The following is a 56671-nucleotide window of genomic DNA, read 5'->3' as shown; positions in this document are numbered from 1 at the left end:
GGGTAATCAATGGAAAAAATCCGGGCGTGCGCGATGCGCAGACCGACCTGCATGAGGCGCACACATCCGAGCGCCCCATGAACACCGATGACCAACAAGGAGCGTAACGATGACCCTTTCCCTGAGCAAAAAGCAGTCCATTTCCCTGGAAAAAACCGCCGGCACGGCGCTGTCCAGCGTCAGCCTCGGCCTGGGTTGGGACCCGGTGAAGGCCGGTTTTCTCGGCAAGCTGATGGGCAATGGCGGCGATATCGACCTGGACGCTTCGTGCATCCTGCTCGACGGTAGCCTGCAGCCGGTCGACCTGGTCTGGTTTCGCCAGCTCAAGTCGCAGGACGGCTCGATCCAGCATTCCGGCGACAACCGCACTGGCGAAGGCGCGGGTGACGACGAAACCATCCACGTTGACCTGCAACGTCTGCCGGCCGTCGTTCAGCACCTGGTGTTCACCGTGAACAGCTTCACCGGGCAGAACTTCGAAAAAGTCGAAAATGCCTACTGCCGCATCGTCAACGCCGGTAACAAGAACGAACTGGCCCGCTTCAATCTGTCCGAGCGTGGCGCTCACACCGGCATCGTCATGGCCAGCCTGTCTCGTGACAGCGATGGCTGGAAGTTCACTGCGATCGGTCAGACCACCAATGGCCGCACCGCCGACGATCTGGTCAATCTGGCCGTTCAGGCGCTGCGTTAATGGCGACCCTTGCTCCGGGCGGCAACGCGCCAGTTGCCAGCGGCCCGCTTCGCGTCGACATCAATTATTCGCCGATTCCTGGCGCTGACATCGATGTCTCGGCTTTTGTTCTGGGAACCTCGGCAAAGGTTCGCGGCGATGGCGACATGTGCTTTTACGGGCAACCGAGCGTATTGGGCGGGGCAGTTACCCTGTCCGACGCCTCGGCGGGTCGCGCGGTGTTCACGGTTGATCTGAGCCGACTTGAAGCGGCCGTGGAAAAGGTCGCACTGACCGCGACGATCTACGAAAACAAAGCCAGTTTCGAGCGCGTCTCGCAGCTGTCGGTGGTGGTCTCCGGTGGCATCGAAGCGCAGATCCCGACCGGTGGCATGAAGGAAACCGCGCTGATCCTCGGCGAGTTTTATCGTCGTCAGGGTGAGTGGAAATTCCGTTGCGTCGGCCAGGGTTTCAACGGTGGTCTTGAACCTTTGGCCCAGCATTTCGGTGTGGATGTGGCTGCTCCGGCAGCGGCGCCGACACCTGCTCCGGCCCCAGCCCCAGCCCCTGTGCCGCCAGCGGCTCCTGCAGCAGCGAAATCGTCGATCAGCCTGAGCAAGATCACCCTCGACAAGACGCGCAGCTCCATCAGTCTGGAGAAGACGGCCGCTGGTTTCGGTGAGATCAAGGTCAACCTGAACTGGAACAAACGCAGCTCCGGCGGCTTCTTCCGCAGCAGCACCTCGGTCGATCTGGACGTGGGTTGCCTGTACGAGTTGCAGGATGGCGAAAAGGGTGTGGTGCAAGCCCTTGGCGAATGCTTCGGCAAGTTGAAGCAAGCGCCTTACATCCAGTTGATGGGCGACGACCGTACCGGCTCCGTGGCCGGTGGCGAGTGGATGCACATCAATGGCGGCAAGTGGGCTGAAGTGCGCCGCATCCTGATTTTCGCCTTCATCTACGAAGGTGCGCCGAACTGGCGCGAGACCGATGGTGTCGTGACCATCCACATCCCGAATCAGCCGGACATCGAGGTTCGCCTCAACGAAGAGGGCGGTCGCCATGGCATGTGCGCCATTGCGATGCTCGAAAACGTCAACGGAGCCGTCAAGGTTTCCCGGCGAGTGGATTTCCACCGCGGGCATTCGGCAATGGACGAAGCCTATGGCTGGGGCATGAACTGGCGCGCCGGCTCTAAATAGTTACCTTGGCGGGGCTTGGTGCCCCGCCCTTTGAGAGGACCTCAAAATGCTTGCATGGCTTAAAGAAAACGCTGCATTGGCTCGCGACAAACTGACCACTGAGGTCAGCAAGTTCAAGAACCAGAAATTCATGGAAGCCACGACAGCTGCCTGCGCATTGGTCGCTGCTGCAGACGGTGAGATCTCCTCCGCCGAGAAAACCAAAATGGCCGGGTTTATCAATAACTCGTCGGAATTGAAGGTTTTCAACATGGCCGACGTCATCAAGTCGTTCAACGGTCACTGCGAAAAGTTCGAGTTCGACTATCAGATCGGTCAGGCGGAAGCGCTGAAGGCCATCGGCAAGATCAAGAACGATGCCGGTGCTGGTCGCCTGCTGGTTCGTGTCGCCTGCGCCATCGGTGCGTCGGACGGCAATTTCGACGACAAAGAAAAAGCGGCGTGCCGTCAGATTTGCCTTGAGCTGGGTTTGAACCCGGCTGATTTCGAACTTTAAGGAGCGGTACCTTGGACAGTCAGATTGGATTTCCCCCCCTGACCATGGCGGTGTTCGTCGGCATCGCGCTGGGCGCGCTGTTGCTCGACATGGTCACGCACCGTGGCGACAAACCCATTTCGTTGGCTAAAGCTTCGATCTGGTCGATTTTCTGGATTGCGATCTCGCTGGCGTTTGCAGGCTTTCTGTATGTCCAGCACGGGCCGGATGTTGCCAGCCTGTTCGTCACCGGTTATGCGCTGGAAAAAGTCCTCAGCGTCGACAACCTCTTTGTGTTCATGGCCATTTTCGCCTGGTTCAAAGTGCCTGATGGCATGCGTCACCGCGTGCTGTACTGGGGCATCATCGGCGCGATCGTGTTCCGTGGGATCTTCGTTGCCATCGGTACCGGTCTGCTGGCGTTTGGCCCGTGGGTCGAGATCGTGTTCGCCGTGATCGTCGCCTGGACAGCCGTCATGATGCTGCGCAGCGGCGGTGATGACGAAGAAGAGGAAGACTATTCCAAACACATGGCTTACCGCTTTGCGCAGAAGCTCTTCCCGGTGTGGCCAAAGTTGCACGGCCATAACTTCTTCGTGTCGCGCAAGCAACTCGAAGTTGAACTGAAGAAACCCGAGAACCAGGGCATGACCCTGGCGGCGAAAGGCACCATTTTCGCCACGCCACTGTTCCTTTGCCTGGTGGTCGCAGAAGTCTCCGACATCCTGTTTGCCTTCGACTCCGTACCGGCAGTTATCGCTGTGAGCCGTGAGCCGCTGATCGTTTACTCGGCGATGCTCTTCGCCATTCTCGGCCTGCGGACCATGTACTTCGTTCTGGAAGCCCTGAAACGCTATCTGGTGCACCTGGAAAAATCGGTTATCGCGCTGCTGTTCTTCATTGCCGTCAAGCTGGGCTTGAACGCAACGGATCACATGTTTCACCACGGCTACACCATCGATGCGAACACCAGTTTGCTGATTGTAATGGTTGTATTGGCGATCGGTGTCGTCGCCAGTCTGGTCTTCCCCGGAAAGGCAGAAGAAGCACCGATCGAAAACCAATGAGTAATCGTCTTCACCACAAGGAGTAATACCCCATGGCACTGTCTCTTAGCAAAGGTGGAAACCTGTCGCTGACCAAAACCGACCCGAGCCTGAGCAAGATTCTGGTTGGCCTGGGCTGGGACCCGCGCGCCACTGACGGCGCAGAGTTTGACCTGGACGCGAGCGCTCTTCTGCTGGGTGCGAACGGCAAGGTCCGCAGCGAAGCCGACTTCATTTTCTACAACCAACTGAAAAGCCTGGACGGTTCGGTTGAACACACCGGTGACAACCGTACCGGTGCTGGCGACGGCGACGACGAAGTGATCAAGGTCGACCTGAGCCGTGTTCCGGCTGACGTGGAAAAAGTGGTTTTTGTCGTCACCATCCACGACGCCGAATCGCGCAAACAGAGCTTTGGTCAGGTGGGTGGCTCGTTCATCCGCGTAGTCAATGACGTGACCAGTGCCGAAGTGGTCCGCTACGACCTGGCTGAAGACGCCTCGACCGAAACGGCGATGGTCTTCGCTGAACTGTATCGCCACAACGGCGAGTGGAAATTCCGCGCCGTGGGTCAGGGTTATGCCGGTGGCCTGCGCGCCCTGGCCAACTCCTACGGTATGAACTTTTAACCAACCCCCAACAAAAGGAATGTGAACATGGCTGTAAGTCTGTCCAAAGGTGGCAACGTTTCGCTGTCCAAAGAAGCTCCGGGCCTGTCCGAAGTGATCGTGGGCCTGGGTTGGGATCCGCGTGTCACTGACGGCACCGAGTTCGACCTGGATGCTTCGATTTTCATCGTCGGTGAAAACGGCAAAGTGCTCGACGACAACGGTTTCATTTTCTACAACAACAAAAAATCCGCCGACGGTTCGGTCGAGCACATGGGCGACAACCGCTCCGGCGCTGGCGAAGGCGATGACGAACAAGCCACCGTCAAGCTCAACGGCCTGGCGGCTGCTGTGAAGAAGCTGGTGTTCTCGGTGACCATCCACGACGCTGAAGCACGCAAGCAGAGCTTCGGTCAGGTATCGAACGCCTACATCCGTGTGGTCAACAAGGCTGACGGTAAAGAGCTGGCTCGCTACGACCTGAGCGAAGACGCTTCCACCGAAACCGCGATGATTTTCGGTGAGCTGTACCGCAACGGTGAAGAGTTCAAGTTCAAGGCGATCGGCCAGGGTTTCGCTGGCGGCCTGAAGCCTCTGGCTGAAGCCCACGGTGTGAGCATCGGCTAACCCGCAAGGGTTGAGAAAGCCCCCTCATGAGGGGGCTTTTTCTTGTCCGTCGTTCAGGATTCAGCGATTGCCGTCGAGTTGCAGGCGAATCAGCGAATGATGCCTTTGGCCTTGGCGTCCTTGAGCCAGATCGGGAACTCAGCCATCAACATGTCGTAGAGCTGCTCTTCAGAGATGTCGTGCAGATCGTCCAGGGCAAAGAAACCGCAGTTGTCGACCACGCGCCCCGGTAGCGTGTCGAGTTTTTCCAGAATGCCGTAGCCGTGGCCACCGAGCCCGACGAATTGCCAGAAGATCGGCAGGTTGGCGGCCTCGACCATCAGGCGGGTGATTTTGGTGCTTTGGGATACGCCGCCGTCACTGATGAACAGGACATACATCGGCGTGCCGTCATTGGTTTGCTGAAACTGCTCCAGAACTTTCTGAATGACTTTGGGCTCGTCATTGATGCGGCTGCCCAGCTCCCATTTTTTCCAGCCGCTATTGTCGGTATCGATGAAGGCTTTGTGATTGCTCAAGGTCACTGGCGAGAGGCGCAATGGCTTGGCGGCGAACGCCCAGCAATCGAGTTCGCCGTCCTCATCGAACGACACCGCCAGTGGCAGTAACCGGTCAACGACTTCCTGGACCCGGCCTTTGGCGTACTGATGGTTCATCGAGCCGGAAGCGTCGAGCACCAGCACTACCCGGGCCTTGGTTTGGGTGAGGTTGGCTTTCTCCAGGCTGATCTGCGCTTTTTTGGCCAAGCTGATCAGGTGCGGCGCGGCCGCTGCAATTTTTTTCTCGAGAGAGACTTTCGCAGGAGTTGGTGCAGGGCTTTCGACCACTTCGCCACCGAAGTGATTCACCAGCGCATCCAGGCCTTGCGCGTACCCTTGCAGGTTCGAGAGCAGGCGCCATTCGCCGTTCTTTCGATACAACTCGGCCACCATGATGGCTTTTTCGGCGCTGAACGTTGCGCCGGAAAACGCGCACTGGGCGACGGCTTGCCCTGCAGGGTTGGACACGGTGAATTGGCTGGCGCCGATTGTGCTCATCGCCCCGGCGCCGTCGATAGAGGCGGTGAATACCAAACGGTCAATCGTCGCGGGCAACTGCGCCAGGTTGATTTGAAAACGGCCCTGATTTTCTATTTTCACGCTGGCGCATGGTGTGCTCGGCTGGTTGAAAAAGACCATATAGCGATCGTCGGAAAGCTTGCCCTGCGCGTCGACGCCGAAGCAGACGAAATCGATGACATCGCTGGACTGAATCTGTACGGCGAGTGTGAGCGATTGCCCCTGAAGAATGTTTGACAGTGGTAGCCGTTGTCCCTGGGTGATCTGCATCTTGCTTCCTTGAGTGTGGGTACTGCCTCGGCGCACGTTTGGGTGCGCTGGATGTTCTGCTGGCCAATAAAAAGCGGGCGATTCAATCGCCCGCGCATTATCACTCTAAAACCCGGGCTGGCCGGTTGAAAGATTCGGCCTCAGCGTTGCACCGCCACCAGCATCATCATTGGCCTTTCGCGCTCTTCCGCCAGCGCTGGTTGTGCCGCTACTTCGGCATCGCTCGGGCCCCATTCGTCGAGGTGGCGAAGGGTGAAGCCGGCAGCGATCAGCGAATTGAGCAATGTCCCGACCGTGCGATGCTGCTTGATCACACCGTCGGCCAGCCAGTTCGTCACCCGCTCACCTTCCATCTGGTAACTGTCCAGCGGCCAGCGCTTGTGCCCCTCGCTGTCGATCAGCCAGCCGGGTTTGCGCGGTGCCATGAAGATCGGGTGCTCAATGGAAAACACAAAGCGCGAACCCGGTTTCAGCGCGGCATAGAGGTGGGCAAACAGCCCCGGCAGATCCTTGATGTAATGCAGCGCCAGCGAGCTGTAGGCCAGATCGAAGCTGCACACGGGCAAGTCGAGCTGTTCAAGATCAGCGCGTTCGTAGCGAATGTTCGCCGCCGAGGTGGTTTCCCGCGCACGCTCCAGCATCTTCTCCGAGACATCCAGCCCCAGCACGTGCGCCGCGCCGTGCTCACTGGTCCAGCGGCTGAACCAGCCATAACCGCAACCCAGATCCACCACATTCAAACCGTGCAGAGAGGGCAACAACGCTTTCAGTGCCGGCCACTCCGGCGCTGCATCGAGGCCGCCAATGGAACGGTTCATCTGGCTATAGCCGTGGAAAAAACCGGGATCGTCGTAGATGTTTTGAGTCATGGGTGAAGTGCTCTTTTGAGTTCAGTCGTCAGCGGCGCAGTGACCGCGATTGAAAGTCCCTCGAAAGTGAAAACGCGTATTCGTCGATGGCCGCGCAGGGGGAGGGTGGTGGTCGATGGGGAAATGCTAGCGGGTATGGGGGGAACGTGGGAACCGGTGGAGTGTTGGGGAACTGTAATGTTGGAAGATTCGCCGGTTCTTTGAAAGCCTATGGCGAGGGAGCTAGCACCCTCGCCATAAATCTGATGCTCAGGAAACGTCAACTTTGTTGTAAAACCTTCAACGCCGCCGAAGCCAGAAACCCCGAACGACTTTTCTCCTCCGGGTGATGCAACACATATTCATCAATGCGATTGAGCAAATGCCCCGGCAGTGTGATGTTGAGTTTCTGCGCCTTGCCCAAATACTTCACGACATCAATATCCACCACTGCCCATGCACAACCCGCGTACTTCGGATTGGTCACGTGCACGCCGAGTTTGCTGGCAGGCGGTATCGGTGCACCGTCTTCGGCCAGAATCTCGAAATGCCCCTCGATGGCTTCGCGGGCCATGGCAACGGCATCATCCAGATCATCGCCCGCCGAAAAGCAGCCGGGAATATCCGGTACTTCCACGCCCCAGGCGTGTTCCTCATCACCTATTGAAATCGCAATCGGGTAGAGCATGTTCGTTCCTCCAGGGTGCCGTCGACTGAGAGCGTCAAAGCAGCGCCTGCTGCAAAATACTGATGGCCGTTTTCTTCAGCAGATCTTTCTTCGGATGCGGCACCGTTACCAGTCCAGGTTTGGTCGGATGCTTGAAGTGATGATGGCTGCCTCTGACTCGCACTAAATACCAACCGTCTGCAACGAGTTGGCCGATTAAAAAACGGCTATTCACAACACCTCCTTGTGGTGTGATTGGTGGGTACTATACCTACTGATTTTCTGCGATCAACACTATAACTACCGAGCGGTAGGGGGCCGAAGTCAGTTCAGTGGCTTGAAACAGTCTAGATAGGGAGGCGACGAGGGAATGGAGAGTGTGTTGCGGCGTTTTGCGTAGCTTCGAAAATCAGTCATGGATCTTTTTCCAGGCACAAAAAAACCGGCCATCAAGGCCGGTTTTTTTCTGTTCCTGCATCCCCCGTCAAAAGCACGACGTGAGACAAAAATTCGATTGGAGCGGGTGAAGGGAATCGAACCCTCGTTATCAGCTTGGGAAGCTGGAGTAATGCCATTATACGACACCCGCTCAGAGCGGCTGACTTTGTACCAGACTCGGCCACGGATTTGAAGTTTTCTTTTGTGCGTATGGCGTTACAGCAGAGTAATCGGTCAGTCGCGGGCAAGCGCTGTGGCTTTCGTTCACGAAAATTTTGCTCCACAGCCTTGCTCGCGATGACACGCTTTCAAATGGCCAATGCATGTTGATCCTGAACAAACGAGTAACGCGTTCGGCTCGCCTGCTGCGCCGGTTTCAAGAAGCCGAGCAGGGCGTTCTGGCTATCGCGGCAGGCAGCTTTGTGTTCCATGTCGAGGAAGTGCCCGGTGGCCTGCACGGTGGTGAACGTGCTTTGCTTCACATGATTGCCGAACAGACGCGCATCTTCGGCGGCGGTGTATTCGTCCCATTCACCGTTGAGAAACAGCACCGGCACGTTGATTTTCTTCGCTGCGTTCAAATAGCACTGACGGTCACTGTGCAGCACGTCACTGATGTGGAAGTGCATCTGCCCGTATTCGTGCTCGGCCAGGCTGCTGACGTGGCGATAGTTGAAGCGTTTGAACAGTGACGGCAGGTGTTTGCCGATGGTGTTGTTAACCAGATGGCCGACCCGGTCGCCGTCGCGCTGGCCAAGGTAGTCGACGCCGCGTTCCAGGTAATCGAGCATGTGCGCGTTGATCACCGGCGAAAACGAACTGATCACGGCTTTCTCGATGCGCCGTGGCTGGTGCGCGAGGGCAACGAGGGTCGCGGCGCCGCCCCAGGAGAACGACAGCACGTGCTCGGCGGCGAAGTGGTCGATCAGTTCCAGCAGGATCTGCCCTTCGATTTCTTTCGTCAGATGTTTCTCGTGGCGGTTGTGCGCTTTTGACCGGCCCGCGTAGGGCTGGTCGTAGCAGACCACGTTGAATTGCGGGTGCAGGTTTTTCACGGTTTGTGCAAACGACGCAGTCGTGGCCATCGATCCGTTGACCAGGATGATGGTCTTTTCTGCGGCGTCTGCGCGATAGAACTCCGTGTAAACCCGATACTGACCCTGTATATCCAGCACAGCGATTTCTGGCCTCATGTCATAAGACTCCTGGCAAGCAAGCGGGTATGCGCGCAAAAAGAGATTGCACGAGCTTTGTGACAGGTAGGCATACGCCTGGAATTTGCTTGGCCCATGTCGATCCATGACTGCGGTCGACGGGTATTGTTATTGGCGGGCAGTCTGCCGGCTGAGGCGCAACCCAGAGGGCTGACGACCGGCAAAAAGTTTCTTGGAAGTATGTTGTGACTCATCGGTCACAATTTGGCCGGCGTCCTGATTCAAGCAGGGGAGTCGGGATCGCGCAAGTGCCGTTGGTAAATTGTTCGACAAGTTCTGCTGAGCGGTCGCGGGCTTAGAACAAATGAATCTCTTCGGTGCGCAAAGCGCGGTACTCGCCCGGTTTTAGCGCGTCATCCAGCCGCAATTGGCCCATGGATTCGCGGTGCAGGCGCAGCACTTTGTTGTTGAAGTGGCCAAACATGCGCTTCACCTGATGGTAGCGACCCTCGACGATACTCAGGCGCGCCGACCTCGGGCCGAGCAGTTCCAACTGTGCAGGTTGCGTGGTCAGGTCTTCGAAGGCGAAGTAGATGCCCTCGGCAAACGTGATCGCATATTCCGCGCCAATGTCCTGTTCGGTTTCGACGTAATAGACTTTTGGCAGTTTGGTTTGCGGTTGGGTCAGACGTCGCGACCAGGTGCCGTCGTTGGTGATCAGCATCAAGCCGGTGGTGTTGAAATCCAGGCGCCCGGCGATGTGCAGATCGTCCTTGTCCGGTTCATCGATCAGGTCGAGTACGGTCGGATGTTGCGGATCGCGGGTGGCGCTGACGCAGCCCGGCGGTTTGTGCAGCATGAAGTAACGCGCCGGTTTGCCCAGTTGCAGCACCTCGTCATCGACTTCGACACGGCTGAATTCCAGCACTTCGCTGTGCGGATCGCTGACGACTTTTCCGTCAACACGCACGCGCTTTTCCACCAGCAACAGGCGAACCTGCTGACGGTTGTAGCGGGGCAGGTTGCTGAGGAAACGGTCGACGCGCATGTTCAGAGTTCAGTGGGTGAAGGGCCGCGCATCTTACGGGATCGGCCGTTTGCCCGCTTGCAGTTGCGCCTCGACCTGCGCGCAACGCGGGCACAGGCAGGATTTGTTGCGCAACTCCGGCGGCAAGGCTTCGAGCACGGCCGGGTCAATGCTCACGCCGTAGCACCAGCATTCGCGGTCGGCAGTGCGCGGGTAGGCCAGGCTGCAGTCGTTACGGGCGCCGCAAGCCGGGCAATGGTCGGGTTTTTCGCTGAGGTCAGGCATAAGTCGAGTGAGGCAGTTCCACGCAGGTGCGATTGCGGCCGGTTTGTTTGGCCCGGTACATCGCATGATCGGCCCGGGACAGCAGGCTGTGCAAGGTGTCATCGCGTTGCAGGGTGGTGGCGCCGATGCTCACGGTCAGATTCAGGCTGTGGCCGTTGTAGGCATATTCGTGCTGTTCGACGTGCTGGCGGATCTTCTCGGCAATTTTCTGACCGGTGTCGCCGTCGGTGTCCTTCAGCAAAACAATAAATTCCTCACCGCCCCAGCGGCAGACGATATCGGCATGGCGCAGGCAACTTTGCAGGTCGCGGGCAAACCCGATCAGCACTTGATCACCGGCCATGTGCCCGTAGGTGTCGTTCAATGCCTTGAAGTGATCGAGATCCAGCAGCAGCGCCGTCAGCGGTTTGGTCTCACGCTGCGCTTCGTGCAAGGCTTGTGCGGCGAGCAGATCAAAGCCACGACGGTTGGGCAACTCGGTGAGGCTGTCGAGGGTGGCCTGGGCCTGGATCTTCGATTGAAACCGTTTGATCACGCGGTTGAGCAGCGCCAACACAATCAACGTCACCAACAGGCAGATCAACAGATTGAGATAAAGCGACTGGCGGATTTCACTCAGTGCGCCATCCTCGCGTTTATCGACGAACAGGTACCAGTTCAACTCCGGAATAAACCGCACGTTGAGAAAATGCCCCTGGCCATGGGCGGAGTATTCGTAGCTGCCGCTGTGTGGTTTCGGCAACTGACTGACCAGGCTCTTCATGCTCTCGAGTTCACCGAGACTCTGGCCGATATGCGCGCCTTCAGGCCCGCCCTCGACACCGGTCAGCACCAGTCGGCCGAAGGTGTCGACGAAGTACACGCTGCGTTGATAACGCTGTTGATACTTGTCGATCAACTTGATCACCGCATCTACGGTCAGACCCACGCCGGCCGCACCGATAAAGCGGTTGTGGTAGTCGTAGACCTTGTAGTTGATGAAGAAGGTCAGGTTGTCCTTGTTGGCCAGGTCCGGGTCAACGTTGATCTCGTACGGGTCTTTCATGTCGCGCACGCGGAAGTACCAGGCATCGCGTGGCTCATCGACTCTGACCTGCTTGAGCACGCCTTTGGCGTGGTAGTAGGTGAGGGTGCTGTTGGAAACGAAGAACGCGGTATAGGCACCGTAATGGGTCATGACCTCGTCGAGGTAGCGGGTCATCTGCTCGGGATTCTGCTCGCCGTTTACCACCCAGTCGCGCATGAAGGTGTCGCGGGACATCATCGAGGAAATCAGGATCGGTCTGATCAGATCTTTCTGGATTTCCGAATAGACCGTGTCGGAAGTCAGTGGCAGTTCGGTGTTGACGATGTTGTCGCGAATCGACGCGCGCGAAGCGTAGTAACTGAGCAGCGACGTGGCGAGAAAACCGGCACCGAGCAGGGCGACCAGCGTCAGTACCAGTGAGCGTTGGGAATACAGCGGAGAACGAAGCGGCATGGCAGATCCGTTGGCAGTGGCCCGATGGCTAGCATTCTAGTGGCACTGCGCGGAAATAACTGCTCCATGTGCGGCGCGAATGGTCGCTCCGGTATTTCCCTTGTAGGCGTGAGCCTGCTCGCGATGGCGGGGTGTCATTCACCGACGATGTGGTTGCTACACCGCCATCGCGAGCAGGCTTACTCCTACAGGGCGCGCGGTCAGGTCAGGGATTTGAGATATGCCCGCCATCCGCCCAAATGGCTGATGTCTTGTGCACCTTCCAATCCATATGGCTCGCAGATAAATCCGCTCTCCCAACGCCCATCCGCAAGCTGAACCTTGCCCAATCCCAGCGGTGCCGGAATCCCGGTCAGGAACGAGCCCAATTCGCTGCTCGGCAACTCCCACACTTCCACGGCAATCGCCACGCCGTCGTCTTTGACCCTGACCATCCCCGGACGCAGCGTCGGGCCGCCGGCCAGAGCGTGCAGTCGATAGTCCGGTGAACTGTAAGTCGCTTCGATCAATCGAGCACCGCGCTGCGTCAGTTGCCCGTTCAACGCCAACCCTTGCAGATGCGCGCCGCACACGACGATGCGCGCACGGTCATGGCGTGCGACGTTTGTCGGGATTGGTAGCGCCGAGTCCTGCTGGCGCTGCAAGGCATCCGCCACGCCGAGCAGATATTGATCGGTGAACGCCCGGCCAAACAAGGTTACGCCCCACGGCAAACCGTTGGCCATGAACGCGCTGGGCACGGCCACAGCGGCGTAATCGAGCAGGTTCATGAAGTTGGTGTAGTAACCCAGTTCGGAGTTGCGCAGCACCGGTTCGGCGTTCAATTCCGCCAGCGTCACCGGACGGCCAATGGTGGGCGTCAACACGCAGTCGAGGCCTTCTAGTGCCTGATCGCACAGGGCCTTCAGCGCTTGCAAACGGTATTGCGCACGGAAGGTTTGTACGCCGTTCACCGCTGGCGCTTTGCTCAGCACCGCACGGATCACTGGCAAAACCGCCTCGGGATTTTGCTCCATCAGCTCACCGGCGACGCTGTAACGTTCGGCGACCCACGGCCCTTCGTAGAGCAACCGCGCCGCTTCGAGAAAAGGTGATAGATCGAGTTCGACCGCTTCGCCGCCCAAGGCCTTGAGGCGGTCGATGGCGTCGCCGAACAACAGCGGCCCTTCGACGCAGCCGAAAAACTGCAGATCCTGCGCACGCGGCACACCGAAGCGAAACGGCCGTGGCGTGCCGAATGCCGAGCCATCGTTCCATGCCGGATTGCGGCGGCTGTATTCATCACGGGGATCGAGTCTGGCGGTAAGCGCCAGCAACTGACTGGCCTCACGCGCCGTCGCCGTGAAGGTCGTGACGCAATCGAGGGTGCGGCATGCCGGGACTACGCCTGCGGTGGAGATCAGCCCTTTACTGGCTTTCAACCCGACCAGATTGTTCAGCGCCGCCGGCACTCGACCGGAACCGGCGGTGTCGGTGCCCAAGGCAAAACTCGCCACGCCCAATGCCACCGCCAGCGACGAACCGGCACTGGAGCCGCCGGACGGATATTCCGCCAATACGCTGTTGGGGCAAGCGCCATACGGCGAGCGGCTGCCATTGAGGCCGGTGGCGAACTGGTCGAGGTTGGTCTTGCCCAGCGGAATCGCCCCCAGTGCAATCAGTTGCTCGACGATGGTCGCCGACCGTTCCGGCACATAGGCGAACGCCGGGCACGCGGCGGTGGTAGCGATGCCGGCCAGATCAATGTTGTCCTTGATCGCGAACGGCACGCCGTACAACGGCAGGCTTTCGATTTCGCGGCCATCGAGCGCGGCGAGATACGGCTCCAGTTCGGCGACGCTGAGCAGGTGGATGAACAGGTGATAGTCAGGGTTCAGCGCGGCGGCTTTCTCCCGCAGCAACGGCAGCAGTTTGCGCGGTGTGGTCGTGCCGTCGCGGTAGGCCTGGCGCAGAACATCGAGTTGCAGATTCATCAGTTGATCCTTTTCCAGAGAGGGTTCAGTCGAGTTCCAGCACCACGACCCGTTGCCCGGCGCGCACCGCCGAACCCGGTTGCACGCGAATCTCGCGTACCACGCCAGCCATCGGCGCAAGCACGGGGATTTCCATCTTCATCGACTCGAGAATCACCAGCACATCGCCGGCGGCAACACGGCTGCCAGCCTCGACTTGCACCTGCCAGAGGTTGCCGGCGATGTGGCTGTCGATGCTCTTCTGACCGACGGCCAGTGGCGCTTCTTCGGTGGATTCGACCACGGCTTCTTCGCTGTCGAAATGCGCCTGACCGCTGGCGATCCAGCGTTCGCGTTCGGCGTTGAACGCGTGCTGTTGTTGGCGACGAAAGGCGCCAATACTCTCGGCTTCACGATCAAGAAAGCCCTGGTAATCAGCGAGGTTGAGCTGGCTGTGTTCGATGTTCAGATCGAAGCGTCCGAGGGGGAAATCGCGGCGGATGCGCAGCAGTTCCTCGGCGCTGACCGGATAGAAACGGATCTGGTCGAAGAAGCGCAGCAGCCACGGTTTGCCGTCGAATGCGCCGACCTCGCGATAGCGATTCCACATCTGCAACGTGCGCCCGACAAACTGATAACCACCGGGGCCCTCCATGCCGTAGACGCACATGTAAGCGCCGCCGATGCCCACCGAGTTTTCCGCTGTCCAGGTGCGCGCCGGGTTGTATTTGGTGGTGACCAGGCGATGGCGCGGATCCAGCGGTGTGGCCACCGGCGCACCGAGGTAGACGTCGCCCAGACCCATGACCAGGTAGCTTGCATCGAACACCGTGCGCTGCACTTCGTCGAGGTTGGGCAAGTCGTTGATGCGCCGGATGAACTCCAGATTGTTCGGGCACCACGGCGCGTCCTTGCGCACGGTGGTCATGTATTTTTCGATGGCCAACTGGCACGCCGGATCGTCCCAGGACAACGGCAGATGAACGATGCGCGAGGGTACTTGCAGGTCTTTGGCGGCGCACACGGCGTCCCATTCGCCGGCGACGATGCCGAGCAGATCGGCCAGCGGCAGTTGCTCGGGCTGGTAGTGGATTTGCAGCGAACGAATGCCCGGGGTGAGGTCGATCACGCCACGCAGGGCTTTGCTTTCCAGTGCCTGCATGAGGGCGTGAGCGCGAAAGCGCAGAACCAGATCAAGCTCAGGCGCGCCGATTTCCAGCAGCAAATGCGTATCTCCGGACAGTCGCCCCACAAGCCGCCGATCATCCTGACCCAACTCCAACACCACAGGCGACACCAAACCCTGTGGGAGCTGGCTTGCCAGCGATGAAGTTGATGCGGTGTCTGGTCGGGCCCCATCGCTGGCAAGCCAGCTCCCACAGGTATCCCATTTCAAGGCGAGATCTCGGGCGGTCTTGAGGTCGACCGGGACGAACTGGATCTTGTCGCCAGCCTTGAGCTGCCCCAGTTGCCACAGGTCCGCTTCGATCACCGTCACCGGGCAGACAAACCCGCCAAGACTCGGGCCGTCCGGGCCGAGGATCACCGGCATGTCCCCGGTGAAATCCACCGCGCCGATGGCGTAGGGATTGTCGTGAATGTTCGATGGATGCAACCCGGCCTCGCCACCGTCGGCGCGTACCCATTGCGGCTTCGGGCCGATCAGTCGCACACCGGTGCGGCTGGAGTTGAAATGCACTTCCCACTGGGTGGCGAAGAAGGTGCCGATGTAGTCTTCGGTGAAGTATTCCGGCGCGCCATGCGGGCCGTAAATCACACGAATCTGCCGGACTGCCGGTAACGCAGTGATGTGATGTTCTGTAAGTTGTTGGCCGCAGTCCCGGTCGGTCAGGGCAGGGATGTGCAACACGTCGCCGGCACGCAATGCCCGACCGCCATGCCCGCCGAACTGGCCGAGGGTGAAGGTGCTTTTGCTGCCCAGATAATCCGGCACCAGCAAGCCACCGCGCAGGCACAGATAACTGCGCGCTCCGGCGCCGCTGATGCTGCCAAGTTGCAATGTCGCTCCGGCCTGAATCAGCAATGCGGTGTTCATCGGCACCGCTTCACCGTTAAGGCTCAGGGCAATCGACGCGCCTGTCACCGCCACCACGGCGTCGCAATTGAAGCGCAATAACGGCCCGTTCATGGTGATTTCCAGCGCCGCCGCACCCTCGGCATTGCCGAGCAGGCGATTGCCCAGGCGCAGCGCGCGGCTGTCCATCGGCCCCGAGGGCGGCACACCAACGGCCCAGTAACCGAGGCGGCCGGGGTAGTCCTGCACGGTAGTTTGCGTGCCGGCGCTGAGCACGTTGAAGGTGTTGGCGCGATAGACCAGATTCTCCAGGCAACGGGTCCACGGCTCACCGCTGGCGAACGGCGTGTCGAGGAGAATCTGCCGCAGATAGTCGCGGTTGGTTTCGACGCCATACAACAGACTCTCGCCGAGTGCCTGATGCAGTTCGGCGCGTGCCTGTTCGCGGTTCGGTGCCCAACTGATGACCTTGGCGATCATCGGATCGAAGTACGGTGGAATCTCGCAGCCGGCCTCGACCCATGTGTCGATGCGCAACTGAATGCCGTTGGCTGGCGGAAACTGCACCGCCGTCAGCAGGCCCGGGCTCGGTTGAAAATCACGGCCCGGATCTTCCGCATACAACCGCGCCTGAATGGCGTGGCCTTCGGGTTTCAACGCTCGATACAGCTGCGTCAGTGGCGGCAGATCTCCCGCCGCCAGTTCGATCATCCAGCGCACCAGATCGACGCCCCAGACCTGTTCGGTGACGCCGTGCTCAACCTGCAAACGGGTGTTCACTTCAAGAAAATAGAAACGCTGCGCATTACTGTCGAAGACGAATTCGACGGTGCCGGCGCTGCGGTAATTCACCGCTTTCGCCAGTTTGATCGCCGCCGCGCACAGTTCATCCGCCATGCCCTCCGGCAGGTTCGGCGCCGGGGTTTCTTCAAGGACTTTCTGGTTGCGCCGCTGTACCGAGCAGTCGCGCACGCCGAGGGCAATCACCTCGCCGTGTCCGTCGCCGAACACCTGCACTTCCAGGTGCCGGGCGCGCTGAATGTATTTCTCGATGAACACCCCGGCGTCGCTGAAATTGTTCTGGCCAAGGCGTTTGACCGCTTCGAACGATTCGCTCAGTTCGCTGGCGCTGCGGCACACACGCATGCCGATGCCGCCACCGCCGGCAGTGCTTTTCAGCATTACCGGGTAGCCGACTTGTTCGCCGGCAATCAGCGCGGCGTCGAGGCTGTCGAGCAACTCGGAGCCTTCGAGCATCGGTACGCCATGTTGTCTGGCCAAGGCGCGGGCAGTGTGCTTGAGGCCGAATACCCGCAGTTGCTCGGGTGTCGGGCCGATGAACGCAATGTTCTGCGCTTCACAGGCCTCGGCGAACGCAGCGTTCTCGGACAGAAATCCGTAACCGGGATGAATCGCTGAAGCGCCGCTGGCTTTGGCGACGGCGAGGATTTTATCCACCGCCAGGTACGTGCCGGCGGCGGCACCTTCACCGAGGCTGTGGGTTTCATCAGCTTGCAGAATGTGCAGGCTGGCGACGTCGGCTTCGGAATACACGGCCACGCCTCGCACCTGCAAGTCACGCAGCGTGCGCAGGATGCGGCAAGCGATGGCGCCACGGTTGGCGATCAGGACTTTTTCGAACATGGCAAAACCCCTGAAGGGGATGCGGGCCGTCCCGCAGTTTTTCGATGAGCGCCAGGGTCGTCCCCGACGGCGGAATCACAATTTCGAAAGTCACCGTTGACCTTGTGGGAGCGGGCTTGCCCGCGATGGCGGTGTGTCAGTCATCATCAATGTTGGCTGTGCCGACGCCATCGCTGGCAAGCCAGCTCCCACAGGGTTCAGGGGTGTTTGGGGGATTTCAGGCACTGGCCGGAACGGGCCTGGCACAGGGCGAAAAGCCAACGGCGTAGGCGGCTGATTTTCAGTTCCATACCAGTAGCTCCGCAGGTGTCGGGTTGTAGGCGTTGCACGGATTGTTCAGTTGCGGGCAGTTGGAGATCAGCACGATCACGTCCATCTCGGCACGCAAATCGACGTACTTGCCCGGCGCAGAAATCCCGTCCTCGAAGGTCAGTCCACCGTCAGCCGTGACTGGCACGTTCATGAAAAAATTGATGTTCGGGCCGATGTCGCTTTTGCCCAGTCGGCCATCGTGGACGCAGGCGCGCAGGTAGTTGTCGCGGCAGCTGTGCATGTAGCGTTTTTCCAGGGCGTAGCGCACGGTGTTGCTCTCTTGCGCGCAGGCACCACCGAGGGTGTCGTGACGGCCGCAGGTGTCGGCGACGATGGTCAGCATCGGTTTGCCGAGGTTGGAATAGAGCACGCTGCCGGTGCTCAGGTAGACGCTGTTCTGGCGACGCAGTGTGCGCTGCACGTCGTAGCGTTCCCTGGGATTGGCGACGCTGTAGAACAAGGTGTCGACGGCCTGATTGCCCTCAAGATCAAGGATGCGCAAGGTCTGGCCAGCCTTGACCTCCATCAGCCACGGTTCACCGGCCGGAATGGTGGCGCGGTACACCGCAGCGTCGGGATTCTTTTGAGCAGTGGCGATAGCAAGTGACATGGCTGCGATCCTCAGGCGAACAAACGGTCAGTGTTGGTAAAACCGCGCTCGTTCTCCGGGCGCGAGGTGCGGCAGTTTTCGGCGACGCTGGCGTCGGCGTTCATCCAGCTCAGCTTCAGCGGTTTTGGCGCGTAGTCGGGCGACGGGTCCATCGGGTGTTGCAGGGCGGTGAGCACCACCAGCGTGTCCATCGGTGCATACAGTTCGATGTAGTCGCCGGCCTTCGAATTGCCCTCGACGAAATGGAATCGCCCGGCCTCATCGACGTTTACGCGGCTGAACAGGTTGAGGGTCATCAGCAGGTCGGACAGGCCCAGACCCCACTTGCCAAGTTCCACCAGCAGGTTGTCGGTGCCGTTGCGGAAGAAGCCATTGCGCAGTTCCTGATAGCGGCCCTGACCGTATTTATCCGCGACCTCTTCAGCACAAAGCACACCGCCAAGGCTGTCGCTCCAGCCGCAGGTGTCGGCGGTGATCGCGGCCAACACGCGCCCCATGTCCGAGTACAGGCAATGGCCGGTGGTGAGTTTGGCGGTGTGTTGGCATTTGAGGCTGTCGGGCAGGTTCAGCCGTTCGGTTTTTTCGTTGGCGTTGAGTAAGGTCAGGCTGACATTGGCACCGCCGCGCAGATCGGTCAGGCGCAGCAATTGGCCGCGCTTCAATACGAACGAGCGGTGGCCACCGCCGGGGAGCATTTCTTCGGCGAAGGGTGGAAACAGTTGGGTCGAATCAGTCATCGGAGCAGTCCTCTCAAGCGGTTCGAAGTGCGCCCGCCAGTGCTACCGGCAAGGCTTCGACGGCGGCGCGTTGGGCGCGGCGGTCGCTGTTCAAAGGGATGTCGTAGGTGATGCGGGCGCCGTAGGCACCGGGGGCATGCGGGTCGAGGCGAACCTTGTCGAACACCAGCAGACGGGTGCCGAGGCTAAAGCCCTCGGACAGGTCATGAGTAACCATGAACACCGTCAGTTGCGTCTCGCGCCACAGTTCCAGCAACAGCGCGTGCATGTCTTTGCGGATGCCCGGATCAAGGGCGCCGAACGGTTCGTCGAGCAGCAACACGCGCGGTTTCATGATCAGCGCCTGAGCAATCGCCAGCCGTTGCTGCATGCCGCCGGACAGTTGCGCGGGGTACTTGTCCAGCGCATGGCCGAGGCCGACTTTGTGCAGCAGCGCCGAGGCCTGTTCGCGGGCGTCGTTTTTCGCTCGGCCGAACAACCGACCGAGCAGCGGCGCACGCGGCAGTTCGAGGCCGAGGGCGACGTTGTCGAGCACGCTCAAGTGCGGGAATACCGAGTAGCGCTGGAAGACCACGCCACGGCTGGCGTCCGGTTCGCTGGCCAGCGGTTGACCGTCGAGCAGAATCTCGCCGCGACTGGCGCTTTCCTGGCCGAGCAGCAGGCGCAGAAAGGTCGATTTGCCGCAACCGGACGCACCGACCAGCGTGCAGAACTCGCCCTCGTTGACTTGCAGATTCAAGCCTTCCAAAACCACTTGGTCGGCGTATTGCTGCCAGACGTTTTTCACCGTGATGAAGCTCATTTGGCGGCCCCCTCATACCAGGGGAAGGCGCGCCGGGTCAGGTGCTTGAGACCCCAATCCATCAGCCAGGCGAGGAGGGTGATCCACACCACGTATGGCAGGATCACGTCCATCGCCAAATAACGCCGTACCAGGAAAATCCGGTAACCGAGACCGTCGGTGGAGGCAATCGCCTCGGCGGCAATCAGGAACAGCCACGCCGAGCCGAGCATCAGCCGCAACGAGATCAGTAGGCGCGGCAACAGTTGCGGCAGCACCACGCGCAACATCAGCGTCCAGGTCGAAGCGCCGAGGGTCTGTGCCTTGATCAGCAGTTCGACAGGGATTTCCCGGGCGCGCTGTTCCAGATCGCGGGCGAGTGCCGGGGTGATGCCGATCACGATCAGCATGACTTTCGACAATTCGCCCAAGCCGAAAACGATGAACAGAATCGGCAGGATCGCCAGCGGCGGCACCATCGACAAAACCGTCAGCAGGGGCGACAACGGCGCGCCGAACAACGGCAGCGTGCCAGCAGCGATGCCCAGGCACAGCCCGGCCAGCGCAGCGATGCCGAGGCCGATAGCCAGGCGCCGCAGACTCGAAGCCGTGTCTTGCCACAACAGATAATCACCGGTGCGGCTGTCGGCATTGAAGGCCAGACGTTTGACCGCGTCGGTCATCTGCACGGCGCTGGGCAGCAGTTTGTCGTTGGGGTTGTCCGCCAGTCGCTCGGCCGAGCCCATGAAGTAGGCAAACAGCAGCAGCGCGAACGGCAGGATCACCAGCAGCAGGCGACTTGGGCGATCGGGGTGGCGATTGATCAGGCGCATGGCCAAATCCTCCGTGGCTTACAGCTTGGCGTCGGCGGCCATCTGCACGTAGGTCGGGTCGAAACGCAGCTTGAGGTTGCCGGTGTCGCCGCTGGTCACGCCGTTGGCGAAGGCCATGCCGACTGCGCTGGTGTCTTTCGCGCCTTCACCGAGCAAGCCGTGCTGGAACGAGAATTCGGCAACTTTGCGCATGGTTTCCGGCAGTTGTTTGCTGGTGGCGAAGGTCAGGGCTTCACGCGGTGTGGCGAACAGTCTGGTGGTGTCGAGTTGCGCCTGGAATCCGGCCAGATCGGTGCCCGAGGCCTTGGCCATGTGCTCCAGTGCGGCTTTGCTCGCGGCGTTTTTCGCGTTCATCAAATCGACGACTTCGAACCACGCCCCGGTCAGCGCCTTGCCCAGCGCCGGGTTGTCTTTGAGGGTGGCGCTGTTGACCACCATCATGTCCATGATCTCGCCGGGGATCTGGCTGGAATTGAACACTTCGGTGACGCCGGGTTTGGCCTTGATATCCGAGAGCATCGGGTTCCAGGTGGTCACGGCGTTGACTTGTTCAGTGTTGAAGGCGGCGGAAATATCGGCGTCGGAGGTGTTGACCACTTTCAGGTCTTTCTCGGTCAGATCCACCGAATCCAGTGCGCGGGCGAGCAGGTAGTGGGAGACCGACAGCTCGACCAGATTGACGTCCATGCCCTTGAGATCGGTGACCTTTTTACCGTCGCCCTTGAGGACGATGCCGTCGTTGCCGTTGGAGAAGTCGCTGACGATCAGTGCGGTGCTGTCGACGCCGCCGGCAGCCGGAATGGTCAGTGCGTCCATGTTGGTCATGGTGCAGCCGTCGAACTGGCCGGCGGTGTATTGGTTAATCGATTCGACGTAGTCGTTGAGCTGTACGACATCAATCTTGATCCCGTACTTCTTCGCCCATTTGTCGACGATGCCCTGACTGCCGGCGTATTCCCATGGCATCCAGCCGGCATAGATCGTCCAGCAGACGCTGAAGTGGTCTTTCTGTGCGGCGGGGGATTGGGTGCTGATGAGCGCGGCGAAGGCGGCGGCGAGCAGGGCGGGTAAACGTAGTCGGGACATGATGGGCTTCTCCAGTTGATCAAGGGCGGACAGGAAGGCAACGCGGCACCGCGAACGGTGGCTTGTCTCCCGGGCTTTTGTCCCGCCGTGTAACCTCAACTGGAGGTCGCCAACTCTCGGACCAGCCACTCGCGATTGCGAGCCGGAACCCTAGTCAGCCATTGCAAATTGTGGTGCCGCAAACCTGTGATGACTCCTGCACGGGTTTGCTAAAGCGAGAGGCGTGCCAAGTTGCGTCGAGCCCTCTGGCACGGGGGTTAGGTTTGAACCGGTTGGTCGCGAGGCGCGGGCGACGCTTTGTGTTGGTGCGCGGCTGCACCGTCGTGCAGCGTGTTTGCCGCTGATCCGATGGTCTGGCGCCGTTGGCACTCGGCAGCGGATTGCCAGTCAAATCAGTTGTCAGCCGGTCTGTGCCGACTAATGTCGCAGGTCTTTCAGGAGGCCGCCATGCTTATTCACAAAACGTTGCGTCGAGTGCTGCTGGGAGCGGTGCTCGGCCTGGGCTTGTCTGGCTGTTATTACTACGCCGGCCCCTACGATGGTTATCCCGCTACTTACTACTCACCCGGTTATTACTCGCCTTATTACTACGGTGGTTATTACGGCCCGCGTTACTACGGCGGCGCGCGTTATTACTACGGCGGATACGGTTATCGCGGGTATTACGGACGGGGTTATCACGGCGGCGGATACCACGGTGGGCACCACTAATCAGCGGCTGAATGACGGCGTTGGCGGATGAACAAGGTTTCATGAATCACTTGTTTCAACTTGTTGCAGGAACGCACCAGATGCCGAAAACGCTGTCTGATTTTTCGTCAGTCACCGAATAAACGACTGACGCCTGCCAGCGTCGCTGGTGTGGCTACCCGCGGTCCAGGAGGCCGCCATGTATAGACGAATTCTTCTGCTTGCTGCGTTGATGTTTTCCGTTGCCGGTTGCGTCCCGTATTCCTACGCGGACTCGTATTACAGCTCACAGGTCTACACCTCACCCGCACCGGCTTACTACAACACAGGTGGCACTTACTACAGCGGCGGCAGCACGTATTACTCGGCTCCGCGCTACTACCAGCCTGCTCCACGGTACTACCAGCAACCGCGCTATTACCAGCCGGCACCACGCTACTATCAACCTGCGCCGCGCTACTACGAAAGCCGTCGCTGGCATGGCAATGATCGTGGCGGCTGGGACGGCCATCGTCGCGGCGGCTGGGACAACGATCATCGCGGTCGCGGCAACTACGACCGCCACAGCGGTCGTGGCGACCACAATGGACGGGGCAATCGCTGGTAATCACTGGCAAATAAAAAGCGGCGCTTTGAGCGCCGCTTTTTTATGCCCGTCGAAAAGTCGTCCCGTTAGCCTTCTCCTAGGGTATTCCCAGACGCTTCCTACAGTTTCATTTCCTTGCATTTGTTAGCGTTTGTTCCTGCCGATCGGGGTGAGCAAAACTCAGTTCAATAGCGGCGAATAAAAGGACGATGCCGCTATGAAGCTTCTTGTGATTCACCAAAACTTTCCGGGCCAGTTCCGTCATGTGGTGCTGGCGGCGATTGACAGGCGTTATGAGGTTTTGGCGATAGGTCGGGATACGGCGCCGGGTATCGCACAGGTGAAAATATATCGATACCGAGCTGCCAGCAGAGCACCAGGCGATATTCATCCCTATCTGGCCCGTTACGAACAAGCGGTTATTGATGGACAGAAGGTTTTTCAGATTCTGAGCAGGCTGAAACATTCGGGTTATCGGCCAGACGTGATTCTCGCTCATCCCGGATGGGGGGAAACGCTCTTCGTCAAGGATGTCTATCCTGACACGCCGCTTATTCACTATTGCGAATATTACTATCGAGCGCGGGGCGCGGATTTCGGGTTCGACCCTGAATTCCCGCGAGCCACGAGAGAGTCATCAAGGCTGCGAGTGCTCAATTCGCTGCATCTTTTGAATCTCGATCAATGTGACATTGCCATTGCACCTACACGGTGGCAGCGCAGTCTGTTTCCGGCCGCTTATCAGTCGGCCATTCGGGTTATTCACGAGGGCGTCATTCAAAGTTCTCACTTGGCGAAAGTTGGGGCCGTCAGGTTGCCCAATGGCGTCGAACTGAGAGCTGGGCAACCGATCGTTACTTATGTCGCAAGGAATCTTGAGCCTTATCGCGGGTTTCACAGTTTTATGCGAGCGATCCCGCATATTCAGGCTGAGTGTCCCGATGTGCAGATAATCATAGTGGGCGGTGATGATGTCAGTTACGGGTGTAAGCCGGTTGGCTATGCAAATTGGCGCAGCAGAATGGAGGCAGAGGTAAGTTTCGATCATTCCACCGTTCATTTCACAGGGAAGCTTTCTTACCAGACTTACCGGACGGTTCTGGAGTGTTCAAAGGTTCATGTTTATTTGACGTATCCGTTTGTTTTGTCGTGGTCGTTACTGGAGGCGATGGCGGCTGGGTGTGTGGTAGTGGCGTCAGATACGGCTCCGGTAAGGGAGGTGATCGTCGATGGTCACAATGGAATGCTGGTGGACTTCTTCGATCATCAAAGTATCGCCAAACGCATTGCCAAAGTCCTTAAATCCGTTGATGAGTACGACTGCCTTCGCAGCTCTGCGAAGTTGACGGCGAGCAGATTTGATGTGGAGTACGGCACGAAACAATACTTCGAGTTATTTGAAAGTGCGACGTCCGGCCATCTGAAGAAACAGCCTGCTCCTCAGTTTGACAGGGAGATTTGAAATGCTCCGGATTTCGCGTAAGCAATTGGTTAAATGGTTTAAGAAGTTGTTGAAGTATGGCTTGTTTGTTTATGTCTGTTATTGCGTAGTAGATTTTTATATTCGTGAAGAAGAAATCGCCGAGGCAATGGCAATCTATTACGCGGATCAGGAGGCCTGTCAAAAGAAGCTGGCGAGCATGAAGCAGGTGCCCATACTGGGCGGCAGCTATGTGGATAAGACTCTGGTCCCGGAGTTTAATGTTGGCATGCCGGAATTGGCGAATAAAAAAGCGTGTCTGGCCAATACTCTCAAGGGCCATTTCTGGTGGACCGGTACGGGGGTCCGCCGGTACCAGGATCAGAGCCTGAAGTCCATTCCTGAAAGTTGGCGTCTTTATAAAGTGACCGCCGGGCTTTATACAAGAAAAGAAACTACCGAACCTCATGAGCGGGGCTATCGGCACGTCAACTGGCCGGATGAGTTGATTGTTAAACTAAAAAATTATCCGGGGTTGGAGATTTGGCTGGATGCTCCGCCGCCGCACTTCAAGAATGAGGATTCCGTTAGAACGTTTGTCATCACGGGCTGGCCGCGGCGTGATGGAACCCCTCGGTTGATAGACTGTGACGGCTTGATTCGTCCGGCTTCCGAGGAACAACTTACTGACGAGAAAATGGCAAAGTTCAGCAGAGCCGAATTGGAAGCTTTGGATTTTGGCAAATTAAACTTTTTTTGCACCATGAATCTGGATAACTTTTACTTTGCTGGGGGTCACGGTAGCGTAAGTCTCGGTCTATCGTCATTACGCGAAGCACCTGAGATGCTCAAGTTTCTCAGTGATTATCTTTCATGCTCTGTTATTACAAGGAAGTAACGATGAGTTATGTTTTTAGCGATATGGAAAAAACGGAAATTTTTAACGCAGCCAATCTATGCAAAGGTATGAGGCTTCACTCAAAAAAAATCAAGTACGAAGCGCTGGAGTTAGCAGGTGCTGACTGCGCTCCCTTGTATCAAAAGCTATTCGATATTATTGGCAGAAGGGGTTCTGAGGTTACCGCTGTCGATAAAGAAGAAGGAAAAATTCTGAAAAGCGCCAGGCTCTGGCTTGCCGTGGCCATTGATGCCAACGGTGGAGACGGTGCCTACGCTGCACTGATTCGCGGCTACACCTCGCGCCAAGGTGAACTGAGATTGAATGAAATCTTCAGTGAAGACCTGATGCAGCTGTCATCGAATCAAGTCGCCGCCAATTTCATTAATACCTTGATCGACGGATCTCTCGCGGGTCGACTGGCACCATGGACGGTTCCATCCATCAGCCAGATTGCAGAGATTGATGCCAGTGCGATCGGCAAGGCACTGTTTATTGAGGCTTGCGGAGAGAAGGATACAGCCGTGAGCCATAACGCCGGCTGGTCCGGGACAGTCGGGTTCAGCCTGTTGGGTGGAGCGCCGCCCTATGAAACCTGGAGATTGATCTCCGCTGGTGATTCGCAAGGGGAAGATGGCGGCCCGCCGACTCAAGCAAAAGCCAACAGGCTTGATGACTATAAAAATATTCTGTTCGCCATCGATTCATACAGTGTCGGCCTGCGAGCGGCGATCAGTAATTTCGGCGTCAATCCATTGCAAAGTCTGCTTTCCGTCGTGCCAGAGCAGATCAATATCGCGCTCGCCAGTGGCAGCCTGAATCCGCTGATTCAGCATGTAGTGAAAGGCACGCCGGTTTCCGTCGTGGTCGACCTGATACTGCGCCATGGCTTGAACGAATTCTTCGACATGTTCAGGCGCACCTACGATGGCGATTCCGCTGCTACACCGACAACCGATGAAACCTTTGCCCCCAACGCTTACGCATTCTTCTCGGCATTCTCCCCAGAGCAGTGCCAAAACATCATCACCCAATCAATAGGCGAATACGGAAACGCGAATTCATGGGCAAAACTGGCTGGCGAGTCGACACCCATCGGCCTGGCGCTGCGCAATTCCCTGAAGCAACTCAGTGAAGTCGTCATTGAACGAGCTGAAGGTTACCCCGGACGCGGACTGGAGCTCTACGATCCGTTGACCGGCGAAGGTTTCATCACCGCGCAATGGCTCGCCGATCGTGCGCAGATGTTGGCCCGGTTGATTGCCCGAACTCAGGGCTCGCTTGGAGAACACTCGCTGCAGAAGTTTTCCTACTCCGATCTTGCTTCAGCCAAACAGGTGCCGATGACGACCGGTGTGTTGAATCCGCTGGTCATGTTCGGTGATGACGGCGCGCGGTCTTTCGAGGGCGGTGCGAACACTGATCATCTGTATGGCGGCGCGGGCAATGACACGATCAACGGGCAGGCAGGTCACGATGTCATCGAGGGTGGAAGCGGCAACGACTTGCTTGCCGGAGGCGACGGCAATGATGCGCTGTACGGAATGGCCGGTGATGATGTTTTGATCGGAGGAAAGGGCAACGACTCTTTGATCGGTGGCGCAGGCAGCGACCGATATGAGTTTTCCAGCGGTGATGGCATCGATGAGATCTTCGACGTCGACGCAAATGGGCAGGTTTGGATCAACGGTTCGCCGATTCCTTCACTCAAACGCCACGCCCCTTTGAGCGATGTCTGGTCTACCGAGGATCAGGCCATCACCCTGACCCTCATCGAAGAACTCACTGAACCCACGCTCAACATCAAATATGGTCTGAACGATCTCATCGTTATCAAGAACTTCCGCCCCGGGATGCTAGGCATCCGACTTCCTGAATACCAAGGCCATACGGCCTCTGCTCCCGATCGGGTTCTCCAGGGCGACTGGAAAGCGAAAGATATCGACCCCAATGTTGCCGGGGATCAGTTCTCATACGATGAGTTGGGCAACGCCTTGCTATTGGCCAACGTAAAACAGAGAAACAAGGCCGATGTGCTTTACGGCTCTGCCAAGGACGATGTCATTCTCGGACTTGGCGGTTCTGATCGATTATTCGGCAAGGCTGGAAACGATCGTCTGTTTGGGGATAAACAGACGACGCTCGAAAAAGCCATGGCCGCTGGCGACTCTAAAGGGAAAGCAGCTCGAGGCGATTGGCTTGATGGCGGTGCTGGCCACGATTTGCTCATCGGTACGGCATCCCAGGACGTGCTTCTGGGCGGTAACGATCGGGATACGCTGATTGGAGGTGCGGGAGATGACGTTTTATCAGGGGATGAAGCGACCGGCGCGCTGGAGCAGAAATGGGGATTCAAACGCGTCGAAGTTCTTATAGGCGGCGGTGTCACCAGTCACCGAACCGTCTTTTCAAAAGCCTCAATTAATAGTTCGACGCAGGGCGATAACGATGTTCTCTACGGCCAGGGCGGTCGCGATGTTCTCAACGGTGGATGGGGCGAGGACTTGCTTGATGGCGGAACTGAAGATGATCTTCTTTCGGGGGATGGCGGGAATGACACGCTGGCCGGAGGAAGCGGTAATGACACAATGATGGGAGATAACCTCGACTGGGGAGGTGGCCTGCAAAGCAAACACCATGGCGACGATGTATTGGACGGTGGAAGTGGCGATGATTGGCTCGCTGGTAACGGTGGAGCCGATGCGATTTATGGTGGCTCAGGCAATGACACTCTCCAGGGGGATGACGATTTACTTAGCGGCGTTGCCGGTGACGCCGCCCACTTTTTTGGAAATGACCTGCTGGACGGTGGTGCAGGAGACGACAAACTTTTGGGCGGCGGGGCGGATGATCTGTTGTTCGGAGGTGAAGGTAACGACGCGCTGGCCGGGGATTATGCGGAGCATCCGGTTCGTTATCACGGTAATGATTTACTTGATGGTGGAGCGGGCGATGACACACTTCAGGGAATGGGTGGCTCCGATACCCTGATCGGTGGAGCAGGAGCTGACGCGCTGGATGGTGATGTGTCCAACCTGCAATCAGGTGGAATCAACAATGATTACCTTCAAGGCGATGAAGGAAACGATACCCTTTCGGGAGGTTTGGGCGCCGACACACTTTACGGCGGCGCTGATGATGACATTTTATCCGGCGACTACGAGCAGACATCCGAGGCCGAACACGGCGCAGATTATCTGGACGGTGGTTCAGGCAACGATACCTTGCTGGGCGGTGGTGGCAACGACACGTTGTTGGGCGGGGAGGGTGAAGACCACCTTCGTGGCGATTCAGGCAATAACGTTTTTGATGGCGGTGCCGGTAACGACGAGCTGGATGGCCATGACGGCGCTGATATTTATTACTTCGGGGCTGGTGATGGTCTTGATGTCATCACCGATTCTGGCGGCAGCAATATCATCAAGTTCGGCGCTGGTTTTTCTGCGGAAAATTTAAAAGCCGACATCATTGATGTTTCTGTAGGCAGGGTATTGCGGTTGGCCAATGGTGAAGGCGACGCCATCCTTATCAGAAATCATGAGGAGTGGAGGAATTCAACGTTCACGTTTAGCGATGGTGGCGTTCTCGGCTATCAGGAGGTCATGAAAAAAACGCTGTCAGCCGTTGAAATCGTCGAACCGCCAGTGGCTGAGGGGAGGCCGGCCAAAGAAGAGAACAAAGACATCATTGCAGACGACGATTCGGTGGATGTTCCGGACGAGTCCGGCATCGTTGCTCCTGGCGAGGAGCGAAGTAATGCCATTGATAATAAGGTTGGCTGGGCTGACAGATTTCTCGCTGAGCTCAAAGCAAAGCGGGTCGCAAGCAGACATGCAACAGGCTTTACTTTAAATAACCAGGGTGTCTGGGTTCGTAACCGTATATTCACCAGCAATACTGGTTATACCACTTACTCGGATCTGATCAATGAAAGCACCGAAACGGCAACCTTGTCTGCAACGCCGCAATGGATGGGGACTAACGACGGGAATGCCGTATTTAGTGAAAGACAGTCAAATTCTACATCCCGGTCCAATTTCCGAGATGTAAAAAAAGAGAGCGCAGTGCCGCCGTCCTCCTTGAACCCACGTTATTTTCGGTCGGGCGCTGCCAGCGGCTGTTCATTCAAAATAGGTGACGCAATAGTTGCGGATAGACAGGAATCAGGCGAAATCAAAGGGTGGTACGTGTATCCCGCTGAAAGCTTCACGGTGGGTGAAACTGTCCGCAAGGAGTTTCGGTGGGATGTAACAACTAAAACGATCAAACACAAGATCGTTCACGGTGAAGATGCCGGTGGGCGAGTTAATGTTGAAGTCGGCAATATTTTCCATGGTGGTGCGGGCGATGACGTGATAGTCGCCTACTCAGGTTCCCTGCTTGATTATGGTTCGATTAATGACAGGATACCGGGTGCCTTCGTGTCAGCCGGGGCTGGCAACGACACACTGCTCGGTTCTGAAGGCGCTGATCATTTAGTCAGCGGCGCGGGGAATGATCTGTTGTACGGTGAAAACGGTGCCGATACTTATATCGTGCAGGCGCATGCCGGAGCTACGACTATTATTGCGGATGCATTGGGGCCTGTTTTCCACCGGCCTGAAGTAGGTGTCGCTGGATGGAAAGACGAATATGGGGCAATCGATAAAGACCAGGTCATTCTTCCTGATGAAGCGACGCTGGAAAGGTTGCAGCTCAGTTGGGGCGCTACGTTGATTGAAACGGTAAATATCGAGTTGGCACCCGATCCGCATTCTAGTGCCAATCGCCATCCGCCTCGGGCGAGGATGCTCTATTCAACATTGGATATTCAATGGGGTGGGTCTCAGAAGGTTCGCATCGTTTTGCCCAATGCAGGAGATATTGAGGGTTCTGGAATTGAAGTCATACAGTTTGCGGATGGATCAAGCGTCAATCTTAAAGACCTGTTGGGCTCCAGTCAGCTCGGCCCTGCTCCGGATACTTACCACAACGGTCTCTTGGTTGAGAATGCGGTCAATCTCAAATCCATTCGAGAAGGCCAAGCGCTCCCGCTAGTGGGTAGTCACGGTAATGACTCGTTAAGCGGAGCAGGTGAGATCAGAGGTATGCGGGGGAATGACGTGCTTATCGGTAGTGTCGGCGATGATGTTCTATTGGGTGGTCCCGGCGACGACACTCTGTCTGGTGGCGCAGGTCATGATCTCTATCAATATGATGGACTGGGTAGAGATTTGATCGACAACACGGGTGGCGGGTTTGATGGAATCGATTTTTCTCCAGTGGGTCTGACTATTGAACAATTGAGGTTTCATCGCGATCAGGATGATCTTGTAATAGTGGTCGACTATGGCATGGCTCCCAAGATTCGAGTCTCCAGACATTTTTCTGAAGGCGAAAACGCTATTGGGTTCATAAGGGTCAAAGGCGAAGGAAAAACGGTTCAAGATTACACCGCTATGCAAATTGCCGAACGTTTACATCCTCTTCCTCCATTGCGAGATGTGGAAGATATTCTGGTAAAGGAAAATGAAGAGTCGCAACTCGCGCTGGCCGAAATAATCAAGTTTTACGAGCTGAATATTTAACCTTTGTACGTCAATTTTAACTGCCCGCGATGGGAACCAAGAGGTCGCCATCGCGGGCAATCAGCATTTCAATACTGCGTCAAATCCGCCAACGGATGCCGTCCCTCCCAGACCTTGTGAAAATGCGCCTCGACCACCGCATCCGGCACACTGCTGACGTCCGGCCAATGCCAGTGCGGTTTCTGATCTTTATCGATCAACCGTGCGCGAACCCCTTCGCTGAACTCCGGATGCCGGCAGCAGTTAAGGCTCAGGGTGTATTCCATCTGGAAAACTTCGGCCAGCGACATATGCCGCGCACGGATGATCTGTTCCCAGACCAGATGCGCGGTCAGCGGCGAACCTTCGCTCAGGGTTTTCGCCGCACGTGCAATGAGAGGATCGCTGCTGTCACGCTGCAGGCTGATGGCTTTCCAGGCGCAGGTAACGTCGCTGACGTCGAGCAGTTCGTCGATCTGCCGACGCCGTGGCAGCCACTGCGCCTCGGGCATCTGCGCGAGGGCTTCCTGCTGCAAGGCCTTGAGCAGACTGTTGAGTTGCATGGCGGTCTGTTCCTGCCAATTAAGCTGTAACAGGCCCTCGATCAGTTGCGGCTGCTGTTCGTCGAGCAGGAAGCGGTCAGCCAGATCCAGATCAATCGCATCGCGACCGTTCATGTGCGCGCCGGTCAGGCCCAGAAACAAACCGAGCTTGCCCGGCAGCCGCGCCAGAAACCAACTGGCGCCGACATCCGGATACAGGCCAATGGTGATTTCCGGCATCGCCAAACGGCTGCTCGGCGTGACGATCCGCGTACTCGCGCCTTGCAACAAACCCATGCCGCCGCCCAGCACATAACCGTGGCCCCAACAGATCAGCGGTTTCGGGTAGGTGTGGAGGCTGTAGTCCAAGCGGTATTCCGCAGCGAAAAACTGCGCGGCCAGCGGCGGTACTTCGCCGGGATGAGCGCGACAGGCCTCGACCAGGCTGCGCACTTCACCGCCGGCGCAAAAAGCCTTGGCGCCGTTGCCGCGCAGCAACACGCAGACGATTTGTGGATCCTTGGCCCAGGCATTCAATTTGTCGCCGAGGGCGTTGATCATCGGCAAGGACAGCGCGTTGAGCGACTTTTCAGCGTCCAGGCTGGCGATACCGATGCGGGCGCCGTCGGTGCCAGAGAGTTCTTCGAAGTGCAGATTCATCGTGACCTCGATCGGGAATTTGAACGATCAGTATGATCGCTGTGTGGGAAAGTGCCGAATGTGAGTCAGATCAATTGACAAGCGTGGTCGGCTTTCCTAGGGTTCGCCCCACTGTTTTTGCCGGGTATGACCATGACTGCTGACGACCGTATCAAACTCGAACCGAGCTGGAAGGAGGCACTGCGTGCTGAATTCGACCAGCCTTACATGGCAGAGTTGCGCAACTTCCTGCAGCAGGAGCGGGCGGCCGGCAAGGAAATCTATCCGCCGGGGCCGCTGATTTTCAGTGCGCTGAATTCCACGCCGCTGGATAAAGTCAAAGTGGTGATCCTCGGCCAGGACCCGTATCACGGCCCGGGCCAGGCCCACGGTTTGTGCTTCTCGGTGCAACCGGGCGTGCCGGCACCGCCATCGCTGGTCAACATCTATAAAGAGTTGAAGCGCGACCTGAATATCGACATTCCCAATCACGGCTACCTGCAGAGTTGGGCCGACCAGGGCGTGTTGATGATCAACACGACCATGACCGTCGAGCGCGCCAACGCCAATGCGCACAAGGACAAGGGCTGGCAGTTCTTCACCGATCGGATCATTGAACTGGTCAGCGAGCGCCAGCCGCATCTGGTGTTCATGCTCTGGGGCGCGCATGCGCAGAGCAAGCAGAAGCTGATCGACGCGACCAAGCACCTGGTGCTGACGTCGGTGCACCCGTCGCCACTGTCGGCGTATCGCGGATTTTTGGGCTGCGGGCACTTCAGCCGGACCAACAAGTTTCTTGAGCAGAATGGCGAGACGCCGATCGAGTGGCGTCTTCCACCGGTTTGACGGGTTGACCGCATCGGCCCTTTCGCGAGCAGGCTCGCTCCAACAGGATCTTGTGGATGCCACAGATTATGTGCGCACCGCAAAACCCTGTGGGAGCGAGCCTGCTCGCGAATAAATTGACGCGGTTTTACTCGGGATTGCGGTTCCAGTACTTGAACAACGGCTCCGCCAGAAACAACACAAACAACAGCCGCATCACCTGCATCGCCGTCACCAGTGGCACCGACAGTTGCAGGGTTTCCGCCGTCAGGCTCATTTCGGCGATCCCGCCGGGCATCATGCCCAGCGTCAGTGAGCGCAGATCCAGATGGGTCAGCGCACTCAAGCCCAGCGCCGCCAGTGTCGCGATCAACATGGTCAGCGCCGTGCCGATCAATGTGCGGCCCATGAACGACGGCGCATGGCGAAAGAACTGTCGATTGAAGTGGCAACCCAGGCCGCTGCCAATCAGCCACTGGCCAATCTGACTGCCGCCATTGGGCAAACCGATGTGCAGATCCCAGCCAATACTCACCGCCGCACTCACCAGCAACGGCCCGAACAACCACGGATTGGGTTGGCGCAGACGCTGCCAGAGCCAGGCAAGCAGAGCGCCCGCCGGAAATAGAATCGCCAGCCAGCGCCAATCGACACTGCCGGCATGAGCAATTGGTGTACCGTCACCGAGCAGATACTTGAACGCCGCCGGTACACACAGGACGACCACCAGCACGCGCAAACTCTGCCCTGCTGCGACATGGCTGAGCATGGCGCCGTTGCGTGCGCCAAGGTTGACCATCTCGCCGGAACCACCGGGCATGCTCGAGAAAAACGCCGTGGCGCGGTCCTCTCCGGTGCGGCGCATCAACCACACGCCGACCACTGCCGACACGCTGGTGACCAGTGCGCCGAAGAAGATCAAACCGAAATGACTCAACACCTGCTCCATCACCACGGGGGTGAAGTGCAGGCCGATGCCGATCCCGACAATCCATTGGCCGCACTTGCGCCCGCCGGGGATTTCCGTGAGTTGCCACGGGGTCAGGCAGCGCACGAGGATGATCGCCAGCAACGAGCCGACCATCCACGGCAGTGGCCAGCCGATCTGACTGGCGACATAGCCGCCGAGCAGACCGACCAGCGGGGTTCCCCACCAGGATTTGAGCGAGGAGCGATCAAACATCGGCAATCGCGCGTTGCGCGGCAGAACGTTTGCGCCAGATACGGATAATCGGCATCGCCAGCATGATCACCGTCAATACCCAGCAACCGACGGTGATCGGGCTCGACCAGAGGATTTCCAGCGCACCGTTGGAGATCGACAGCGCACGACGCAGGTTCTGCTCCATCAGGCCACCGAGGATGAAGCCCAGCAGCAGTGGCGACAACGGGAAATCCAGTTTGCGCAGGATGTAACCGAAGATGCCGATGCCGATCATCAGGAACAGATCGAAGGTCGTTGCATGCACGGCATACACGCCGATCCCGGTGATGATCGCGATGACCGGCACCAGCGCCCAGTTCGGCACGGCGAGGATACGCGTGAAGATACGGATCATCGGGATGTTGAGGATCACCAGCATGACGTTGGCGATGAACAACGAAGCGATCAGGCCCCAGACGATGTCCGGCTGTTGCTGGAACAGCAGCGGGCCCGGGGTGATGTTGTACAGCGACAGCGCGCCGATCATCACCGCCGTGGTCCCGGAACCTGGTACACCGAGGGTCAGCATTGGCACCAGTGCGCCGCACGCCGCGCCGCCGATGGCGGTTTCCGGCGCCGCGAGGCCACGGGCATCGCCTTCACCGAATTTGCCGCTGGTGCCGGCAATGCGCTTCTCGGTCATGTACGCCACGGCACTGGCCAGCGTCGCGCCGGCACCCGGCAGTACGCCCATGATGAAACCGAGCACGCCGCAACGCAGGTTCACCGTGAACACCGACGCCGCTTCCTTGAAGTTGAACATCATCCGGCCGGTGGCTTTCACCGCTTCCTGGCCGTGGTGGGTTTTTTCCAGCAGCAGAAGGATTTCGCTGATGGAGAACAGACCCAGCACCAGCACGACAAATTGAATGCCGTCGGTCAGGTGAATGTTGTCGCCGGTAAAACGGTACACGCCGCTGTTGGCGTCGATGCCGACGGTGGACAGGAACAGACCGATCAGCGCTGCGATAAACGTCTTCAACGGTCGATCACCGGCCATGCCGCCGAGACAGACAATCGCGAACACCATCAACACAAAATATTCCGCCGGACCAAAGGCAATCGCCCATTTCGCCAGCAGCGGCGCGAACAGCACCATGCCGCAGGTGGCGATGAACGCGCCGATGAACGAACTCCATGCCGACAGCGACAGGGCCACACCGGCCAGGCCTTTGCGGGCCATCGGGTAGCCGTCGAGGGTGGTCATTACGGTGGAAGCTTCGCCCGGAATGTTCAGCAGGATCGAGCTGATCCGGCCGCCGTATTCGCAACCGAGGTACACCGCTGCCAACAGGATCAACGCCGATTCCGGCGGCAGGCCGAGAGCAAACGCGATCGGGATCAGCAGTGCCACGCCATTGATCGGGCCGAGGCCCGGCAGCAGGCCGACGACGGTGCCGATCAGCGTGCCGCACAGTGCGGTCACGAGGTTGTAAGGGCTCAGCGCGACGCCGAAACCCTGACCCAAATAGCCAAGAGTATCCATATCAGTTCTCCAGAACGTCGAGCAGGCCGAGGGGCAGCGGAACGTCCATCAAACGGTCGAACAGCAGGTAAAGACCGATGGCCATCAGGCTGATGATGACGATGCTTGGCAGCCAGCGGCCGCCATACAGACGTGCCATCGGAATCCCGGTGATGATGCTGGCGACGATGAATCCGAGGGGTTCGAACGTGCCGGCAAACACCAGCAGGAGGACGACGCAGATACCGATCTTGGTCAGAGTGGCGCGATCCAGCGGCGGCTCGTCTTCACTGTGTTTGATCGGCGCGGGACGGAACACCATGTACAGCAGCGCTGTGCCCATCAGTGCGAGCATCAGCAAGGGAAAGGCGCGTGGGCCGACCGGTTCGTAGGAAAAAGCTGCTTGATACGGCCACGCCATCAGAGCCAGGCCGGCGCAAACCAGCAACAGCACTGAGGCGAAAATGCGTTGTAAGAGCATGAGAAACTCCTGTGCCGCAGCCCCCGAGAATGGAGGCTACGGCCGCTAGACAGAGACGATCACTGAATCAGGCCGAACTCTTTGGCCAGCACTTTGTAGTCGGCGACCTGCTTCTTCACGTAGGTGTCGAGTTCCGGACCGGTCATGGCGAACGGGAACAGTTCACGCTGATCGCGCAGCTTGGCGAATTCCTCGGAGGCCAGCAGTTTGTCGAAGGCCGCTTTCCACCAGGCGTAGTCTTCGTCGCTGACTTTTGGCCCAAGGTAGAAGCCGCGTACCACTGGCCAGACGATGTCGTAGCCTTGCTCACGAGCGGTCGGGATGTCTTTCATTTCCGGCTCGTCGAGGCGCTTGTCGGCGAACACCGCGAGCAGACGCATGTCGCCGCTCTGGATGTGCGGCATGGAGTCGGAGATGTCGGTGCTGCCGACCTGGATGTGGCCGCCGAGCAGGGCGGTGGCGATTTCGCCGCCACCTTCGAGGGCGACGTAACGCAAGTCACGCGGGTTGATCCCGGCAGCCTTGGCGATCAGCGCGGTTTGCATCCAGTCCTGGCTGCCGACGGTGCCGCCGGAACCGATGACCACGGAGCTAGGATCTTTCTTCAATGCCTGAACGAGATCGTCGAGGGTCTTGTAGGGCGAATCGCTTTTCACTGCGATGGCGCCGTAGCTGGTGCCGACGGCCGCGAGCCAGCGCACGTTGGTCTCATCGAAACGACCGAATTTGCCCTGCGCCAGGTTCAACAGCGAACCGCTCGACCATGCCACCAGCGTGCCGGCATCCGCCGGACGCTGCGCGACCACGGCGTTGTACGCCACCGCGCCGACACCGCCGGGCATGTAGGTCACGCGCATCGGTTTGGTCAGCAGTTTTTCGTTGACCAGCGCGCTTTGCGCCAGTTTGCAGGTCAGGTCGAAACCACCGCCCGGCGAGGCCGGGGCGATGCATTCCGGACGTTTCGGTTCGGCCATGAGTTGGCCGGCAAACAGGACGCAACTGGCGGCCAGTGCAACTTTACGCAGTGACAGGTTCATTCGATTCTCCACGGGCATTGTTGTTATTCGACGTGTTGTTCACCAACGGGCATTGACCGCTGGGCATTACCACAGAGCAACGCTGTAGCTCACCAGCAGACGCACTTCATCAGCGTCGCGGGCGGAGTAGTTGGAGCGGTAAGTGGCATTACGCAAACGCACGGCGACATCCTTCAAGGCGCCGCTTTGTACTACATATTTGATCTCGGTGTTGCGCTCCCACTCTTTGCCTTCTTCGCCGTTCTTGAGCTTGATGTTGTCACCGCTCAAGTAGCGACTCATGAAGCTCAGGCCGGGAATGCCGAGCTTGGCGAAGTCGAAGTCGTAACGTGCTTGCCAGGAGCGTTCTTCGGCGCCGGCGAAATCGTTGATCTGCACGAAGTTGACCAGATACGGGTCGCTGCCATCGACATAGGGGAAGGCGCTGTCGCCGGACATGTGCTGATAACCGGCGCTGAACTTGTGGCCGCTGAGGGCATAACTGACCAGACCGTTGAGCGAGCGGTTGTCGATCTCGCCGCCACGGGCCGCGCCTTGATCGTCACTGACGGCAAAACGCAGGTCGGTGGCAAACGTGCCCGGGCCCATCGGGCGCGAGGCAACCAGACCGAAGAAGTGTTGGTTGTAGACTTCGTCGAGTTGGGCGAAGTGGTAACTGCCGGTGATCTTGTCGGTGAACTTGTAGTCCACGCCGCCAAAATCAAAGTGCTTGCCGGCAGCGGTGCCGGCAAAACGGCTGTTCTTGTTATTGAGGGCGATGTCCTCGAAATCGGTGCTGTCGCGATCCTTGGCTTTCTCCAGGCGTCCGCCGGTGAAGGTCAGGTTCTTGATCTCTTTGGAGGTCAGCAAACCACCTTCAAACGTCTGCGGCAGGATGCGCCCGTCGTTTGGCTTGAGAATCGGCAGTTCGGGAATCAGGCTGCCGATTTTAAGTTCGGTGGCGGAGATTTTAACTTTGCCGGTCAGGCCGACCTTGGAGTACTCATTGGCCGCGCGCCCGTCATCGTGGGTTGGCAACAGGCCTGTGCCGGTGCGGTCCGGGCTCGAATCGAGCTTGACCCCAAGCATGCCCAGCGCATCGACACCGAACCCCACGGTGCCGTCGGTGTAACCCGATTGCAAATTGAGCATGAAACCCTGCGCCCACTCGTCTCGCTTGGATTGCTGGGCACTGGTGCCATCGCGAAAGTCGCGGTTGAAATACATGTTGCGGGTTTCGAACGTGGCGCTGCTGTCTTCGATGAAGTCGGCAAAACTCAGCGGCGAAAAACCGGCGAGGGCGGCGGCACTGGCGAGGGCGGTGTGGCTGAAACGGGAAGGGCGAGCAGGCGTGAATGCCTGAGGCTGCATGGAAGGCATGCGGGTGTACTCCGTTTATTGTTCTTATTGGTCGAAAACGCTTCGTGGCGTTTTTCGTAACGCTGTGTGGCAGCAGCGACGGCAGTCGGGACTGTCCGTGGATCGACTCTAACGGGCTAACCTTTCGCTAACCTTTCAGCTGACTTTCACTGTTTTCGGGCTTCACAGCGGCGGTTGCGGCTGTAAACTCCGCGGCAAAGCGTGGCGTCGGCCATCCCTGAACGAGGTAAAAATCCATGCGTGTTCTGCTCGTCGAAGACCATCTGCAACTGGCCGAAAGCGTTGCTCAAGCGCTCAAGAGCACCGGTCTGACCGTGGATGTGTTGCACGATGGCGTGGCCGCCGACCTGGCACTCGCCAGCGAGGAATATGCCGTGGTGATCCTCGATGTCGGTTTGCCACGCATGGACGGTTTTGAGGTGTTGGCGCGCTTGCGTGCTCGCGGAAAAAATCTGCCGGTGCTGATGCTGACCGCGCGCAGTGATGTGAAAGATCGGGTGCATGGCCTCAATCTGGGCGCCGACGATTACCTCGCCAAGCCATTCGAATTGACCGAACTGGAAGCCCGGGTCAAAGCCCTGTTGCGCCGCAGTGTGCTCGGCGGCGAGCGCCAGCAGCGTTGCGGCGTGCTGGCCTATGACCTCGACACGCGGCGCTTCACCCTCGGTGAAGAATTGCTCACGCTGACGTCCCGCGAACAGGCCGTGCTCGAAGCACTGATCGCCCGACCGGGACGGGTGATGAGCAAGGAGCAACTCGCCTCGCAGGTGTTCGGCCTCGACGAAGAAGCCAGCCCCGACGCCATCGAAATATACGTGCATCGGTTGCGCAAGAAACTCGATGGTCAACCGGTAGCGATCGTGACGTTCCGCGGTCTCGGCTATTTGCTGGAAAGCCGCGATGCATAAGCCCAGCAGCCTGCGCTGGCGGTTGTTGTGGAACCTCGCGTTGCTGTTGGTGGTGCTGATGCTCGCCAGCGGCTTGAGTGCTTACTGGAATGGACGCGAGGCGGCCGACACCGCGTACGACCGCACCTTGTTGGCGTCGGCGCGAACCATCGCTGCCGGTCTGTCGCAACGTGACGGCAGCCTCAGTGCCGACGTGCCATACGTGGCCCTCGACACCTTCGCTTACGACAGCGCCGGGCGGATTTATTACCAGGTCAACGACATCCACCAGCAGCTGATTTCCGGCTACGAAAACCTCCCCGGCCCGCCGCCCGGTACGCCGCGAACCGACAGCTACCCGGCACTGGCGCGTTTCTACAACGCGACCTACAAAGGTCAGAATGTGCGGGTGGTCAGCCTGCTCAAAGCGGTGAGCGAGCCGAACATGAACGGCATGGCGGAAATCCGCGTCGCCGAAACCGATGAAGCCCGGGTCAGCATGGCCCGCAGTCTGGCCGCCGACACTTTGTTGCGCCTGGGCATGCTGGCGATTGGTGCGTTGTTGTTGGTCTGGTTCGCCGTCAGCGCAGCGTTGCGACCGCTGGAGCGTTTGCGCACCGCCGTCGAGGAGCGCCAGCCGGACGACTTGCGGCCATTGCCGTTGGTGGAAGTGCAGCATGAACTGTGGCCGCTGGTGCGCGGGCTCAACCATTTCACCGAGCGCCTGCGTGGCCAGTTCGAGCGACAGGCACAGTTCATCGCCGATGCCGCGCATGAACTACGCACACCCCTGGCAGCGCTGAAGGCGCGACTGGAATTGGGCCTGCGTTCAAGTGACCCACAGGTCTGGCGCACGACGCTGGAATCTTCTGCGCAAGGCACCGATCGTCTGACGCATCTGGCCAATCAATTGCTCTCGCTGGCGCGGGTCGAGAACGGCGCGCGGGCGATTGCCGAAGGCGGGGCGCAGCTACTTGATCTGAGCCAATTGGCCCGGGAACTGGGCATGGCCATGGCGCCACTGGCCCACGCACGTGGCGTCGCGTTGGCGCTGGAGGCGGATGAACCGGTGTGGTTGCGTGGCGAACCGACGCTGCTCAATGAGCTGCTGAGCAACCTGGTGGACAACGCATTGGCGCACACGCCACCGGGCGGCAATGTGATTTTGCGCGTGACGGCGCCAGCGGTGCTTGAGGTCGAAGATGACGGGCCGGGGATTCCGCTGGAAGAACGCGATCGGGTATTCGAGCGCTTCTACAGGCGTAATCAGCAGGTGGCCGGCTCTGGATTGGGCTTGGCGATTGTCGGTGAGATCTGCCGGGCGCATCTGGCGCAGATCACACTGCATGATGGCGAGCAGGCGGGTTTGAAAGTGCGGGTGAGCTTTATTGCCGGGTGATTCGGCGGTGTTCTTGCAGGCCTCTTCGCGAGCAGGCTCGCTCCCACTCTGGAATGCATTCACCTGTGGGAGCGAGCCTGCTCGCGAAGGGGGCGCCGCCGCTCTGGATCAGTAAAACATCGTCCGGGATTCTTCCAGATCCGCGCACAGCGCCTTGTTTTCCGGGTCGATCCCAAGCTTTCTGAAGGCCGGAACCGTGAGTGGATCAATCCGCGCAAACGGATGATCGCTGTCCTTGTGGCAATACAGGCTCGCCACTTGCACCAGATCGACGTAATCAATCTCTGTCGAGTCGCGCTTGAAGTCCTGATACAGCCCCGGCAATTCCACCAGACGCTCCGGAAATTCCCAGACGCGCAGCAGTTTGTCGCCCAGTAGCGGATGAATATGGTCGATCACATGGTTGAGGCTGACCGGATCCGACAGCAACTCGTAGTGGTCTTCGGCGTAGGTCAGAATCGGCAGCACACCGATCTGATGCACCAGACCGCCCAGCGCTGCCTGATCCGGCTTTAGCTGAGTGTAACGACGGCAAAGCGCGTAACTGACCCCGGCGATTTCCAGACTCTTGCGCCAGACTTCGCGCATCTTCTGTTCGACCACATCGGAACTGGCGTGGAAAATCTGCTCCATCACCAGACCGATCGCCAGGTTGCTGCTGTAGTTGATGCCCAGTCGGGTGATGGCGGTGTGCAGGTCGGTGACTTCCTGCGCGGCGCGCAGCAGTGGGCTGTTGACCACTTTGATCAGGCGCGCCGAAAGCGCCGTGTCACGGCCAATGACTTTACTCAGGTCGCTGACGCTGATTTCCGGGTCCTCGGCGGCCTTGCGAATTTGCAGGGCCACTTCCGGCAGTGTTGGCAGAACCAGGTCATCGTTATCGATGGCCTCAACCAAATCCTGTTGGATCTTATCCGCCAGTTCGTTCATTTATGCTCTCTAGGGTGTTGCAACAAATGCTGCGATCAGCGCTGGATTTCGCGGTCGCGATCCAGTTCGTAGGGCAAATCGAGCAGGTGCAGCGCTGGCCCCTCAAGGGTGCCCAAATGCAGATCGTCCGCTTCGGCAGCTTCGGCCTGCAACACCGCCAGCAGTTCAATATTTTTCCCGGCATTGGCAGCCAGTACGACTTCGCCGATCGAGCTGTTGTGGCTTGGGGCGAACAACGGAGTGCCCGGTTCCGGCAAATCTGCGGCGTCCAGGCTCACGCGATACAGACGACGCTTGAGTTTCCCCAGGTATTGCATCCGCGCGACGATTTCCTGGCCGGTGTAGCAGCCTTTCTTGAAACTCACGCCGCCGACGGCTTGCAGGTTGAGCATCTGCGGAATGAACAGCTCGCGGGTGCTCGGCATGACTTGACCGATACCGGCGCGGATCTGACCCAGCAGCCATTGATTCAGTTCGCCTTCAGGCAGGGCGGCGATCAGCTTGCCTCTGATGCTTTCAGCTTGATCGACGGGTACCCAGAGTTCGGCGCGATCCGGCGAGATGCGGATCGCAATCAGGCCTTCATTGCGCACGACACTGTCGGTTTCGGCCGGCAGGTCCAGACCGAGGCTGGCCAGTGCGGCGTCGCCATGCGCTAGGCCGAAGCGTACCCAAGAGGCGCTTTCGTCGGTCAGTTTGGATTTCGAGAACACCGCGTACTTTTTCAGGTCCGCCAGTTGCGGTTCCAGCAGCTCAGTGGCCATCGCCAGCAGCACGCCGTCACCTTCGAGCAGAATGCGAAAACTCGACTGCATCCGGCCTTTCTGCGTGCAGCGCGCACCGAGGCTGGCCCGGGTGTCGCTCAGGTAATTGATATTGCAGGTCAGCTGGCCTTGCAGGAATTTCCCGGCATCCGCGCCGCGAACCGCGAGAACGCCTTCATGTGACAGGGTGCAGAAAAAAGCAGAATCGGCCATGGGTCATCGCAGGGTAAATAGACTGGGGCACATCATAAGGGCGCGTTGTTGAAATGGGTAGTTGATAAAGGATCGGTGGTGCCCGACCAAAGCCGACTGTGCGACTTGCGCGCGGGCTGTATACTTGCCGCCAAATTTGAGGAGGGCCCCATGGCCGAAGTCGAACAAGTTGAACTGAATCGCCACTTTTGGCACAGCCGTCGCGGCATGCTTGAGCTTGATGTGTTGCTGGTGCCTTTCGTGACGGAGGTTTACGCGACGTTGAACCAGGTGGATCGCGATCTGTATGTGCGTCTGCTGACGTGCGAGGATCAGGACATGTTCGGCTGGTTCATGGAGCGCAGCGAGTCTGAAGATCCGGAACTGCAGCGCATGGTTCGCATGATCCTGGATCGTGTCCAGCCCAAGTAATTCGTTCGAATGCCGCTGGCATGCCTCTCGGCAGTTGCTGGCGGCGTATCTGTTGGCCCAGGCGTTCGCCTTGGGTTCGTTGTTTCTTCTGTCTATTCCACTCTGGGCGAGTCTGCTCGGGGCTTTCGCCTGTCTGCTTCACGGGTTTTTGGTGATGCCGCGGCAGATTTTGCTGAATCATCCCAAGGCATTTCGTGGTTTGCGGCGCGATGCCGATGGCTGGCAGTTGTGGAATCAGGCAGATGGCTGGCAAGCCGTACAGCTGCGACCGGACAGTCTGGCGCTGCCGCTGATCGTAGTGCTGCGTTTTCGTTTGCGCGGGGAATGGCGAGTCAGATCAATCTGTGTACCACGCGACTCGCAGGCGGCGGATTTGCACCGGCGCCTGCGGGTTCGGCTCAAGTTCAGCCGGCGTAGGTGGGCGGCACCAGAATAGTATCGAGTGCCTCGGGCAGCATGTCCGGATAGTCGAGGGTGTAATGCAGGCCGCGACTTTCCTTGCGCTCCATGGCTGAGCTGATCATCAGTTCGGCAACTTGCGCGAGGTTGCGCAGTTCGATCAGATCGCGACTGACTTTATAGTTGCTGTAGAACTCGTCAATCTCGTCCAGCAGCAGACGCACGCGGTGTTGAGCCCGTTGCAGGCGCTTGTTGGTGCGCACGATGCCGACGTAGTCCCACATGAAACGCCGCAGCTCATCCCAGTTGTGCGCAATGATCACGTCTTCGTCAGAGTCGGTCACCTGGCTGGCGTCCCAGACGGGCAGGGCGTCCGGCGCTGTGACGTCGTCCAGTTGCGCAAGAATGTCCGCCGCTGCCGAGCGGGCATAGACGAAGCATTCCAGCAGCGAATTACTGGCCATGCGGTTGGCACCGTGCAGGCCGGTGAAGCTGGTTTCGCCAATGGCGTACAGGCCTGGCACATCGGTGCGGCCATTTTGATCGACCATCACGCCGCCACAGGTGTAGTGCGCTGCCGGTACGACCGGGATCGGCTGTTTAGTGATATCGATGCCAAAGCCCAGGCAGCGCTCATAAACAGTCGGGAAGTGCGTCTTGATGAAGGCTTCGGGTTTGTGGCTGATGTCGAGGTAGACGCAATCAACGCCCAGACGCTTCATTTCGTGGTCGATGGCGCGAGCGACGATATCGCGTGGTGCCAGTTCGGCGCGTTTGTCGAAGCGGTACATGAAGCGTTCGCCGTTCGGCAACTTCAAGTGCGCGCCTTCGCCACGCAGTGCTTCAGTGATCAGGAAACTTTTGGCCTGCGGGTGATAGAGGCAAGTGGGGTGGAACTGGTTGAACTCCAGATTCGCTACCCGACAGCCCGAACGCCAGGCCATGGCGATGCCATCACCGCAGGCTCCATCGGGGTTGCTGGTATAGAGGTAAACCTTGGCTGCGCCACCGGAAGCGAGAATCACGAAGCGCGCGCCGTAGGTGTCGACTTCGCCAGTGGCACGGTTCAGCACATAGGCGCCGAGGCAGCGGTCGCCGTCCAGGCCCAGGCGGCGTTCGGTAATCAGATCGACCGCCACCCGCTGTTCCAGCAGTTCGATGTTCGAACGTTCTTTGGCCTGGGCCAGCAATGTCTTGAAAATCGCGGCACCGGTGGCATCCGCCGCGTGGATGATGCGCCTGTGGCTGTGGCCGCCTTCGCGAGTCAGGTGGAACTCGAAACCACCGTCTTCTGTGCCTGACTGCTCGTCGCGGGTGAACGGTACGCCTTGGTCGATCAGCCACTGTATGGCTTCACGGCTGTGCTCGACGGTGAAGCGCACGGCGTCTTCATGGCACAGGCCACCGCCAGCGTTGAGGGTGTCATCGACGTGGGATTCGACAGTATCGGTATCGTCGAGCACGGCGGCGACACCACCTTGCGCCCAGAATGTCGAACCGTTGGCGAGATCGCCCTTGCTCAATACGGCAATGCGCAAATGACCCGGCAGGGTCAGCGCGAGACTCAAACCGGCAGCACCGCTGCCAATGACCAGAACATCATGTTGGAATTGTTGGCTCATTACAGGATTCCGCTCAAAGCGACCCGGGTCGGGGTTGGCGCAAGACAGCTGGATCGGCGAGTCAAGACAGCCACACAGCCCACTAGTATATAGAGGGGTGGGGCGGCACAATAGCCGAGCCGATATGGCATTGTGAAACTACTGTGACGGGAAAAACCGGGTGCTTCGTCGGAAGAATTTTCCGCAGGTTTTGGGAAAAGACGACTGTATCGGCGCTGAAACAGGCTTTTTCCGTTCAGGGTCGCCCAATATGCAGTCGGTACGGCTATAAATAATTGGAACTTTTGCCAAAGGCCCAAGATCAATAGACGGTGCCAGAAAAAGGGACAGTGTCGGCTTCAGTGCGGAATCTGTGGTTGGGGTTCCTGCCGGCGAAACCGATGACAAGATTATTCGCGCAGCCGGTTTATCCCGCGCTGCGTTTTTCGTGCGTGCCAAATCAGAGCCCGCAGGAAACTTGCTTGGAGGGGGAGAACTTTTGCGAAAAGCCCGAGTCTATGTTTGCAAGTCTGGTCGTTTAGTTATGCAAGTCTCCTCCGGGCCTATCGAGGAGTGTTCATGCTAACCCAGGAAGAGGATCAGCAGCTGGTCGAACGCGTTCAGCGTGGCGACAAGCGAGCTTTCGATCTGCTGGTGCTGAAATATCAGCACAAAATTCTCGGGTTGATCGTGCGTTTTGTGCACGACACCCATGAAGCCCAGGACGTGGCTCAGGAAGCCTTTATCAAGGCGTATCGAGCACTTGGAAACTTTCGCGGCGACAGTGCGTTTTATACGTGGCTGTACCGTATTGCCATTAACACGGCGAAGAATTATCTGGTTTCTCGCGGCCGTCGGCCGCCGGATAGCGATGTAAGTTCCGAAGACGCAGAGTTTTACGATGGCGATCATGGCCTCAAGGATCTCGAGTCACCAGAACGTGCACTGCTGCGGGATGAGATCGAAGGCACCGTCCATCGAACCATTCAGCAACTGCCAGAGGATTTGCGTACGGCATTAACTTTACGTGAATTCGATGGTCTGAGTTACGAGGACATTGCGAGCGTCATGCAGTGTCCGGTGGGTACCGTGCGCTCCCGGATTTTCCGCGCCCGGGAGGCCATCGATAAAGCCCTGCAGCCGTTGTTGCAGGAAAACTGAGACAGCGGCGACAGCCAAGAGAGGAACGCTATGAGTCGTGAAGCCCTGCAGGAATCGCTGTCCGCAGTGATGGATAACGAAGCGGACGAACTGGAATTGCGTCGAGTGCTCAGCGCACTGGACGATGTGGATACCCGTGAGACCTGGGCTCGTTACCAGATCGCTCGGGCAGCCATGCACAAGGATTTGTTGCTTCCACGTCTGGACATCGCTGCGGCAGTATCTGCTGCGCTGGAAGACGAAACGGCCCCGGCCAAAGTATCCCGTAGCCCATGGCGCAACCTTGGCCGTCTGGCCGTTGCAGCCTCGGTGACTGTTGCCGTGCTGGCGGGGGTTCGTCTGTACAACCAGGACGAAATCGCTGGCGTGGAACTCGCTCAGCAATCCAATCAGCCAACCCTGGCCACTCCACAGGTGAAAGGTCCGGCTGTTCTGGCAGGCTATAGTGAGAGTTCGGAAGCCACTGGCCCAATGGCCAACGGCGTATTGCAAGGTCAACCAGGCTGGCATGATCAGCGTCTGCCAGGTTATCTGCGCCAGCACGCTCAACAGGCTGCGCTCAAAGGTACTGAAAGCGCGCTGCCTTATGCACGTGCAGCAAGCCTGGAAAACCGTTAAGGAGGATCATGCGCGCCATACCTCTACTTTCGCTTCTGCTCAGTGGCTGGTTCATCGTTCCAGCCCACGCCGATGAGGCCCAGGACTGGCTGACCCGTCTGGGCCAGGCCGAGCAGCAGCAAAGCTTTCACGGCACCTTCGTTTACGAGCGTAACGGTAGTTTTTCTACCCATAACATCTGGCATCGCGTCCAGAACGGCCAGGTCCGCGAGCGTTTACTCCAGCTCGACGGCTCGGCTCAGGAAGTCGTGCGCATTGATGGACACACTCAATGCGTCAGCGGCACCCTGATTGCCGGGCTGGGGGATTCCCCCAACTCAGCCGCTCGTCCTCTCGATCCGCAAAAGCTGAAAAACTGGTATGACCTTGCCGTCATTGGCAAATCGCGCGTGGCCGGCCGAGATGCTGTGATCGTTTCGTTGACGCCTCGTGATCAGCATCGCTACGGATTTGAGTTGCACCTGGACAAAAAGACCGGCCTGCCATTGAAGTCGCTGCTGTTGAACGACAAAGGGCAGTTGCTCGAACGGTTCCAGTTCACCAGTCTTGATACCGACGACGTTCCATCGGACAAGGACTTGTTGGCAGACGCCGACTGCAAACCGATTACCCTCGACAGCGACAAGGCATCTGCGGTCAAGACCACTCAGGTATGGCATTCGGACTGGCTGCCGCCGGGCTTCGAGCTGACCAGCAGCACCTCGCACAAAGATCCTGAAACCAAGACTCAGGTCAACAGCCTGATGTATGACGATGGCTTGGCGCGCTTTTCGGTTTTCCTCGAACCGTTGAATGGCGCTACAGTCACTGATACCCGCACTCAACTGGGTCCGACCGTCGCTGTATCCCGTCGCCTGACCACGCCTGAAGGCGAAATGATGGTCACCGTGGTTGGCGAGATTCCGATCGGCACAGCAGAGCGAATAGCTCTATCGATGCGTAATACTGATGGCGCTGCAACCAGCAAGCAGTGAGCTGATTTCAGTCATTACCATTTCTTCGTCGAGTCGGAGATGAAATGTTTGCTGAGCATTTTCATTTGCAAATAACCCGAAAGTTTTTTATAGGTCAGAGCCTCACGGCTCTGGCCTTGTTTGTTGTTCCTGGAATAAAAGTCCCGGCCAGTGGTTTCCGGTGATCCTTGTTCCATATCGCTTAAACCTGCTCGTCGTAACGGGAGCTGTATGTCGATACCTAGCTTGAAGTCTTATCTCTCCATTTTCGCCACCGTGCTGTTGCTCGGTCAGGCGGTCCCGGCTGCGCAAGCGGCCGATTTGCCTGATTTCACGCAGTTGGTTGAACAGGCCTCGCCTGCCGTGGTGAACATCAGTACCACGCAAAAACTGCCCGACCGCAAAGTGAACCAGCAGATGCCTGATCTTGAAGGCCTGCCGCCGATGCTGCGCGAGTTCTTCGAGCGCGGCATGCCGCCTCAGCAGCGTTCGCCAGGTGGTGGTCGCCAGCGTGAAGCGCAATCCTTGGGCTCGGGTTTCATCATTTCCCCGGATGGCTACATCCTGACCAACAACCATGTGATTGCCGATGCCGACGAAATCCTCGTGCGTCTGGCTGATCGCAGCGAAATGAAAGCCAAGCTGATCGGCACCGATCCGCGTTCCGACGTGGCGCTGCTGAAAATCGAAGGCAAGGATCTGCCGGTGCTCAAGCTCGGCAAATCCCAGGACCTGAAGGCCGGTCAGTGGGTCGTGGCAATCGGTTCACCTTTCGGCTTTGACCACACCGTGACCCAAGGTATCGTCAGCGCCGTGGGCCGTAGCCTGCCGAACGAAAACTATGTGCCGTTCATCCAGACCGACGTTCCGATCAACCCGGGCAACTCCGGTGGTCCGCTGTTCAACCTGAACGGTGAAGTGGTCGGGATCAACTCGCAGATCTACACCCGTTCCGGCGGCTTCATGGGCGTGTCGTTCGCCATCCCTATCGATGTGGCGATGGACGTTTCCAATCAGCTGAAGAGCGGTGGCAAGGTCAGTCGCGGCTGGCTGGGTGTAGTTATCCAGGAAGTGAACAAGGATCTGGCCGAGTCGTTCGGTCTCGAGAAACCGGCCGGTGCGCTGGTTGCGCAGATCCAGGATGACGGCCCGGCGGCCAAGGGCGGTCTGCAGGTAGGCGACGTGATCCTCAGCATGAACGGTCAGCCGATCGTCATGTCTGCTGACTTGCCGCATCTGGTCGGGGCGCTGAAAGCGGGTGCGAAGGCCAATCTGGAAGTGATTCGTGAAGGTAAGCGCAAAAACGTCGAGCTGACGGTTGGCGCGATTCCGGACGAAGACAAAGAGCTGGATGCGCTGCCGAAGTCCGGTGCTGAAACCAGCAGCAACCGCCTCGGTGTTTCCGTCGGTGAACTGACTGCTGAGCAGAAGAAAACCTACGACCTCAAAGGTGGCGTGGTCATCAAGGAAGTGCAGGACGGTCCTGCGGCCCTGATCGGCCTGCAACCGGGTGATGTCATCACTCACCTGAACAATCAGGCCATCGGCTCCAGCAAAGAGTTCGCCGAGATCGCCAAGGCACTGCCGAAGAATCGTTCGGTGTCGATGCGGGTTCTGCGTCAGGGACGTGCAAGCTTCATCACGTTCAAGCTGGCTGAATAATCCGGTTATCAGGTAAATAAAAACCGCCTCGAAAGAGGCGGTTTTTTTATGCCTGAAGCTTTTGTCTGGCGAGATGATTTCAGCCCATCATGTCCTTGACCATGCGCTCCTGCTCCATCAGCTCGCGCTGACGGGCATCGATTCGCGAGGAAAGCGGGAAGTTGCTACCCGCCTTGCGCTTGGCGAAGTCCAGTTGCTGGATGGCCTGGCGATAATCGCCAACCAGCGCGAAGTATTCGGCGCGAGCTTGATGCAGACCGATGATGTTGCCGGACAAACCACGGGTTTCGGCAACCTGATACCAGACGTCCGGATCATCCGGGCGTGATTTGAGCAAGGCTTCGAGCGCCTTCTCGGCATCGGCGGCGCGGTTCTGTTTGAGCAACAGATCGACTCGAACCTGATTAAGCGGGTAGTTGCCGGGATATTGCGTGAGCATCCGGTCAACCCGCGACTGCGCATCCGGCAGGCGATTGTTGGTGATGTCCAGATCGACTTGCGCCAGGTTGTAGATGATCTCGTTCGGCGATGACGCCAGCAATTGCTTGAGATTCTCGCGAGCCTCATTCAACTGACCACCCTTGATCTGTGCAATCGCCAGACCGTAGCGTGCCACGTCATTTTTCGGATTTTCATCCAGCTGCGCACGGAAACGCTTGGCGCCCAATCCTGGGGTTTCTTCGTAGATCAGTTGCACCCGTGCGCGGATCAATTGATAACGCTTGGAGTCTTCAATGCCGCCCGGTTTGGCCTGCTCGGCACGGTTGCGGGTGTCGGCAATACGCGATTCGGTCACCGGGTGAGTCAGCAGGAATTCCGGTGGCTTGGCGTCGAAGCGATACTGACGCATCAAGCGTTCAAACATGGTCGGCATCGAGCGTGGATCATATCCGGCCTTTTCCAGATTGAGGATGCCGATGCGGTCCGCTTCCTGCTCATTCTGGCGAGAGAAGGTGCGTTGCGATTGAATCGCCGCCGCTTGAGTGCCAGCGATAGTCGCGATGCCGGCGTCACCGCCACCCGCTGCCGCGATCACGATACCGGCGAGCAGTGCCGCCATCATCGGCACCTGCATCCGCTGTGAGGCTTCGACGCCACGGGCAAAGTGGCGTTGCGACAAGTGAGCCAGTTCGTGCGCCAGTACCGAAGCGTATTCACCCTCGGTCTGTGCGTTCAGGAACAAACCACCGTTGACCCCGACCACACCGCCCGGCGCCGCGAAGGCGTTGAGCTGCGGGCTGTTGATCAGGATGAATTCGAGGCGCCGGTCCGTGACTTGACTGGTCTCAACCAGCTTGTAAACGCTGGATTCGACGTAGTCCTTAAGCTGCGGATCGTTGAGCTGTGAAACCTGGCTGCGCAGCATGGCCAGCCAAGCGCGGCCGAGCTGATATTCCTGTTGCGGCGAGACAATGGCAGAACTGGCGTCGCCGAGTGACGGCAGATCGTCGGCAAAGCCTGGTGAGGCGAGCAGGCAAGCGAGCGTCAGCAGGGTAGGGCGCAGAAAAGTCATGCACAAAGCCTTAGAAGACAAAGACCTTACTGTAGCCGGACACCGGGCTTGCGACCAGATATTCTAGGCAGCTCGACTGACCTGATCCGGAGTGACGCAATGACTGACGCTGTAGCCCATGACGTGGAACTGGACGCCAGTGGCCTGAATTGTCCGTTGCCGTTGCTCAAGGCAAAAATGGAACTGAACAAGTTGTCCAGCGGTGCGGTGCTCAAGGTAATCGCTACGGATGCGGGTTCACAGCGCGATTTCCGCACCTTTGCCCGGTTGGCCGGTCATACGCTGCTGCGCGAAGAAGACGAGGCGGGCGTCTACCGTTACTGGTTGAAAAAAGCCTGAAACCGACAGCGTAAAAGACCTAAGGATTATTGATGTTCAAAGTGTTACGCGACTGGATTCAGCGCTATTTCTCCGATGAGGAAGCGGTGGTGCTGGCTGTTCTGCTGGTGCTGGCCTTTACTGCCGTGCTGACTCTCGGCGGCATGCTCGCGCCGGTGTTGGCGGGGATGGTGCTGGCGTATCTGATGCAGGGCCTGGTGGTCACGCTGGAGCGTCTGCGGGTGCCGGGTGGCGCGGCGGTGGGATTGGTGTTTGCGCTGTTCATGGGCGTGCTGATGCTGTTCATCGTCGTGGTGCTGCCGCTGCTCTGGCATCAGTTGATCACGTTGTTCAACGAACTGCCGGGCATGCTCGCCAAGTGGCAATCACTGCTGTTGCTGCTGCCGGAGCGCTATCCGCATCTGGTGTCCGATGAGCAGGTGCTACAGGCGATCGAAGCGGCCCGGGGCGAGATCGGCAAGTTCGGCCAATGGGCGCTGACCTTTTCGCTGTCGAGCCTGCCGCTGTTGGTCAACATCATGATCTATCTGGTGCTGGTGCCGATCCTGGTGTTTTTCTTCCTCAAGGATCGGGCAATGATCGGCGAGTGGGTGCGCGGCTATTTACCCCGTGAGCGGGCGCTGATCACTCGGGTCGCGCAGGAAATGAACCGGCAGATCGCCAACTATATTCGCGGCAAAGTCATCGAAATCGTGATCTGCGGTGGCGTGACGTACATCGCGTTCGTTGCGCTCGGGCTCAACTATGCGGCGCTGCTGGCGTTGCTGGTTGGGGTTTCGGTGGTGGTGCCGTATGTCGGCGCGGTGGTGGTGACGGTGCCGGTGTTGCTGATTGCGCTGTTCCAGTGGGGCTGGAGCGATCAGTTCATTTATCTGATGGCGGTCTACGGAATCATCCAGACACTGGATGGCAACGTGCTGGTGCCTCTGCTGTTCTCGGAGGCGGTCAACCTGCACCCGGTGGCGATCATCTGCGCGGTACTGTTGTTTGGCGGGTTGTGGGGATTCTGGGGGGTGTTCTTTGCGATTCCCCTGGCGACGCTGTTCAAGGCTGTGCTGGATGCGTGGCCGCGCAAAGAGCCGGTAGTGGCGCCGCTGCTTTAAAGCAGTTTTTTGGGTGAGGCTTATGGCCTCATCGCCGGCAAGCCAGCTCCCACAGGTTTTGTGTGTGGCGAAAAACGTGTGGGAGCTGGCTTGCCGGCGATGGCGTCAGTGCGAGCGCCACAGAAATATCAGGCTTTATTCAAATCCTGAGCCGCAGCCAGCACCGCATCGACATGCCCCGGCACTTTCACGCCGCGCCATTCCTGACGCAGTACACCGTCCTTATCAATCAGGAAGGTGCTGCGATCAACGCCCAGGTATTCCTTGCCATACAGCTTTTTCAGCTTGATCACGTCGAACAACTGGCAGACGGCCTCGTCCTTGTCGCTGATCAGCTCGAACGGAAACTCCTGCTTGCACTTGAAGTTCTCGTGCGACTTCAGGCTGTCGCGCGAAATGCCGAAGATTTCCGTGTTGGCAGCCTGAAACGCTGGGTACTGATCACGAAAGCCCTGCCCCTCGGTAGTGCAACCGGGGGTGCTGTCCTTCGGATAGAAGTAGATCACCACTTGCTTGCCCTTCAAGGCAGACAGGCTGACGGTTTGCCCGCTGGTGGCAGGCGCTTCGAAATCCGCAACCGGTTGGTCGATGACAACGGCCATGAAAGCTTCCTTACATTGGGTTTTGTGGGCGCCAAGGCTCGATCAGTGCGTCGAGGTTCATCGCGTCGGCGAAATCGAGGAACTGGTCGCGCAGCCAACTGATCTGAGTGCCGGCCGGCAGGGTCACGGTGAACGTAGCGTTGAGCATGGTGCCGCCGGTCTGTGGCGCCTGATACGTGTCGCAGGTCAGGTTCTCCAGTTCGACATTGTGGTCCATGAAGAACTGGCACAGCTCATTGATGATGTCCGGGCGGTACGCCGAGCTGACATAAGCCACGTATGGCAGCGCCTGCGGGCGATTTTCCAGCGCCGCACTGCGCACCACGTTAACGGTGAAGGCGTGCTTTTTGGCAAGACCCGAGAGGCTGCCTTCCAGACGCGCGAGAGCGTCCCAGCTGCCCGAGATCTCAAGGATCAGCGCGCTGCACTCGCCGTGGCGGGTCAGGCGTGAAGTGACCACGGCGCAGCGATTTTCATGGCTGGCGCGGCACAGGACGTTAGTCAGCTCCATGGGGTTGGCGCCGAGGGCACTGATGACAAGGAATTGTTCGCGAACTGTGGGGGTGGACATGCAGCATTCCTAAAGCGATGAGCGGTCGGTAGGTTTACGGGCGTTGGCCGTCGGGGAGTGCCTGTTCGGGCGGTCCGTTCAAAAAGCCCCGGCAAGCGGTCGCGGCTCGCTCCACTATAGCGGGAGCGCGTCGATGCGACGCAGGAACGGGGTCTGGGAGGCCGAAAAGGGAGGCTGGAACCCGGCGTACAAGCTGATCAGTACCGATCAAAGTCTGAAGGGTAGCGAAAAGCGACGCCAAGGGGAATGGCGGCAGCGCAGTACTTCGCTTGTGCAAGCATCTTGGCGCCAGTACCATTACCGCTCTCTTTTTCCGGCAGGAGCGGTTTCATGATTGCGGGCAGTATGGTGGCACTGGTCACTCCCATGGATGCACAAGGGCGTCTTGACTGGGACAGCCTCAGCAAACTCGTGGACTTCCATCTCAAGAACGGCACCCATGCCATTGTCGCGGTCGGTACTACCGGCGAGTCGGCAACTCTTGATGTAGAAGAACACATCGCCGTCATCAAAGCCGTGGTCAAACAGGTTGCCGGCCGCATCCCGGTCATCGCCGGCACCGGCGCCAACTCGACCCGCGAAGCCGTCGAGCTGACCCGCAACGCCAAAGAAGCCGGCGCCGATGCCTGTCTGCTGGTGGTTCCGTACTACAACAAGCCGACCCAGGAAGGCCTGTACCAGCACTTCAAGCACATTGCTGAAGCGGTCGACATTCCACAGATTCTTTACAACGTTCCTGGCCGCACGTCTTGCGACATGCAGGCCGAGACCGTGATTCGCCTGTCCACCGTGCCGAACATCATCGGCATCAAGGAAGCCACCGGCGACCTGAAGCGTGCCAAAGCGATCATCGATGGCGTGAGCAAGGATTTCATCGTGCTGTCCGGCGATGATCCGACCGCGGTCGAGCTGATCCTGTTGGGCGGTAAAGGCAATATCTCCGTGACCGCCAACGTCGCTCCGCGCGAAATGGCTGATCTGTGCGAGGCCGCGCTCAAGGGCGATGCCGAGACCGCACGGGCCATCAACGAAAAACTGATGCCGCTGCACAAGGACCTGTTCATCGAAGCCAACCCGATTCCGGTGAAGTGGGCTTTGGTTGAAATGGGCCTGATGCACGAAGGCATCCGCCTGCCGCTGACCTGGCTGAGCACACCTTGTCATGAAACGTTGCGCTCGGCCCTGCGCCAGTGCAGCGTCCTGGTTTAATTGAGGAAGTACAACGCATGAAGCGAATGGCCGGACTTTCCGCACTTGCCTTGATTATCTCCAGCACCAGAGGCTGCGGATGGGTCTGGGGCCCGGAAGGTTATTTCCGTGACCGTGGTAGCGATTACCTGGAAGCACAACAGACTGCACCGATGCAACTGCCGCCGGATGTCAGCACCTCCAAGCGTCTGGATCCGCTGCTGCCGATCCCGCGTAACGTGGCTGACGATACCGCCAAGGGCGAATACGTGGTTCCACGTCCTCAACCGCTGTCGGCGATCGCCGATGCGACCGACTACTCGCTGCAGAAGAGTGGCGATTCGCGTTGGGTCATGGCCCAGCATCCACCGGCCGAAGTCTGGCCAGTGGCTGTGCAGTTCTTCCAGGACAACGGTTTCCGTCTGGACGAGCAGCGTCCGCAGACCGGCGAATTCACCACCACCTGGCAGCATTCCGACGAACTGTCCGCATCCATGGCCAAGCGCCTGAGCGCGGCAGGTATCGCCAGCGACAGCGAAACCCGCGTTCGTGTACGTATCGAGCCGGGCGTGCAGCGCAACACCAGTGAAATCTACGTGGTCAGCGCCGAGCGTCCTGCAGGCAGCACCGCCGACGTCGCCTTCACCAATCGTTCGGTCAACACTGGCCTGGACGCAGCGCTGGTCGACGACATGCTCGCGAGCATGAGCCGTATCGCCGAGAAGGGCGGTTCGGTGTCGATGCTGGCTTCGCGTGATTTCGATACGCCAAGCCGTGTCAGCCTCAGCGAAGATGGCAGCGGTAACCCGGTGTTGAACGTCGGTACCGATCTGGACCGTGCGTGGTCGAGTGTTGGCCGTGCGCTGGAACAGGGCGAATGGCGCGTTGAAGACATCAACCGCAGCCTGGGCCTGTACTACATCAACCTGGCCGAAAAAGCCGAGAAGAAAGACGACAAGCCTGGTTTCTTCAGCAGCCTGTTCGGCAGTGCGCCGAGCAAGGAAGAAGTTGAAGCCCGTGCCGAGCGTTATCAGGTTCGCCTGAGCAAGGTTGGCGAGAACATCCAGGTGACCGTCGAGAAAAACATCAACACCGTCGCGCCGGCTGAAGTGGCACGCAAAGTGTTGAGCGTGATTCAGGACAATCTGGGCTGATCAACCATGCGTTTTGCCGTTCTCGGCAGCGGTAGCCAAGGGAACGGCACGCTGATCGCCAGTGCTGATACGTATGTGCTGGTAGATTGTGGTTTTTCCCTGCGGGAAACCGAAAAACGCCTGTTGCGCCTGGGTGTGAACCCTGCGCAACTGAGCGCGATACTCGTAACCCACGAACATGCCGACCACGTGCATGGCGTGGGTTTACTGTCTCGGCGCTACAATCTGCCGGTCTACCTCAGTCGCGGCACACTGCGCGGGATGCGCAAACCGATTGAACCCGCGGGCTTTCTGGCCGGCGGCGAGCAACTGCAGATCGGTGCATTGAACATCGGGGTCATTGCCGTGGCCCATGATGCGCAGGAACCGACCCAGTATGTATTCAGTGACAATGAGCAGCGGCGCTTCGGCCTGCTGACCGACCTGGGTTCCTACTGCGAGCGGGTGCTGGACGGTTATCGGGATCTCGATGCATTGATGATCGAATCCAACCATTGCCGCGACATGCTGGCCCGCGGTCATTACCCGTACTTTCTCAAGCAACGGGTGGGCGGCGAGCTGGGACATTTGAACAACCATCAGGCGGCATTCCTGGTGTCCGAGTTGGGTTGGCAGGGCTTGCAACACCTGGTCCTGGCCCATCTGAGCAGCAAGAACAACTTG

General features: G+C 58.6%; 53 protein-coding genes, 1 tRNA gene and 1 riboswitch (1 of these 55 cut by a window edge). Of the genes, 26 read left to right on the top strand and 28 right to left on the bottom strand.

From position 1 onward, the window contains the following. The 7 genes in view from ACIOWE_RS06840 to ACIOWE_RS06810 are tightly spaced (at most 46 nt apart) and all read left to right on the top strand, a layout consistent with a single transcriptional unit that may run on beyond the window. Positions 1 to 107, top strand: partial view of an HAD family hydrolase gene (locus ACIOWE_RS06840; RefSeq protein ID WP_401388972.1) — the 3' portion only. The gene continues 649 nt to the left of window position 1, outside the view; 107 of the gene's 756 nt are visible here — the last part of the coding sequence; its start codon lies off the left edge, out of view; it ends in the stop codon at positions 105 to 107. A gap of 2 nt (positions 108 to 109) precedes the next feature. Continuing rightward, positions 110 to 694 (top strand): TerD family protein, encoded by a 585-nt coding sequence (locus tag ACIOWE_RS06835; protein ID WP_401388969.1) that lies wholly within the window; start codon positions 110 to 112, stop codon positions 692 to 694. Continuing rightward, complete coding sequence (locus ACIOWE_RS06830) at positions 694 to 1875, top strand: TerD family protein (RefSeq protein ID WP_401388966.1); 1182 nt, start codon at positions 694 to 696, stop codon at positions 1873 to 1875. Before ACIOWE_RS06835 ends, ACIOWE_RS06830 begins: the two co-directional genes overlap by 1 nt. Positions 1876 to 1921: 46 nt before the next feature. Then, a complete protein-coding gene (locus ACIOWE_RS06825) occupies positions 1922 to 2371 on the top strand; it encodes a tellurite resistance TerB family protein (RefSeq protein ID WP_401388963.1) in 450 nt (149 codons plus the stop codon). A gap of 44 nt (positions 2372 to 2415) precedes the next feature. Next, positions 2416 to 3417: a TerC/Alx family metal homeostasis membrane protein gene (locus ACIOWE_RS06820; RefSeq protein ID WP_401389166.1), complete on the top strand. Its 1002-nt coding sequence runs from the start codon at positions 2416 to 2418 to the stop codon at positions 3415 to 3417. Positions 3418 to 3449: 32 nt separating this feature from the next. Further along, positions 3450 to 4025 carry a TerD family protein gene (locus tag ACIOWE_RS06815; RefSeq protein WP_401388960.1) on the top strand — a complete coding sequence of 192 codons (576 nt, stop codon included), beginning with the start codon at positions 3450 to 3452 and terminating at the stop codon, positions 4023 to 4025. A gap of 27 nt (positions 4026 to 4052) precedes the next feature. Beyond that, the gene (locus tag ACIOWE_RS06810) at positions 4053 to 4631 is read left to right on the top strand and encodes a TerD family protein (RefSeq protein WP_401388957.1); all 579 of its coding nucleotides are present in this window, start codon (positions 4053 to 4055) and stop codon (positions 4629 to 4631) included. Between the two features lie 89 nt (positions 4632 to 4720). Here ACIOWE_RS06810 and ACIOWE_RS06805 read toward each other — a convergent pair whose 3' ends face one another. The 16 genes from ACIOWE_RS06805 to ACIOWE_RS06730 form a co-directional block, all read right to left on the bottom strand. Next, positions 4721 to 5959, bottom strand: coding sequence for a VWA domain-containing protein (locus tag ACIOWE_RS06805; protein ID WP_401388954.1), 1239 nt, complete (start codon positions 5957 to 5959; stop codon positions 4721 to 4723). A gap of 140 nt (positions 5960 to 6099) precedes the next feature. After that, entirely contained in the window at positions 6100 to 6828 is a 729-nt protein-coding gene (locus ACIOWE_RS06800) for a class I SAM-dependent methyltransferase (RefSeq protein ID WP_401388951.1), read from the bottom strand. 259 nt (positions 6829 to 7087) lie between these two features. Further along, a complete protein-coding gene (locus ACIOWE_RS06795; protein WP_401388948.1) occupies positions 7088 to 7495 on the bottom strand; it encodes a type II toxin-antitoxin system HicB family antitoxin in 408 nt (135 codons plus the stop codon). 34 nt (positions 7496 to 7529) lie between these two features. Then, the gene (locus tag ACIOWE_RS06790; protein WP_007957952.1) at positions 7530 to 7709 is read right to left on the bottom strand and encodes a type II toxin-antitoxin system HicA family toxin; all 180 of its coding nucleotides are present in this window, start codon (positions 7707 to 7709) and stop codon (positions 7530 to 7532) included. A 280-nt stretch (positions 7710 to 7989) separates the two neighbouring features. Beyond that, positions 7990 to 8063 (bottom strand) — tRNA-Gly (locus ACIOWE_RS06785). A gap of 157 nt (positions 8064 to 8220) precedes the next feature. Further along, on the bottom strand, positions 8221 to 9105 hold the full coding sequence (locus ACIOWE_RS06780; RefSeq protein WP_401388945.1) for an alpha/beta fold hydrolase: 885 nt from the start codon (positions 9103 to 9105) through the stop codon (positions 8221 to 8223). 316 nt (positions 9106 to 9421) lie between these two features. Further along, positions 9422 to 10114, bottom strand: a complete 693-nt coding sequence (locus ACIOWE_RS06775; protein WP_401388942.1) for a pseudouridine synthase — start codon at positions 10112 to 10114, stop codon at positions 9422 to 9424. A 33-nt stretch (positions 10115 to 10147) separates the two neighbouring features. Beyond that, positions 10148 to 10378: a cysteine-rich CWC family protein gene (locus ACIOWE_RS06770; protein ID WP_401388940.1), complete on the bottom strand. Its 231-nt coding sequence runs from the start codon at positions 10376 to 10378 to the stop codon at positions 10148 to 10150. Then, positions 10371 to 11858: a diguanylate cyclase gene (locus tag ACIOWE_RS06765; RefSeq protein ID WP_401388937.1), complete on the bottom strand. Its 1488-nt coding sequence runs from the start codon at positions 11856 to 11858 to the stop codon at positions 10371 to 10373. The genes ACIOWE_RS06770 and ACIOWE_RS06765 overlap by 8 nt, the downstream gene beginning before the upstream one ends. A 200-nt stretch (positions 11859 to 12058) precedes the next feature. Further along, complete coding sequence (gene atzF, locus ACIOWE_RS06760; RefSeq protein ID WP_401388934.1) at positions 12059 to 13831, bottom strand: allophanate hydrolase; 1773 nt, start codon at positions 13829 to 13831, stop codon at positions 12059 to 12061. Between the two features lie 25 nt (positions 13832 to 13856). Next, on the bottom strand, positions 13857 to 17489 hold the full coding sequence (uca, locus tag ACIOWE_RS06755; RefSeq protein ID WP_401388931.1) for an urea carboxylase: 3633 nt from the start codon (positions 17487 to 17489) through the stop codon (positions 13857 to 13859). A 280-nt stretch (positions 17490 to 17769) separates the two neighbouring features. Then, complete coding sequence (locus ACIOWE_RS06750; protein WP_401388928.1) at positions 17770 to 18411, bottom strand: urea amidolyase associated protein UAAP2; 642 nt, start codon at positions 18409 to 18411, stop codon at positions 17770 to 17772. Positions 18412 to 18422: 11 nt separating this feature from the next. Beyond that, positions 18423 to 19148: an urea amidolyase associated protein UAAP1 gene (locus tag ACIOWE_RS06745; protein WP_401388926.1), complete on the bottom strand. Its 726-nt coding sequence runs from the start codon at positions 19146 to 19148 to the stop codon at positions 18423 to 18425. Between the two features lie 13 nt (positions 19149 to 19161). Continuing rightward, the gene (locus ACIOWE_RS06740; protein ID WP_401388923.1) at positions 19162 to 19950 is read right to left on the bottom strand and encodes an ABC transporter ATP-binding protein; all 789 of its coding nucleotides are present in this window, start codon (positions 19948 to 19950) and stop codon (positions 19162 to 19164) included. Continuing rightward, complete coding sequence (locus ACIOWE_RS06735) at positions 19947 to 20762, bottom strand: ABC transporter permease (protein ID WP_127926184.1); 816 nt, start codon at positions 20760 to 20762, stop codon at positions 19947 to 19949. Before ACIOWE_RS06735 ends, ACIOWE_RS06740 begins: the two co-directional genes overlap by 4 nt. An 18-nt stretch (positions 20763 to 20780) precedes the next feature. Continuing rightward, on the bottom strand, positions 20781 to 21848 hold the full coding sequence (locus ACIOWE_RS06730; RefSeq protein ID WP_401388919.1) for a putative urea ABC transporter substrate-binding protein: 1068 nt from the start codon (positions 21846 to 21848) through the stop codon (positions 20781 to 20783). A 64-nt stretch (positions 21849 to 21912) separates the two neighbouring features. Next, positions 21913 to 22013, bottom strand: a riboswitch (guanidine-I (ykkC/yxkD leader). A gap of 282 nt (positions 22014 to 22295) precedes the next feature. Between ACIOWE_RS06730 and ACIOWE_RS06725 the strand changes: the two genes are divergently transcribed. The 5 genes from ACIOWE_RS06725 (at position 22296) to ACIOWE_RS06705 (ending at position 31009) form a co-directional block, all read left to right on the top strand. After that, a complete protein-coding gene (locus tag ACIOWE_RS06725; RefSeq protein WP_401388917.1) occupies positions 22296 to 22559 on the top strand; it encodes a hypothetical protein in 264 nt (87 codons plus the stop codon). Between the two features lie 178 nt (positions 22560 to 22737). Then, positions 22738 to 23145: a hypothetical protein gene (locus tag ACIOWE_RS06720; RefSeq protein ID WP_401388914.1), complete on the top strand. Its 408-nt coding sequence runs from the start codon at positions 22738 to 22740 to the stop codon at positions 23143 to 23145. A gap of 196 nt (positions 23146 to 23341) precedes the next feature. Continuing rightward, positions 23342 to 24586 carry a glycosyltransferase family 4 protein gene (locus ACIOWE_RS06715; protein ID WP_401388911.1) on the top strand — a complete coding sequence of 415 codons (1245 nt, stop codon included), beginning with the start codon at positions 23342 to 23344 and terminating at the stop codon, positions 24584 to 24586. A gap of 1 nt (position 24587) precedes the next feature. Continuing rightward, complete coding sequence (locus ACIOWE_RS06710) at positions 24588 to 25442, top strand: hypothetical protein (RefSeq protein ID WP_401388909.1); 855 nt, start codon at positions 24588 to 24590, stop codon at positions 25440 to 25442. 2 nt (positions 25443 to 25444) lie between these two features. Further along, positions 25445 to 31009 (top strand): calcium-binding protein, encoded by a 5565-nt coding sequence (locus tag ACIOWE_RS06705; RefSeq protein WP_401388906.1) that lies wholly within the window; start codon positions 25445 to 25447, stop codon positions 31007 to 31009. Between the two features lie 68 nt (positions 31010 to 31077). On the opposite strand, the gene ACIOWE_RS06700 is transcribed toward ACIOWE_RS06705, so the two are convergent. Next, on the bottom strand, positions 31078 to 32190 hold the full coding sequence (locus ACIOWE_RS06700) for an enoyl-CoA hydratase/isomerase family protein (RefSeq protein WP_401388903.1): 1113 nt from the start codon (positions 32188 to 32190) through the stop codon (positions 31078 to 31080). A gap of 132 nt (positions 32191 to 32322) precedes the next feature. Here ACIOWE_RS06700 and ung point away from each other — a divergent pair, with 132 nt between their 5' ends. Next, complete coding sequence (gene ung / locus ACIOWE_RS06695) at positions 32323 to 33015, top strand: uracil-DNA glycosylase (protein ID WP_401388900.1); 693 nt, start codon at positions 32323 to 32325, stop codon at positions 33013 to 33015. A 127-nt stretch (positions 33016 to 33142) separates the two neighbouring features. On the opposite strand, the gene ACIOWE_RS06690 is transcribed toward ung, so the two are convergent. The 5 genes from ACIOWE_RS06690 to ACIOWE_RS06670 form a co-directional block, all read right to left on the bottom strand. Then, on the bottom strand, positions 33143 to 34177 hold the full coding sequence (locus ACIOWE_RS06690; RefSeq protein ID WP_401388897.1) for an AbrB family transcriptional regulator: 1035 nt from the start codon (positions 34175 to 34177) through the stop codon (positions 33143 to 33145). Next, positions 34170 to 35684, bottom strand: coding sequence for a tripartite tricarboxylate transporter permease (locus ACIOWE_RS06685; RefSeq protein ID WP_401388894.1), 1515 nt, complete (start codon positions 35682 to 35684; stop codon positions 34170 to 34172). Before ACIOWE_RS06685 ends, ACIOWE_RS06690 begins: the two co-directional genes overlap by 8 nt. A gap of 1 nt (position 35685) precedes the next feature. Then, a complete protein-coding gene (locus ACIOWE_RS06680) occupies positions 35686 to 36144 on the bottom strand; it encodes a tripartite tricarboxylate transporter TctB family protein (RefSeq protein WP_201238724.1) in 459 nt (152 codons plus the stop codon). A 59-nt stretch (positions 36145 to 36203) separates the two neighbouring features. Beyond that, entirely contained in the window at positions 36204 to 37181 is a 978-nt protein-coding gene (locus ACIOWE_RS06675) for a tripartite tricarboxylate transporter substrate binding protein (RefSeq protein WP_201238723.1), read from the bottom strand. Positions 37182 to 37247: 66 nt separating this feature from the next. After that, the gene (locus ACIOWE_RS06670; protein ID WP_401388890.1) at positions 37248 to 38540 is read right to left on the bottom strand and encodes an OprD family porin; all 1293 of its coding nucleotides are present in this window, start codon (positions 38538 to 38540) and stop codon (positions 37248 to 37250) included. Positions 38541 to 38776: 236 nt separating this feature from the next. Between ACIOWE_RS06670 and ACIOWE_RS06665 the strand changes: the two genes are divergently transcribed. Together ACIOWE_RS06665 and ACIOWE_RS06660 are read left to right on the top strand one after the other, a co-directional pair. After that, positions 38777 to 39448, top strand: a complete 672-nt coding sequence (locus tag ACIOWE_RS06665; RefSeq protein ID WP_401388887.1) for a response regulator — start codon at positions 38777 to 38779, stop codon at positions 39446 to 39448. Then, the gene (locus tag ACIOWE_RS06660) at positions 39441 to 40826 is read left to right on the top strand and encodes a sensor histidine kinase (protein WP_401388884.1); all 1386 of its coding nucleotides are present in this window, start codon (positions 39441 to 39443) and stop codon (positions 40824 to 40826) included. The genes ACIOWE_RS06665 and ACIOWE_RS06660 overlap by 8 nt, the downstream gene beginning before the upstream one ends. A gap of 108 nt (positions 40827 to 40934) precedes the next feature. Here ACIOWE_RS06660 and ACIOWE_RS06655 read toward each other — a convergent pair whose 3' ends face one another. Then, the gene (locus tag ACIOWE_RS06655; RefSeq protein ID WP_401388882.1) at positions 40935 to 41756 is read right to left on the bottom strand and encodes an HDOD domain-containing protein; all 822 of its coding nucleotides are present in this window, start codon (positions 41754 to 41756) and stop codon (positions 40935 to 40937) included. Positions 41757 to 41791: 35 nt separating this feature from the next. Then, a complete protein-coding gene (locus ACIOWE_RS06650) occupies positions 41792 to 42733 on the bottom strand; it encodes a YgfZ/GcvT domain-containing protein (RefSeq protein ID WP_401388879.1) in 942 nt (313 codons plus the stop codon). 150 nt (positions 42734 to 42883) lie between these two features. On the opposite strand from ACIOWE_RS06650, the gene ACIOWE_RS06645 reads away from it, so the two are divergent. Continuing rightward, a complete protein-coding gene (locus ACIOWE_RS06645; protein WP_401388876.1) occupies positions 42884 to 43144 on the top strand; it encodes a succinate dehydrogenase assembly factor 2 in 261 nt (86 codons plus the stop codon). Then, entirely contained in the window at positions 43128 to 43580 is a 453-nt protein-coding gene (locus ACIOWE_RS06640; protein ID WP_401388873.1) for a protein YgfX, read from the top strand. Before ACIOWE_RS06645 ends, ACIOWE_RS06640 begins: the two co-directional genes overlap by 17 nt. On the opposite strand, the gene nadB is transcribed toward ACIOWE_RS06640, so the two are convergent. Next, positions 43549 to 45165 (bottom strand): L-aspartate oxidase, encoded by a 1617-nt coding sequence (nadB, locus tag ACIOWE_RS06635; RefSeq protein ID WP_401388870.1) that lies wholly within the window; start codon positions 45163 to 45165, stop codon positions 43549 to 43551. The genes ACIOWE_RS06640 and nadB overlap by 32 nt on opposite strands. 558 nt (positions 45166 to 45723) lie before the next feature. Between nadB and rpoE the strand changes: the two genes are divergently transcribed. The 4 genes from rpoE to ACIOWE_RS06615 all read left to right on the top strand — a co-directional run bounded on the left by rpoE (position 45724) and on the right by ACIOWE_RS06615 (position 49538). Beyond that, positions 45724 to 46305, top strand: coding sequence for an RNA polymerase sigma factor RpoE (rpoE, locus tag ACIOWE_RS06630; protein WP_003172477.1), 582 nt, complete (start codon positions 45724 to 45726; stop codon positions 46303 to 46305). 30 nt (positions 46306 to 46335) lie between these two features. Then, positions 46336 to 46923, top strand: coding sequence for a sigma-E factor negative regulatory protein (locus ACIOWE_RS06625; RefSeq protein ID WP_008077804.1), 588 nt, complete (start codon positions 46336 to 46338; stop codon positions 46921 to 46923). A gap of 8 nt (positions 46924 to 46931) precedes the next feature. After that, complete coding sequence (locus tag ACIOWE_RS06620) at positions 46932 to 47897, top strand: MucB/RseB C-terminal domain-containing protein (protein WP_201238716.1); 966 nt, start codon at positions 46932 to 46934, stop codon at positions 47895 to 47897. 210 nt (positions 47898 to 48107) lie between these two features. Then, positions 48108 to 49538, top strand: coding sequence for a DegQ family serine endoprotease (locus tag ACIOWE_RS06615; protein WP_201238715.1), 1431 nt, complete (start codon positions 48108 to 48110; stop codon positions 49536 to 49538). Positions 49539 to 49617: 79 nt separating this feature from the next. Here the strand turns inward: ACIOWE_RS06615 and ACIOWE_RS06610 are convergent, their stop codons facing one another. Next, on the bottom strand, positions 49618 to 51051 hold the full coding sequence (locus tag ACIOWE_RS06610; RefSeq protein WP_401388865.1) for a M48 family metalloprotease: 1434 nt from the start codon (positions 51049 to 51051) through the stop codon (positions 49618 to 49620). A 99-nt stretch (positions 51052 to 51150) separates the two neighbouring features. Here ACIOWE_RS06610 and ACIOWE_RS06605 point away from each other — a divergent pair, with 99 nt between their 5' ends. Together ACIOWE_RS06605 and ACIOWE_RS06600 are read left to right on the top strand one after the other, a co-directional pair. Beyond that, positions 51151 to 51390, top strand: coding sequence for a sulfurtransferase TusA family protein (locus ACIOWE_RS06605; protein ID WP_401388862.1), 240 nt, complete (start codon positions 51151 to 51153; stop codon positions 51388 to 51390). A 32-nt stretch (positions 51391 to 51422) separates the two neighbouring features. Beyond that, complete coding sequence (locus ACIOWE_RS06600; RefSeq protein WP_401388859.1) at positions 51423 to 52493, top strand: AI-2E family transporter; 1071 nt, start codon at positions 51423 to 51425, stop codon at positions 52491 to 52493. Positions 52494 to 52621: 128 nt separating this feature from the next. On the opposite strand, the gene ACIOWE_RS06595 is transcribed toward ACIOWE_RS06600, so the two are convergent. Both ACIOWE_RS06595 and ACIOWE_RS06590 read right to left on the bottom strand, forming a co-directional pair. Continuing rightward, a complete protein-coding gene (locus ACIOWE_RS06595; protein ID WP_401388856.1) occupies positions 52622 to 53095 on the bottom strand; it encodes a peroxiredoxin in 474 nt (157 codons plus the stop codon). Between the two features lie 10 nt (positions 53096 to 53105). Beyond that, the gene (locus tag ACIOWE_RS06590; RefSeq protein ID WP_016984694.1) at positions 53106 to 53666 is read right to left on the bottom strand and encodes a glycine cleavage system protein R; all 561 of its coding nucleotides are present in this window, start codon (positions 53664 to 53666) and stop codon (positions 53106 to 53108) included. Between the two features lie 330 nt (positions 53667 to 53996). Between ACIOWE_RS06590 and dapA the strand changes: the two genes are divergently transcribed. From dapA to ACIOWE_RS06575, 3 genes are all read left to right on the top strand, one after another. Then, complete coding sequence (gene dapA, locus ACIOWE_RS06585) at positions 53997 to 54875, top strand: 4-hydroxy-tetrahydrodipicolinate synthase (protein WP_085747220.1); 879 nt, start codon at positions 53997 to 53999, stop codon at positions 54873 to 54875. Positions 54876 to 54892: 17 nt separating this feature from the next. Continuing rightward, the gene (gene bamC, locus ACIOWE_RS06580) at positions 54893 to 56008 is read left to right on the top strand and encodes an outer membrane protein assembly factor BamC (RefSeq protein WP_401388852.1); all 1116 of its coding nucleotides are present in this window, start codon (positions 54893 to 54895) and stop codon (positions 56006 to 56008) included. Positions 56009 to 56014: 6 nt separating this feature from the next. Further along, the coding region (locus ACIOWE_RS06575; RefSeq protein WP_401388849.1) for an MBL fold metallo-hydrolase at positions 56015 to 56671 on the top strand (657 nt) is incomplete at its 3' end.

It is taken from the genome of Pseudomonas sp. NPDC087598, from assembly GCF_044743525.1.
Classification (GTDB): domain Bacteria; phylum Pseudomonadota; class Gammaproteobacteria; order Pseudomonadales; family Pseudomonadaceae; genus Aquipseudomonas.
The sequence above is the reverse complement of the archived record's forward strand: the minus strand, read 5'-3'. Positions and strand labels throughout refer to the sequence as shown.

Bases quoted from the DNA above. Each gene is read 5' to 3' on its own strand.
- ACIOWE_RS06835 (WP_401388969.1), top strand. From the start codon at position 110: ATGACCCTTTCCCTGAGCAAAAAGCAGTCCATTTCCCTGGAAAAAACC.
- ACIOWE_RS06830 (WP_401388966.1), top strand. From the start codon at position 694: ATGGCGACCCTTGCTCCGGGCGGCAACGCGCCAGTTGCCAGCGGCCCG.
- ACIOWE_RS06825 (WP_401388963.1), top strand. From the start codon at position 1,922: ATGCTTGCATGGCTTAAAGAAAACGCTGCATTGGCTCGCGACAAACTG.
- ACIOWE_RS06820 (WP_401389166.1), top strand. From the start codon at position 2,416: ATGGCGGTGTTCGTCGGCATCGCGCTGGGCGCGCTGTTGCTCGACATG.
- ACIOWE_RS06815 (WP_401388960.1), top strand. From the start codon at position 3,450: ATGGCACTGTCTCTTAGCAAAGGTGGAAACCTGTCGCTGACCAAAACC.
- ACIOWE_RS06810 (WP_401388957.1), top strand. From the start codon at position 4,053: ATGGCTGTAAGTCTGTCCAAAGGTGGCAACGTTTCGCTGTCCAAAGAA.
- ACIOWE_RS06805 (WP_401388954.1), bottom strand. From the start codon at position 5,959: ATGCAGATCACCCAGGGACAACGGCTACCACTGTCAAACATTCTTCAG.
- ACIOWE_RS06800 (WP_401388951.1), bottom strand. From the start codon at position 6,828: ATGACTCAAAACATCTACGACGATCCCGGTTTTTTCCACGGCTATAGC.
- ACIOWE_RS06795 (WP_401388948.1), bottom strand. From the start codon at position 7,495: ATGCTCTACCCGATTGCGATTTCAATAGGTGATGAGGAACACGCCTGG.
- ACIOWE_RS06780 (WP_401388945.1), bottom strand. From the start codon at position 9,105: ATGAGGCCAGAAATCGCTGTGCTGGATATACAGGGTCAGTATCGGGTT.
- ACIOWE_RS06775 (WP_401388942.1), bottom strand. From the start codon at position 10,114: ATGCGCGTCGACCGTTTCCTCAGCAACCTGCCCCGCTACAACCGTCAG.
- ACIOWE_RS06770 (WP_401388940.1), bottom strand. From the start codon at position 10,378: ATGCCTGACCTCAGCGAAAAACCCGACCATTGCCCGGCTTGCGGCGCC.
- ACIOWE_RS06765 (WP_401388937.1), bottom strand. From the start codon at position 11,858: ATGCCGCTTCGTTCTCCGCTGTATTCCCAACGCTCACTGGTACTGACG.
- atzF (WP_401388934.1), bottom strand. From the start codon at position 13,831: ATGAATCTGCAACTCGATGTTCTGCGCCAGGCCTACCGCGACGGCACG.
- uca (WP_401388931.1), bottom strand. From the start codon at position 17,489: ATGTTCGAAAAAGTCCTGATCGCCAACCGTGGCGCCATCGCTTGCCGC.
- ACIOWE_RS06750 (WP_401388928.1), bottom strand. From the start codon at position 18,411: ATGTCACTTGCTATCGCCACTGCTCAAAAGAATCCCGACGCTGCGGTG.
- ACIOWE_RS06745 (WP_401388926.1), bottom strand. From the start codon at position 19,148: ATGACTGATTCGACCCAACTGTTTCCACCCTTCGCCGAAGAAATGCTC.
- ACIOWE_RS06740 (WP_401388923.1), bottom strand. From the start codon at position 19,950: ATGAGCTTCATCACGGTGAAAAACGTCTGGCAGCAATACGCCGACCAA.
- ACIOWE_RS06735 (WP_127926184.1), bottom strand. From the start codon at position 20,762: ATGCGCCTGATCAATCGCCACCCCGATCGCCCAAGTCGCCTGCTGCTG.
- ACIOWE_RS06730 (WP_401388919.1), bottom strand. From the start codon at position 21,848: ATGTCCCGACTACGTTTACCCGCCCTGCTCGCCGCCGCCTTCGCCGCG.
- ACIOWE_RS06725 (WP_401388917.1), top strand. From the start codon at position 22,296: ATGCTTATTCACAAAACGTTGCGTCGAGTGCTGCTGGGAGCGGTGCTC.
- ACIOWE_RS06720 (WP_401388914.1), top strand. From the start codon at position 22,738: ATGTATAGACGAATTCTTCTGCTTGCTGCGTTGATGTTTTCCGTTGCC.
- ACIOWE_RS06715 (WP_401388911.1), top strand. From the start codon at position 23,342: ATGAAGCTTCTTGTGATTCACCAAAACTTTCCGGGCCAGTTCCGTCAT.
- ACIOWE_RS06710 (WP_401388909.1), top strand. From the start codon at position 24,588: ATGCTCCGGATTTCGCGTAAGCAATTGGTTAAATGGTTTAAGAAGTTG.
- ACIOWE_RS06705 (WP_401388906.1), top strand. From the start codon at position 25,445: ATGAGTTATGTTTTTAGCGATATGGAAAAAACGGAAATTTTTAACGCA.
- ACIOWE_RS06700 (WP_401388903.1), bottom strand. From the start codon at position 32,190: ATGAATCTGCACTTCGAAGAACTCTCTGGCACCGACGGCGCCCGCATC.
- ung (WP_401388900.1), top strand. From the start codon at position 32,323: ATGACTGCTGACGACCGTATCAAACTCGAACCGAGCTGGAAGGAGGCA.
- ACIOWE_RS06690 (WP_401388897.1), bottom strand. From the start codon at position 34,177: ATGTTTGATCGCTCCTCGCTCAAATCCTGGTGGGGAACCCCGCTGGTC.
- ACIOWE_RS06685 (WP_401388894.1), bottom strand. From the start codon at position 35,684: ATGGATACTCTTGGCTATTTGGGTCAGGGTTTCGGCGTCGCGCTGAGC.
- ACIOWE_RS06680 (WP_201238724.1), bottom strand. From the start codon at position 36,144: ATGCTCTTACAACGCATTTTCGCCTCAGTGCTGTTGCTGGTTTGCGCC.
- ACIOWE_RS06675 (WP_201238723.1), bottom strand. From the start codon at position 37,181: ATGAACCTGTCACTGCGTAAAGTTGCACTGGCCGCCAGTTGCGTCCTG.
- ACIOWE_RS06670 (WP_401388890.1), bottom strand. From the start codon at position 38,540: ATGCCTTCCATGCAGCCTCAGGCATTCACGCCTGCTCGCCCTTCCCGT.
- ACIOWE_RS06665 (WP_401388887.1), top strand. From the start codon at position 38,777: ATGCGTGTTCTGCTCGTCGAAGACCATCTGCAACTGGCCGAAAGCGTT.
- ACIOWE_RS06660 (WP_401388884.1), top strand. From the start codon at position 39,441: ATGCATAAGCCCAGCAGCCTGCGCTGGCGGTTGTTGTGGAACCTCGCG.
- ACIOWE_RS06655 (WP_401388882.1), bottom strand. From the start codon at position 41,756: ATGAACGAACTGGCGGATAAGATCCAACAGGATTTGGTTGAGGCCATC.
- ACIOWE_RS06650 (WP_401388879.1), bottom strand. From the start codon at position 42,733: ATGGCCGATTCTGCTTTTTTCTGCACCCTGTCACATGAAGGCGTTCTC.
- ACIOWE_RS06645 (WP_401388876.1), top strand. From the start codon at position 42,884: ATGGCCGAAGTCGAACAAGTTGAACTGAATCGCCACTTTTGGCACAGC.
- nadB (WP_401388870.1), bottom strand. From the start codon at position 45,165: ATGAGCCAACAATTCCAACATGATGTTCTGGTCATTGGCAGCGGTGCT.
- rpoE (WP_003172477.1), top strand. From the start codon at position 45,724: ATGCTAACCCAGGAAGAGGATCAGCAGCTGGTCGAACGCGTTCAGCGT.
- ACIOWE_RS06625 (WP_008077804.1), top strand. From the start codon at position 46,336: ATGAGTCGTGAAGCCCTGCAGGAATCGCTGTCCGCAGTGATGGATAAC.
- ACIOWE_RS06620 (WP_201238716.1), top strand. From the start codon at position 46,932: ATGCGCGCCATACCTCTACTTTCGCTTCTGCTCAGTGGCTGGTTCATC.
- ACIOWE_RS06615 (WP_201238715.1), top strand. From the start codon at position 48,108: ATGTCGATACCTAGCTTGAAGTCTTATCTCTCCATTTTCGCCACCGTG.
- ACIOWE_RS06610 (WP_401388865.1), bottom strand. From the start codon at position 51,051: ATGACTTTTCTGCGCCCTACCCTGCTGACGCTCGCTTGCCTGCTCGCC.
- ACIOWE_RS06605 (WP_401388862.1), top strand. From the start codon at position 51,151: ATGACTGACGCTGTAGCCCATGACGTGGAACTGGACGCCAGTGGCCTG.
- ACIOWE_RS06600 (WP_401388859.1), top strand. From the start codon at position 51,423: ATGTTCAAAGTGTTACGCGACTGGATTCAGCGCTATTTCTCCGATGAG.
- ACIOWE_RS06595 (WP_401388856.1), bottom strand. From the start codon at position 53,095: ATGGCCGTTGTCATCGACCAACCGGTTGCGGATTTCGAAGCGCCTGCC.
- ACIOWE_RS06590 (WP_016984694.1), bottom strand. From the start codon at position 53,666: ATGTCCACCCCCACAGTTCGCGAACAATTCCTTGTCATCAGTGCCCTC.
- dapA (WP_085747220.1), top strand. From the start codon at position 53,997: ATGATTGCGGGCAGTATGGTGGCACTGGTCACTCCCATGGATGCACAA.
- bamC (WP_401388852.1), top strand. From the start codon at position 54,893: ATGAAGCGAATGGCCGGACTTTCCGCACTTGCCTTGATTATCTCCAGC.